The sequence below is a fragment of the Pseudomonas sp. NPDC087615 genome (genome assembly GCF_044743445.1).
GTDB lineage: Bacteria > Pseudomonadota > Gammaproteobacteria > Pseudomonadales > Pseudomonadaceae > Aquipseudomonas > Aquipseudomonas baetica_A.
Genome location: NZ_JBIUWM010000012.1, coordinates 1 through 57671 on the forward strand (window position 1 = coordinate 1; position 57671 = coordinate 57671).

Below are 57671 nucleotides of genomic sequence, written 5' to 3' on the forward strand. Positions count from 1 at the left end.
TAACGGGGCTTCAGGCTCGCCAAAGTAACTTGGAGCGGCGATATCAAAGCAACAGTCTCAGAGAACGACGAGTGCTTTCATTGTGGCGGCTTGGCTTGGAATACTGGCGTAGGTGCATAGAGTTCGGAGGCAGCGGAGACTGGGAAAAATTGGAGAAAGCTCTGCGCGATGAGGTGCATCATCAGACGCAGAGCCTGGAGTAGATTTGTGGGGATCCCTCAGGGACAGACTGCGTTTTCGGAGCACTTCCCAAACGTGGTTCGTCCCATTTACCACTCCTAGCGAGTTGTCAACTTCGTTGGCACCTCTATCGAATCAAACAAGTAAACATCTTCAACCGAGCACTCTGGATATATCCATTTCTCCCAGTTCGCAACAACCCACTCCCTCGAAATTCCGTGTTCACCCGATGCGCAGCTTTCCAATGGCAAATGCACCAGTACTAACCCTGATTTATTCCCGGAAGCCACTACCAGAGAATGGCCAAAATTTTCGTCTGGTATATCGACCACCATGAAGTCCACAATCGCTTCGTACGGCCAACTGGCGGGCACCCGAAAAACCTGCCCCCTGACAATAACGGGATCTAAGCATTCGACGAGTTTGATACTATTCATCACTTCATCCTCAAATCATGTTTACCCGAGTCATCTTTGGATTTAGGAATAGGTGTCAAATCAAACTTAACCTCTCCTTGATGTTTCCCTCGGCTATTCACCTGTTCCCACCTACCGTGCTGACTGTCAACTGCGTAAAAATATCCATCGGATCCGGCATAAACATCTCTGCCATTCAATTTCGTCAGGAAACTGTCCTTAGGCCAACCCAGGGAATCGGCTAACTCCCTTGCTCTGGTTTTTACAATCGCCACCCGTTCACCCGAAGGGAGGGTAGCCAAAGACTTCTCAAATTCCGACGCAGACTGCCCCCACGGCAGGCTATAAACGTTCCCTAACGACGGATTTTCTACGATAGGCGTTGTGTACGTACCGTCTCCCGTCTCAACGACCGGGCTCCCGCCCGTGTCGGTGGGCAAAGAGGGTTGCGTCACGAAACCGCCAACGCTTACAGGATGCAGAGTGTCATTATCTACGGCTGGATTCGTCAATACTCCATATTTTGGGTCCAGTAACGTGACCGGAAAGGTCGTACCCAGCATCAAGGCCCACAGTTCAGCCGAAATGGATAACTGCTGAGATCCGCTATAACCCGCCTCACCGGCAGACGCGACTAACGCATTAACTGCATCTCGTGTGTTCTCCTGATTTTTTGTTCCAGCGGCAGACGAAAGAAGCATTGCCCCTAAAGCTGCAATTGCACCGCCAGCCAAAGCTAAAGGCACGGATCTATCAGGGACAGACTACGTTTTCGGAGCACTATCTAAACGTGGTGTGTCCTATTTATAGCTTCCTCGACCTAACGACCAAGGGCAGGAATGAGGACGAGATCATGGAATGGGGGCGGCATCATGATCAGTATCAAGATCAGAAAAAACCCATTTGTTGCCATAGCAGACAATGACCAACGCCGGGAGGCCAGCGTGGGAATTAACACTAACTCCCAGAGAAGGCTATACCGCACTATCACCTGGGGCAGGTTTGTCCCTGACAACACGTTGACCCTTTCACTCCTCGCCCCGAAATTACTGCAACTCATATTCTTTCAGCAATAACCTCTAACTCTTCCCACATCCCGGTAAGGCCAATACTATTCATGTAAGTAGCGTAGTCCAAAAAAGGCGCAACCCCAATTTACTCGATCTTGAACCACGTTGCATCACACTCCGCACAAATGAAAATAACAGCTTCGGTTACTTTGATTTTCGCCTTAACAATATAGTCCTGCTGACATCTTGGGCAAAGCATATAAACCTTTTCATGTACTGGACATAACCGGGGATAGACCAGGTTTATTTAAACGGGTACTGCCCCATTTATCCCCGCGCGTCGAGAACTACAACACCCCCCTTTTTATTCGGTCCACATATCCATAAACTCACGATCATGGCGTTTGTTGGTTAACCAGATAAAAAAATCGTCAAATTGTTCCTCAGACCAAGGATCCATCGGATCAAGTTCCACAGCCGGGTACTCAAACTCAAGAGCTGAGCTATTCAAGCCGGAAAATTTCACCTTGTTTGTATCTCCATTCTTTTTAACAGAAACACTCCAGGACGGATCACTGAAAAGTACCTTGCTACGATTAACAAATAGAACAGGGCCGTCTATCGATGAATAAACCCCTGCAAATCCGCCAGAAAAACTCACATACAAAGCCTTGTTTCTTGGCTCTCTTTGGCCCGACTCTTCCTCTGTGATGGGGTTGTAATTTTCATCACACAACAAAACGAAGCGACGGTCATTTTTATGCTGAAAAACTATATATTCCATTCTTATCCCCGTCCTACCGAGCCTTCATAGCGTTGAAGATACGAGTCAGGTTTCTTACTCAACCATTCGCCAAAATTTCCGAGCAAAGTATCGATATCCGGGTTTGGCCGAGCTGCTGACTTGATGATATCGCTGTACGAACGACCATTCTTGATCAAATATTCAACGGTCGGCCCAAGCGCGTCGCCGCAGCGATCAAGATTGACCTCATAAATAAAGTCTTTAAGTGGACCCGGCGATAAGTCCTTATATTCCACGCCCAACTGACGCCTGGCTTGGTTAGCTTCCGTCGCGAGGTTGCGGAGTTCATCCTGTGTCATGTTCGGCTGTATTCTTTCCGCATAAGAGGAAAGTTCAGCGACTTTCCGCTCATATTCTTTTCGCAAGGGATTCGACTTGATACTTTCGCCGAGGCTATCAATCAGCTTCTGCTGAATAACCACTCGATTAAAACCCGTTACCACTGGAGGCGCAACAGGCGGATCAAGCACCGGTACATCCGTATCCCGCACTACACCCGGTAGCTTGCTGATCTGGGTTTTGACAGTGTCCAGATCAAACGATGCCCCGATTTTCTTGACAGTGTTGACCGAGACATCAATACCCATCCGCGAAAGGGTCAACGCGCTATTTGCAGAACTGCTCCCACCGCCCGCCAGCAGCTGAACCACGAGCGCCACGGCTTGCCCCATTTGCCTGCCGAGATTTTCTGCGTTGGCATCGCCGCCTTCGGTGAGCGCCTGCCCAATCTGATCAATCTGGGATTTGAATGCAGCGCCAACTGCTTTGCCCAGCAGCGCCTGGGCCTCATCAGAGCCAGCGAACTCCACGACGGCGTCCCAACTCTGTACAGGGTCCCTCATCAACATGACGGCGCTATCCAAAGTCCCTAGACCCGCTCCCGCCATCCCATCGGTAAAGCCTTTAAGAACCCCCGATCCGGTCAGCAAATCCTGCCGCGTAGACTGGATCTGCCACTTCGCCGCAATCGCTATTTTTTTCAGGACATTGGGTTCGGCATCAATTTCTTTCATGGCTTGGACGTATTGCTGCGTCGCCAACCAGTTGTTGTCGATGTTCGCCGTAGCTGCGTTATTCGCTGTGGCGGCGCCATTCGGATTGCTCATGGCCGCAATGCCGGTCACCAGGCTGGTGATGATGTTGCGTTTGGCTTCACGCTCTATCGCTGTTTCATTTGGATCAGTGTCTGCGAACAGTCCCGCCAGCACGCTCGCTGCTGAGCCGCCCAAAGCACCCGCCGAACACGACTGGCTGCTGGCCGCCGCACCGGCGCAGCCGAGAATCGCATGCAACGCGGCGTGTGTAGGGCTGCCTTCCTTCAGACCCTTTTTCACCCAATCACCGATATACGATGAGCCTTGCTGCTGGACGTAATTGACCACCATGTTCTGGGCAAACTGCGCACTGCTACCGCTGACGTTGCCGCTTATGCCGGCGACGAGGGCTGTAGCGATCTGGCGGTAAGTACCGCCTGCCCCCCAGTTATCGCCAATTTCCTTGATCTGTTGCTTGAGCTGTAGGTAATTCTCGTGGTGAGCCAGTTGAGCCTTCTCGGAAAGTTTCGGATCAAAGGACGCCGCCAACTCCAGATCAGCCTGCTTCTTCTTGCTATCCATCTCCCGCGCACGGTCTTCAACGAACTGAGAAACGTTCTGCACAAACTTTCCGACGATCTCGAAGTTCGCACCGATTTCTTCTGCATTGAAGATAGGCTTCAGCTTATTGCTGCCATCGCGATCACTTGAAACATTCGTGTTTATCGCTGCGATGGTTTGCTCAGCGGTCTGCCCTGTGAGTTCCTGCTGTTTTGCGCCATTGGTGATGGTCACCGCCGCGCCACTGATGCCGCTATGGGTGGTACTGCTGGAACTATCACTGGCGAAGAGAACGACAGGCGTAGTAGCGCTCACGCCATCCTTACTGGCGACAACTGGACCACCCCGGCTAGCGGTGGCGCTGGCATTACCGTTTTTGTCACGCCCGATGTCGCCGCCATAACCACCACTCAAATTGATACTGCTGGCGTCGTACTCAGCCTTGTTTTTCACATCCGACGTGGTGAGTGTGCCGGTGCTCAAGGTGTTCTTGCCGTCAGCCACGGCCTTGTCAGTGCTGGCAATGACAGCGCCAACCAGATCGGTATTGCCCGCCACTTCAACCTGGAAGCCGCCATTGCCCGCTTTGATGCCCGACTGCTCGGAGACACTGGCGTATTCGCTGTTCATGTTCTGCTGGGAAACACCACCGCTGACACTGCTGTTGCCGAAACAGAATGGCGGCACGCAGACGCTGACGCCGACGTTTGCGCTCGACTGTTTCGAGGTGTAGGTGCTGGTGTCCTGCAGGCTCTCGATGTTGAGGTCGCCGCCGACCTTGACCTTGACCGTTTCACCGCTGGCGGTCGCGCCTTTGATGTTGGTATCACCGCCGCTTTTCAGGCTCAGCGTGCCACCGGACTTGACCGAGGTGTTGGTGTGCGTGACGTCATCACCATCGCTATTGCCGCGACCTTTGTTGGCTGCCAGATCAAGGGTGAAACCGTTCTGTTCACCAAAACCGAAGCCGACCCCGACACTCCAGCCGCTGTTGCTGTTGCTGCTTTCCTGATGCGCTGTGTTTTGCGCCGACAGCAGATTGATCGCGCCAGTGGCGTCGAGGGAAACATTGCCACCGCCTTCGATACGACTGCCGACCACATTGATGTTGCTGTCCGCCCCCGCACCTTTGGCGACGATATTGATGTTGCCGCCCGCCATCACACCGCTGCCGACGACGTTACTACCGCTCTGGCTGCTGTTCATCTGGCTTTGGCTGTTGCTCAGATTGACGCTGACTTTCACCCCACCCAGAGGGTTTTGCATCATCGACTGACCGGCGTCCAGTGCCTGGTCGGCACTCATCGCCGCGTTGACGGCAGCCAGTGCAAGCATCCGGCCGTCAGTCGTCTTCTCGGCCGCTTCACCCATTTGCTGGATGCCACGCAAGGCATCAAGCAACGGAATGCTCACCGTGCCACCCACCGCCGTACGGTTGGTGCTGGCGGTTTTGGTGGCGCGGAGGCTGTCGTAACCTTCACCGATATCAACGTGCCTGGCCGCAATATCGATGTCGCCGACCGGCGCCACCAACTGACTGGCGGTCTGGGTGTAATGATCCCTGGCAGTCAACGAAATGTTGCCGCCCAACGAGGCGATCTGGCTGCCCGACTGGCGTGTGACCGTGCTTTGCTCACCTTCCCTGGTTTTGACGATCCCCGTCGCGCCCTGCCACCAGGTACCGATTTCACCGACCTTTTTGCTGCCGGACGACGATCCGGCAGTGGACGTGCTTTCAGCGCTGATGACCTCCAGATTGCGCCCGGCATTGATCGTGATGTTCTTGTCGGCCACCAGAGTGCTGCCTTCAACGACGGTGTCTTGGCCACTCCTGATTTGCAGGCTACCGGCGCTGATGTCGCTGCCGATACTTTCTGTGGAGCGTTGCTGGCCGTTCTGCGACTTCTGCGTGTTCGACAAATAACCCGTCAGATTCGCCCCGGTCTTGCTTGAGCTTTGCGACTGGCTGGAGGTCTGCGTTTCCTGGGCTGCACCGATGAATACGTTATTGGCCGCCGTCAGCTTGATTTCATCCTCGGTACGCAAGGACGCCGCGCTCAGCGTGATGTCGTTGTCGGACTTGAGTTCCATGCTCTTGGCGACCCACTCGGTACTGTTCAGGTGGGTCTGGGTGACTTCAGCACTGCTCGATTTGCTCGACGACCAGCCTTTCTTCGACGAGGCGCTGGATTGACTGGCGTAGTCCTCGGCCGCCATCAGGTTGATGTCGCGGCCGGCAGTTGCCAGCAACGAACCGTCAGATTTGACCTTGGCGCCTTCGGCATTAATGTCCTGCCCGGCCGACATCACCAGTTTGCTACCGGCCTCAATGCTGGAGCTGACTGACGCGATGCTTTCGCTTTCGGTCATGGTCGATTTTTTCTTGCCGAAGTCACCTTTTTTGGTCTTGGTATAGAACGAGTGATCGATGTTATCGGCCGTCACCAGACTCAGGTCATCACCGGCATAGATGTAAGCTTCACCCGCCGATTTGACCTGGCTGGCGACCAGATTCAGGTCCTTGTCGGCATTGAGGGTCAGGTTGCCTCCTGACTTGATGACGCTCGACTGCTGACTGACATGATCCTCTTCAGCGCGGAACTTCTTGTTCCAGCCGCTGGCATGAGTTTCGTTGGCCGCGGAAGAGATCGTCAGATCACGTTTGGCATTGAGATCGACATCGCCTTTACCCTCGACCTGACTGGCAACAACGTTGATGTCGCGCTGCGCCGTGACCTTCAATGCGCCGCCGGCATTCACCTCAGATCCATACTGGGTCACCGAGGTATTGATGTGATTGGCGTCGTTGTAAGCCGATTTCTGCTCGGCTGAATCGATCAGCACATCGCGTTTGGCGGTCAACGTGATATCTCCGCCGCTTTTCAGTACGCTGCCGGTGTTGTCGATGTCGCGTCCGGCGTTGATGACCAGAGCATTAGCGGCTTCGATGCGTGAAGCGCTGTCGACGAAATCTGCACGCTCCTCATGACGCGCACCGCTGCTGGTGTGGGTCGTCACGGTGCGCTCGTTGATGACGTCACCGTTTTTGCTTTCCAGCGTGACATCACGACCGGATATGATCCCGCCGGCCTTGTTCGTCAGGTCATTGGTAGCGGTCAGTTTCAACAGGTTGCCTGCCTCGACCAGACCACTGCTGACCAGATCCTTTTTCGCCGTGGCATCGAGGTTCTGGCTGGCGCGCAACGTCCCGGAGTTCTCCAGGTTTTCCCCGGCGATCAACGTAACGTCATTGCCCTGGATCAGGGAACCATTGGCGGCGAGGCGATTGTTGGCGTTGGCTAGGTACAGCACCGGCACCAGCACTTTTTCGCCATTCACTACGCGCTCTTCGAGCCAGACGATGTCATGGGTCAGTGCAGCGACTTGTTGCGCCGTCAGGTTGACCCCGACGCTGAGATTCAGCGCAGTTTTGCTGGCGATGGCGTTGTCCATCAGGCGTTTGTAGACGGCTTCGTCGGAGGCCTGCCCGTCAATGAAACGCTGGCCCGTACGCGCAACAACGGCTTGTTGGACCAGTTTTTGTTCGAACAGGCCATCGCCCAGACGCTTGGCGCTCTGGTCAGGGTCGTAACCGAGGTTCTGCAGCAAATAGTCCGAACTCATGAATTGCTTGAGGTCGGTGAGCACAGGATTGGTTTCGATCAGGTATTTGTGCGGCTGGGATTTTCCGGCATTGCTGGGCAAGCCCTGAACACGATTGATGGTCAGCGCAGTGGACGTTGCCCCGGCGGTGACTTTACCGCCGCTGAGGGTCCAGCTTTGCGGGCCGGTTGCAACCGGATCGCTGCTGCCCACGCCACTCAGACGGAACAACCCATTCTGGCCGGTGGGCAGGCTGAAACCTGGCAAATCGATCGGGTCTACCTGTTGTTGTGCCAGATCCGGCGGCAGCTGCGGATTGATCCGCACTTGTGTTGAATAACCGCTGCCAACGCCGGTATTGGTGGTGGTCTTACCCCCGGTAACGTAAGCGTAGTAAGGGCGTACGACGCTGTTATCGATTTTGTTCGTCGCGTCGAGGGTGATGTTGCCACCCGCCTGAATAATGGCGTCCAGCGACTGCCCGTTGGTGACCGTGGTGACGGGCTGAAATTTCTCGCCCATCAACCGCAGGAAGTTACTCAGATCCTGTTCATAGGTGGCCGACGGTGTCGGGTTATTGGCTCGGAATATCGCGGCCAGTCTGATCGCCGAAGCGGTCTGGTCGACCCAACTGACGAACTTGCGGGTCGTCTTGATTTCCTGCTCCTGGACCCCCTGATTGGTGATCGACGACGCCGTGATCCTGATGTCACCGGAAGCCGTGATCAAGCTGCTGGTGTTGTTCACCTGACCGCCATTGATCGTCAGGCCGGCGCCGCTGTTGATCGATGCGGCTTCAGAGTGCTCACCGACTTTCAGGCGATCGACTTCATCGACGATCCACAGGCCGTTCCTGCGGCCGCCACTACGAAAATCACAGCCAGGTCCAGCAATCAGCGCGCACGATAACTCGGTAATGGTTGCCCCGCTCTTCTCATGATCGGAATACTTCAGCACGTCCATCACGTTGTTGACAGTTGCAGCGGCCAACGTCATTTCGCCGGAGCTTTCAATCGAGCCGGAACGGTTGTCCAGCAGATCGGCCAAAGTCTTGTTTTTGTCCCTGGCGATCAACAGGCTGCCGAGGCTGTAGACCTGGCCATAACTGTTGGTGAAGGTGGGCGTCAGCAGTTGCATGGCTTCGCCGCTGAAGATCAATCCGCGCTCGTTGCGAAGCGCACCCGCCGTCAATGTCAGGTTCTTCGCAGCACCCAGGGTGCCGCTGTTGGCGATGTTGCCGGCCGCCAGCGTCATATCGCCAGCCGAGGTCAGGCGACCGGCATTGCTGAGCAGTCCACCGACGTTGATCGTGGTATTGCCACCACCGCCGACACTGGATGCAGTGCCCAGAATAAGCTGAGCCGCACTCAGACCGAGGTCACCGAGACTGCTGACCCGTCCAGCGCCAGAGTAGGTGCCGCCCAGCGTGAGATCGAGGCTGCCATCACTGGCAATCAACCCGTCATTGTTCCAATTGCCGCCATTGCCGATCAGCTTGTTCACCGCCAGCAGCTGCCCGCTCGCTGTTTGATTCAGACTGTTGATATTGACCGTCAGGCGATCCGCCTGAATCAGGCTGCTGTTGGTCCAGCTATCCGCCGCCAAGGTGAGCCCACCACGGGTAACGAAGCTGCCGCCCGCGCTGCCGAGTTGCCCGGTGGCAATATCGAAAATCCCGCTGCCGACATGCAGAATGTTGCCGCCAGCATTGAGCAAGGCGCCCGCGCCAAGGCTGAAATCGCTGTTGGCACTTTCGACGGTGCCGCTCCGGTTATCGAATGCGCCACCCATGCTGAACACGGTTTTACCGGTGCTGCCCAATGCACGCAGTTGCCCGGTCTGGTTGTCGACGCTGCCAGCGGTGACGCCCAGCATACTGGCGCTTTCGATAATGCCTTTGCGGTTATTGAGAAGGCCGCGCAGGCTGAGGTCGACCTGTTTGCCACCGACCAGGCTGTCGGCGCTGCCATTGTTGTAGAAGTCGTTACCGGTAACGCCGACACGCTCCAGCGCAATGAGGCTGCCATTGCGGTTATCGAAGTTGCCGGACGGGCCGGTATCGATGATCGCATCGCCGTTCTGTGCGGTGATGCGGCCACCGTCGTTATAGAGTCCGGCCAAGGCTTTGAGGGTCAGGCCTTGCGCTTGAATCACCCCGCCCTGCCCGTTGCGCAGTACCCCGAAGACTTGCGCGCTGAAGGTGTTTTTCAGGCTGGACAGCACACCGCCACGACTGTCGAGGCTGGCCGCCGTGATAGCGAGATCGCCAGACTTGGCGACCACACGACCGCCCCGGTTATCAATGACGCCGCCAACGCTGGCCGTCAGAGTACCCTCGCTTTGCAGCGAGCCTTGTTGGTTGTCGAGGCTGGCGGCGGTCAACGTCAGATCAGCGGTATCGCTGTAGATCAGGCCGTCATTGCCGTTTTGCACAGCGCCATTGGCGGTCAGCGTCAACGTGTCATTGGCGGCGACACGACCACCGTTGCGGTTGTCGAGACCAACGGTGGACAAGGTCAGCAGCGCTTGACTGAGCAGTTTGCCGCCCTGGTTGTTGATCTGCGCAGCGCGTTCGATAACCAGCGGGCCGGCGCTAACCAACTGGCCTTGGGTATTGGTCAGCGTGCCGAGCAGGTTGAGGGTGATGGCTGCATCGGCCGCCAGCACGCCTTCGCTGTTGTCCAGATCCGTCCCGGTGAAGCGAATGTCCTGTTTTGCATTGACGGTAGCGTTGGTGTTGTTCAGGGAACTGGCCTGGATATCCAGACTGACACCACTGTCGATCAAACCACCCTGCGCGTTGTTCAGGCTGCCAGCGACGACCAGCGTCTGCCCACCTTCGCTGGAGAGCACGCCTTTGTCAGAGTTATCGAGATTGGCCGCCGTGACGCTCAAGGTGCCCTTGCTGACCAGCGCACCGGTGTTGCTGTTCTGGATGTCACCAGTGAGATCCACCAGCAGGTCGCCGTCGCGGCTCGACAAAGTACCGTGGTTTCGGTTGTCGAGGCTGCCACCGCGCAAGCTGAGGTGCTGCCAGCCGGAGATCAGACCGTTGAGGTTGCGGGTACTGGTCGCCGTCAGATCCAGTCCCTCACGACTGAAGAGCTTGCCGTCGCTGTTGTCCAGATTGCGCGCTGTGAGCGCATAGCTCAGGTTGCTGGAGAGTTCACCATTCTGGTTGTAAAGATCCCGCAGGTTATCGAGGGTCAACAAGCCTTTGGTGGTGATCAGACCTTTGGCGTTATTGAGGTCGCCAAGTGCACTGCCAAAGTCTATGGCAATGGCGCTGCCGAGCAGCGAGCCGCCGTTCTGGTTATTCAGATTGGCGGCGCCGATGTCGAGTTTGCCGGTCGCATTGATCAGGCCGGCGTCCTGATTGTCGAGTTGCCCGTCAACGCCCAGCCGCAGGTTGGTCTGGCTGGTGAGCGTGCCGCCATTGTTGTTCACACTGCCGGCCCTGGCATCGATGCTGGCGGCGGCAATCGTGCCTTTGAGGTTGACCAAAGCCTGCTGCACGCGCAGGGTCAGCACCTGATTGCTCAGCAGTTTGCCATTGCTGTTGTCCAGGCTGGTGGCGGCGAATGTAAACGCCTGGGCGCTGGAAATTTCGCCTTCGCGGTTGTCGATCTTTTGCAGTTGTTTCAGCACCAGCAGTGGAGCGTTGATCAATCCACTCTGGTTGTTCAGCGCGCCGTGATTCAGATCCAGAGACAGCGAAGTGTCGCTGGTAAGTTGGCCGCCATTGTTTTGATCGAGGCTAGCGACACTGGCCGTCAACGCCTTGTTGCTGGCGATCTGGCCCTTGTTACTGTTGTCGACGTTGCCGGCCTTGAGCGTAAGGCTACCGGGCGAGGTCAGTTTGCCTCCCTGATTGTTCACCACGCCTGTGGCATCGATGCTCAGGGAAGTGCCGGCGTTCACCAGCCCTGCGACGTTGTCCAGCGACGCCATGCGCAGGGTTACATCGGCCAGGCCCGACAGCTCGCCACCGTTGTTGTTCATCTGACCGACAGTCGCTTTGAGCGATCCGCTGGCGTTGATCAATCCCTTGTTGTTGAGCACTTGGCTTGCGTTCAGATCGAGCGTGCCGCTGCTCAGCACCCGGCCATCGTTGCGGTTATCCAGCGTCGCCGTGGTGACGCGCGTTGCCTGCCCGCTCAGAGTGCCGCCCTGATTGCTCAGGGATTGCGCCGCGATGACTGTCAGGTTGCGGCTGGCGATGACGCTTTTGCCAGTGTTGCCGACACTTTGCGCATTGATACTCACATCGCCTGCGTTGTTGCGACTGTTATCGACATTGACCCCGGCTTCGATGATGCCGGCGTTGATCAACTGGCCGCCGGCACTGAGTCTGATGCCATCGCGAGCCGCGAAGGTCTGGCGGTTTGCAAGATTGCCCTGGGTCTGCACGTTCAGTACGGTGCCAGCGTAGACAGGACCTTGTGCATCGAGGCTAGCGGCTTTGACGTTGATCGCGTTGGCCGCCGAAGCTTGCGCCATCGTCAGTTGGCCATTGGCGTCGATCTGGATATCACCGCCACTGGCGGCCAGATTGCCCGCCAGTTTCACCCCGACCCCAGCCTCGGTGCCGACCAGTTTGATCGCCCCGGCGTACATGCCGCCCAGCGCCGAGGAGTCGATCGCCAACTGCGGCTTGGCGCTGCCATCATCGGCACGGGCCGTGGTATTCAAGGTTTGCGCGTTGACGTCGTTGCGCCCGGCGACGATGGTCAGGTTCTGTGCCTGAAGTTGCGCGTTGATCTTGGCGCTACGGGTGATGATTTCGAACCGGTCGACGTTGGTGGCATTGAGGCCTGCACCTTCGATGGCCACCGAACCCTGATCAACCTGAAAACGATCTAGCCGACCGTTGTCGAGCACCGGTTTACCGGTGGTCAATGTCACTCGTGGCGAGTTGATGAAACCGCAACCGTTGCAAGTGATGCCGTAAGGGTTGGCGACGATAACCCGCGCGGACTGCCCCGCCACTTCCGTGTAGCCACGCAACTGACTCGGGTTGCCACTGATGACTTCGTTGAGAATCGCCTGCGCCGAACCGCTGTTCTTCAGGTTCGGGTTACCGATGATGTGACCACCCAGTTGTGTGGCGGAGGTCTGCACAGAGCCGTTGTTGAGGATGACGCCCTGCGCCCCTACGTTGTAATCGTGGAACTGGTTGTGCGACAGCCCGCTGCCATTAGGCGTGGCTATGTTAATGATCGGCACACCGTTGCCCGCTCGATCCAGCGAGGTGTTCGGGTTGGCCACGACAATGCCGTCGGCCTGCGCCCACATCGGTTGCCAGAACATGACGTTCGCCAGCAGGAACGCCAGCCCGCGCTTGGGCATGCCCAGGAACGTTTCTCGGGTTTTCACGGCAGCAGAGGGCTGACGTGCGAGCAAGGCGAAGTGGCGGACGTCCATGTTTAAAATCTCATTACAGCGGGCAGGAATACGGGATTGACGCCAAGCGCAGCTGCTCCAACAGGCCCGCACCTTGGCGCCGATGAGAGCAAACAAGAGTAAGGCGAGACTGCTAGCGCATTGATATCAAATTAGTGGCGCGATATTAGATAGCCACTATTTTGGCGTCAATTAATAGATGCATCCGCCGACTGTTACTGACTAATGATGAGGGCCAAACCCAGCACTCCGTTGGCAAGCACTCGCATCCACAACAAGCCCTCCCGCCGCAATAATCTGTAAACTCCCCCCTCTTTAGCCGCCCATCTTTCACCCGCGGCCATCACCTCTTTATCTGTAGCGGAGTCCACCTTGCGTCTGTTTCACACCTCCGACTGGCACCTTGGGCAAAACCTGCACGGCCAGGAGCGCGATTTCGAGCATGCGTGCTTTCTCGAATGGCTGCTGCGCCAACTGAAACTGGCGCAGCCGGATGTGCTGTTGATTGCCGGGGACATCTTTGACACGGTCAATCCGCCGGTCAAAGCCCAGGAACGCCTCTACGATTTCATCGTCAGCGCCCACGAGCAGCAGCCGTTGCTGACCATCGTGATGATCGCCGGCAACCACGATTCCGGCTCGCGGATCGAACTGCCGGCACCGTTGATGCGCCGTTTGCGTACCCATGCGCTGGGTCGGGTGTTGTGGCTGGATGACGGCCAGCTCGATGCCGAACGTCTGCTGCTGCCACTGCCGAATGCCCAAGGCGAAATCGCCGCGTGGTGCCTGGCGCTGCCGTTCCTGCGTCCGGCCGAGGTGACTGGCGCGCATCTGGGTGACAACTACCTACGCGGTATCGGCCAGGTTCACGAATGGCTGATCGAAGCCGCCAATGCCAAGCGCAAGCCGGGTCAGGCGCTGATCGCGATCAGCCACGCGCACATGGCGGGTGGTTCGGTGTCGGAAGACTCCGAGCGCAGCCTGATCATCGGTAATGCCGAAGCGCTGCCCGCCAGCCTGTTCGGGCCGAGTATCAGCTATGTCGCCCTCGGCCATTTGCACAAGCCGCAGAAGGTCAACGGTGAGGAGCGCATCCGCTACAGCGGCTCGCCGATTCCGTTGTCGTTCTCGGAGATCGGCTATCAGCACCAGATTCTCGACATCACCCTCGACGGCGAAACCTTGGTCAGCGTCGAGCCGAAACTGATCCCGCGCTCGGTCAACCTGCAACGCATCGGCCCGGCGCCGCTGGCAGAGATTCTGCTGCAACTGGCGGACCTGCCGAACATCGATCTGCTCGCCGAAACCCAGCGTCAGCCGTGGCTTGAAGTCCGCGTGACTCTTGACGAGCCGCAGCCAGACCTGCGCCACCAAGTGGAAAGCGCCCTGCAAGGCAAAGCCGTGCGCTTGGTGCGGATCGCCGCCGAGTACGCCGGCAACCGTGGCGCTGACGGCGAGCAAGAAGGCACGGCGCTGATCGAACTCGATCAACTTACCCCGCAGGAATTGTTCAGCCGCGCCTGGCTCGACAACTATGGTAACGAGGTCGATGAGCAGACGCTCAAGGACTTCGCCGAACTGCTGCAAGACGTGCAAATGGAGGGCGAGCAGCCATGAAGATTCTCGCCATTCGTTTGAAAAACCTGGCCTCGCTGGCCGGCCCGTTCGAAATCGACTTCACCGCTGAACCACTGGCCAGTGCCGGTCTGTTCGCGATCACCGGGCCGACCGGCGCCGGTAAAAGTACCCTGCTCGACGCCTTGTGCCTGGCGCTGTTCGGCGCCGTGCCGCGTTTGAACAACACCGGCCGTGACGCCAAAGTCCCGGACGCCGACGGCGAAATCGCCACCGGCGACCCGCGCACTCTGCTGCGCCGTGGCACCGGCGAAGGTTACGCCGAGGTGGATTTCGTCGGTGTCGATGGCCGTCGTTACCGCGCGCGCTGGGAAGCCAACCGCGCTCGGGAGAAGGCTGGCGGCAAGTTGCAGGCCAGTCGGCAGAGCCTACGCGATATCGATCAGGATCAACTGCTCGCCAGCCAGAAAGGCGAATACAAGACTCAACTGGAAGCCGCGCTGGGCCTGAACTTCGAACAGTTCACCCGCGCCGTGCTGTTGGCGCAGAGCGAGTTCAGTGCGTTCCTCAAGGCTGACGACAACGACCGCAGCGAACTGCTGGAAAAACTCACCGACACCGCGCTCTACACCCGCCTCGGCCGCCGCGCGTTCGACAAGACCAAAGAGGCCCGCGAAGCGCACAAGCTGCTGCAGGATCAGGCCACCGGCGTCACGCCGCTGCCGCCCGAAGCCCGGGCTGAACTGGATGAGCGTTTCAACGCCGCCCAGCAGCAATTGAAGTTGCAGCAAGCGCAGCTCAAGCAACTGGAGCAGCAGCACCGCTGGCTCAAGGATTTTCGTCAGTTGCAGGACGCGCAACAAGCGGCTGCCGAGCAACTGCAGGGTGCACAGCAACAGTGGGAAGCTCTGGCCAGCGAACGCCTGAAGCTGACGCGCCTGGAACAACTCGCGCCGCAACGTCACCAGTTCGCGCGCAAGTCTGAACTCGACGCGCAACTGACGCCGCTGGCGGCCCAGATTGCCGCGCACACCCAGCAACAAGGCGAACTCGGCGAACGCCAGACGCAACTGGAACAGGCACTCGATGCGGCGAAAGTCGCCCTGAGCGAAGCGCAGCAGCGACACAGCGAAAGTGCGCCGTTGTTGCGTCAGGCTTTCGAAGAGCAAAGTACCCTTGCTCGCCTCGCCAAGGACACCGCTCTCAGCGCAGAGGCCCGACAGTCTGCCGAACAGGCGTGCACACAAGGCCAGAGCGCCATTCAAGCGTTGCAGGCGAAACAGGCCGAAGTCGCTGAACGCCTGCAGAAAATCGCCGCCGAGCTGGAACAGAGCGCCGAGCTGGCGCCGTTGAGTGATGCGTGGAATGCCTACCGCGATCGCCTGCAACAGTTGATGCTGATCGGCAACCGCTTGAACAAGGGCCAGTCTGAACTGGCCAGCCTCGAACAAACCGCCAGCCGCAGCGCCGAAGAACTGACGTCGCAGAAGCAGCAACTGGAAGTGCTGTTCAAAGAGGCCGGCGCCGAACCCGATGCCGTCGCCGAGCAGATCGGTATCCTCGGTAATCTGTTACAGGACAACCGCAAACAACTGCGTGCCATTGAAGACCTGTCGCGCCTGTGGGCCACCCGCCAGGATCTGGACAAGCGCGGCGCCGAGCTGCAACAGCGCCAGCTCAAGGCCCAACAGGAACGCGAGCGCCTGACCCAGGACGGGGTCAAGACCAAAGCTGAACTGACCGTCGCCGAGCAAACCCTCAACGTCACCCGCGAACTGCTCGAACGCCAGCGTCTGGCCCGCAGCGCCAGTGTCGAAGAGCTGCGCACGCAGTTGCAGGACGATCAGCCGTGCCCGGTGTGCGGCAGCAACGAGCATCCGTATCACCAGCCCGAAGCGTTACTGCAAAGCCTCGGCAAACACGATGAAAGCGAACAGGCTAACGCACAGCAGGTGGTCGATCAGCTCAAGGAAAAACTGACGGAGTTGCGCGCCGAAGTCGGCGGGGTCATTGCTCAGCAAAAGGAACTGCTGCAGCAACAGGAACAACTGGCCGACCAGCAACAAGCCCTCGCGCCGAGCCTCGACGCTCATCCGCAAGCGGCGCAGTTGATGAACCAAGACGCCGACAAACGCGACGCCTGGCTCAGCCGGCAAAACGAGCAGTTGAACCAAAGCATCGCGCAGGACGAACAACGCCAAAGCGCCCTGCTCACCCTGCAACAGGACGCCGCGCGCCTGGCTCAGCAGTTGCGTCAGGCCGAAGCCGCGCACCAGCAGGCCGCACAGCTGCTGAGTAACCAGCAGCGAGAACTGGGCAGCGACCGTCAGCGCCTTGACGAAGAGTTGTCGGCGTTCAGCCATTTGTTGCCGGCAGACACCCTTGAAGCCTTGCGCCTTGAGCCGGCGGCGACGTTTATGCAACTCGACCGCCAGATTGCCGAGCGCCTGGCGCAAGTCGATCAGCAAAAGGAAGAGCTGGCCGAACAGCAACAACGCCAGCAGACGCTGGAAAAAGAACAGGATCGTCAGCAACTGCGCGCCCAGCAATTGCAAACCGCCGAACAGCAGTTCACTGCGCTGGCCGAGCAGCAACAAACCTGCCAGCAAAAACTTGCGCTATTGCTCGGCGAACACCCCAGCGCCGAACAGTGGCAACAGCAACTGGAACAGGCCGTGGAGCAGGCGCGCAACGCCGAAACCGGCACGGCCCGGGAACTGCAAGACGTTCGCACACAACTCGTGCAGACCGCTGCCGAACTCAACGCGCAGCAAGAACGCTTGCAGGCGCTGGACAGTGAACATCAGGATCTGGCCGGCAAGATTGCCGACTGGCGCGCCCGTCACCCCGAACTGGACGACGGCGGCCTTGAAGACCTGTTGCGAATCGACGACGCGCAAGTCGCTCAACTGCGCCAACGCTTGCAGCTCAACGAAAAGGCCATCGAGCAGGCCACGGTTTTGTTGCAGGAACGCGACCAGCGCTTGCTCGATCATCAGGCCCAACACAACGGCAACCTCGATGCCGAACAATTGGCCGGCGCCCTCACCGACCTGCAAAACCAGTTCAACCTCAGCGAGCAGCAATGCGCCGAGTTGCGTGCCGAACAGGCCGAAGACCAGCGCCGCCAGAACGCCAATCAGGCCCTGGCGCAGCAAATCGCCGACGCTTACACCGAGTACCAGCGCTGGGCACGCCTGAGTGCTTTGATCGGTTCAGCCACCGGCGACACCTTCCGCAAGATCGCTCAGGCGTACAACCTCGACCTGTTGGTGCACCACGCCAACGTGCAACTGCGCCAACTGGTCAAACGCTATCGCCTGAAACGCGGCGGCAGCATGCTCGGTCTGTTGGTGATGGACACGGAAATGGGCGACGAACTGCGCTCGGTGCATTCGTTGTCCGGCGGTGAGACGTTCCTCGTTTCGTTGGCGCTGGCGTTGGGGCTGGCGTCAATGGCATCGAGCACCTTGAAGATCGAATCGCTGTTTATCGACGAAGGCTTCGGCAGTCTCGATCCGGAATCCCTGCAACTGGCGATGGATGCTCTCGACGGCTTGCAGGCGCAGGGCCGTAAAGTCGCGGTCATTTCCCACGTACAGGAAATGCATGAGCGAATCCCGGTGCAGATTCAGGTACAGCGCCAAGGGAACGGTTTGAGCACGCTGGAGGTGAAATGAACACGCTCTATTCCTTCCGCCGCTGCCCGTATGCGATGCGGGCGCGGATGGCCCTGCGCTATTCGGGGGTGCTGGTGGAGATCGTTGAAGTCAGCCTCAAGGCTAAACCGGCCGAGATGCTGGCGATCTCGCCCAAGGGCACGGTGCCGGTGCTGGACGCGGAGGGTCAGGTGATTGATGAAAGCCTGGAGATCATGCGCTGGGCACTGGCGCACAATGATCCGCAGGATTGGCGGCTGGAGGGTGATTCGAGAGTTGCCGAGTTGATCGAAGCCAATGATCAGGTATTCAAGGTTCACTTGAATCGCTACAAGTACGCCGAGCGCTATCCCGAACAGCCGATGGAGGCGTATCGGGCTGAAGGGATGCTGTTCTTGCACAAGCTTGATGAGTTGCTCAAGGATCGTGATTACTTGCTGACGGATCATCCAAGCCTGGCGGATGTGGCGCTGTTTCCATTCGTTCGCCAATTCGCCCATGTTGATCGCGAGTGGTTCGCGCAGACGCCTTACGTGCGGCTGCAAGTGTGGTTGCAGCGCTTTCTCGAATCTGACCTCTTCACCTCGATCATGAGGAAATAAAGCACCGCGTTCAGGCCAGAGCCTGGCACATCCCGAGTGCCGAGCAATCGACTTCAAAAGGTCCGAGAAAATCGGCCGAGACTTTGATCGGCGGATTGCCGGCCATCAGCCCCAGCGTATTGGCGCGCTCAATGTTGTGCGCGATGTTGTGATTGGCCTCTATGGCTCGGGCCAGCGCGCCAACCGAGCCCTGACCAATCCCCAGTAATGAAGCACCATTGATCAGGAACGCCAGACCGGCGATGACCCAGAGTCGGTAGCCTTTCATGCTCCGCCCACTCCTGCGAGTTCAGCCCGTTCGACCGTCACGCCTTGCGAGCGAAGTTCGAACTGAATGCCGGGATGGGCAACTTGAATCGGTGCGTCGAAACGGTGTTCCATCTGCGACAAGAGGCTGACGACCAGCACCACGGCCAGGTAAAGACCGATGGCCAGGTAGGCGCCGCGTTTGGCTGAAGTGATGATTGCGCTGGCCATGGTGTTCTCCGTTGGCATGTTTCAGTGCCAGCAGAATCAATCAAAAAAGCTGCGGTAACCACTCAGGGTTTCACATAGTAACCATCAGCTTCGTTGATTATTTAGCCCATCTATCTCGACGTTGAATAAAACCTATCGCTCCGCCAAACACACACGCACAGAAGCTGCCGAAGGCTGCGATCTTTTGATTTTGCTTTTGAAAAACAAGATCAAGAGATCGCAGCCTTCGGCAGCCCTTGGGCGTGCAGACTTTCAGTGTTGGGTTTTGTGATCCAGGGCGGCATAGAAGTTGGCGCTTTGTTGCAGGTATTTCTGGGTGTAGCTCTGGGTGTGGGACTTTTTGCTGTTGACGTCAGCGTGGGCGCTGGCAGGCAATGCAACAGTGGCAGAGATGGCGGAAGCGGCGATGACGGAGAAGAGATTGAAGTTCATGGCGGTAACCCTCGTGTTCGGTTGGTTTGCTTGCCCGGCTGGGCTGTGAAGCAAACTTAACGCTCGACGGTTGCTTGCTTGAAATGCTTTGTAGCAGTAGCTGTTATCAGCGCGATTGATACAAACAGACAGGCCCCGTAAACCGGGGCCTGTGGCTTATTGTTGCGTCAGAAACTTCAGGTCGCTGGGGGCGTCCATTGGCAGTTTCTGCACGGTTTTGCCAAGCAAACCGGTCTTGCCATCGCGCTCGACGACCACAATCTCGTTGCTCTTCTGGTTGGCGATCAGCAGGAATTTGCCCGTTGGGTCGAGGCTGAACTCGCGCGGGTGATCACCTTCCACCGAGCGTCGCTGCAACTCTTTGAGCTGGCCGCTGGCCGGGTCGATAGCGAACACCAGCAACTGATTGGCGGTGCCACGGTTGCTGACATAGAGGAATCTGCCGTCAGCGGACGCGTGCAGCGCGGCGGCGGCCTTGTCTGAAGTCGGCTGCCCGGCCGCCAGATCGACCATTTGCGTCTGGGTCAGCACGCCGTCGTGGTAGTCGAACACCGCGACTTGCGCGCTCATTTCCATGGTCAGCCAGGCATGCTTGCCGTCAGCACTGAACAACAGGTGACGCGGGCCGCTGCCGGCCGGCAACGATACCGAAGCGGTTTTCGCCGGAGTCAGCGGCAGCTCCGGATTGGCTTTCGGGTCAAATTGGTAAATGAAGATTTTGTCCGCGCCCAGATCATTGGAAAACACATAGCGACCGTCCGGCGAGGACATCGTCGAATGCACATGGTTGGACGCCTGACGCTCGGGATTGACCCGGCTCGCCGGGTGGCCGCTCATCTGCACCACAGGTTTGAGCTTGCCGTCGCTGTCGACTGGCAGCACCGCCAGTGTGCCGCCCGGATCTTCGACCACCGAATAGTTGCTGACGAAAAGGTGGCTGGCGTCACCGCTGAGGCTCGAATGGGTGGGCTCGTTGCCCAGACTTTGCACCTGATTGATCAGGCTCAGCGCTTGGGTCTTTGGATCAATCGCGTAGCTGCTGACGCGGCCGATTGAATCCTTCTGGCCGGGGCCGTTTTCGTTGACCACGAACAGACGTTTCTGGTCTTTGGAAACGGTCAGCCACGAAGGGTTTTCGCTGTTGACCACTTGCAGCGGCTTGGCACCGATCTGGCCTGTGGCGCTGTCGAAATTCATTCGATAGATGCCTTGGCTGGAGCCCGCCGTGTAGGAACCGACCAGCAACTGGAAGCTTTCGGCGCAGGCATTGGAAAGGCCCATCGCGCCGACGCTGCCAGCCATCAACAGAGGCCAGAACTTACGCATTTTCATCAGTTTCATCCTCGTCGTCGCTGCTGCTGATGACGTCGCCGAGGCAGACCAGGCGATGTTCGCCGGTTGTCTTGGTATCGCTGGAAAAACCGACGATCAGCCAGCTCTGCAGGTCTTCGTCAAACGTTGCCGCTTCAACCTGCGCCGGCGTGAATTCCCAATGCTTGGCCGCTCGGCCATCGATGCACTCGATGTGCAGGTTGTCGTCTTCATCGAGGGCGAATTCGAAGGCATGCAAGCCGTCGATTTCAACCATACCGCAGTGTTCGAGGGCGTTGAGAAGGGTTTGGGCAGTCATGGCAAACAGTCTTTCTAGGGGGAAAGCGCCAATGATAGCTCATTGTCTTGGGAGAACCTTGTGGGAGCGGGCTTGCTCGCGAACGCGGTGTGTCAGTCTACAAATGTGTTTCTGACAGACCGCATTCGCGAGCAAGCCCGCTCTCACAGGGGATTAGGGGTGGGTTTAGAGGGCGTCGCGCGATGGCTTACCGTCAACCAACCGCTGGATACGCAGCGGATTGGCGTTTTTCAGCGGCTCGGGCAGCAAGCTGTCGGGGTAGTTCTGGAAGCACACCGGGCGCAGGAAGCGATCAATCGCGAGCGTGCCGACCGAGGTACCACGCGCATCGGACGTGGCCGGATACGGCCCGCCGTGCACCATCGAATCACACACCTCGACACCGGTCGGATACCCATTGAGCAGGATCCGCCCGACCTTCTGTTCCAGTAGCGGCGTCAGTTCGGGGAAGTGCTCGAAGTCAGCAGGTTCACCAATGATCGTCGCCGTGAGTTGCCCGTGAAGACCGTTCAACGCCGCGCTGAGCTGCGCTTGATCGGCCACTTCAACAATCACCGTGGTCGGGCCGAACACTTCTTCCTGCAACACTTCGTCGCCGTTGATCAACAGGCTGGCATCAGCCTTGAACAATTGCGGCTGCGCTTGAGTGCCCTGCTGTGGATTACCGGCCAGATGCTCGATGCCAGGATGTGCCAAGAGCTTGTGCAAGCCTTTGCCATAGCTGCCAAGGGTGCCGGCGTTGAGCATGGTTTGCGCCGGTTGATCGCCGATCAGCCCCGCGACCTGCTGCACAAAGGCAGTGAATTGCGGCGAGCGAATACCGATCACCAGACCCGGGTTGGTGCAGAACTGACCGCAGCCCTGCACCACCGACGCGGTGAGGTCACGGGCCACGCTTTCCGAGCGTGCCGCCAGTGCCTGCGGCAAGACGATCACCGGGTTGATGCTCGACATCTCGGCGAACACCGGGATCGGCTGCGGGCGTGCGGCGGCCATGTCGCACAGCGCACGGCCGCCCTTGAGCGAACCGGTGAATCCCACTGCCTGAATCGCCGGATGCTTGACCAGCCACTCGCCGACGCCCCCCCCGTAGATCATGTTGAACACGCCGGCCGGCATGGCGGTTTTTTCCGCCGCGCGAATCAGCGCGTCGGCCACCCGCTCAGCGGTGGCCATGTGGCCGCTGTGGGCCTTGAACACCACGGGGCAACCGGCGGCCAGTGCCGAAGCGGTGTCGCCGCCGGCCGTGGAAAACGCCAACGGGAAATTGCTCGCACCGAACACCGCCACCGGGCCGAGGCCAATGCGGTACTGACGCAGATCCGGGCGCGGCATTGGCTGGCGCTCCGGCAGCGGCAGGTCGATCCGCGCCCCATAGAAATCGCCACGGCGCAGCACTTTGGCGAACAGGCGCATCTGCCCGCTGGTGCGTCCGCGCTCACCTTGAATCCGCCCGGCCGGCAACGCGGTTTCGCGGCAAACAACGGCGACGAAATCATCACCGAGGGCATCGAGTTCATCGGCAATGGCATCGAGAAACTGCGCACGGCGTTCAGCGCTGAGGCTGCGATACGCCGGGTACGCGGCAGCGGCGGCTTTGGCGGCGGCGTCGACTTCCTGCTCGGTGGCCTGAATGAAATCGTGGGGCAGTTGTTCGCCGCTGCTGGCGTCAACGCTGTGCAGTTTCACGTCGCCCGCCGCGCTGCGCTGACCGCCGATGTAGTTGTGACCGAGAATCTGAGTCATGGGATCTCCTTAAAGGGTGCCGATGCTGTCCGGTTCAAATGCCGCTGCAACCGGTGCGATGCCGTTGACCAGCGGCGCGCCGAATTCGGCCTGGCTGATTTCAAACACGTCACCCGGTTGGGTGCGGATGCCGTCGGCAAACGACAGGGTCGCGGTGCCGAAGAAGTGAATGTGTACGTCGCCCGGACGCAAGAACTGGCTGTATTTGAAGTGGTGGTATTCGAGGTTCGACAGGCTATGGCACATGTTGGCCTCGCCGCTGAGGAATTCGTTTTGCCACAGCACTTCGCCGTCACGCAGGATGCGAGTGGTGCCTGCCAAGTGTTGGGGTAACTCACCGACTCGAAGTTCCGGACCATAACTGCAACTGCGTAATTTCGAGTGCGCCAGGTAAAGGTAATTCTTGCGTTCCATGACGTGGTCGGAGAACTCGTTGCCCACCGCAAAACCGAGGCGATAGGGTTTGCCGTCAGGACCGATGATGTACAGACCGGCCATTTCCGGTTCCTCGCCAGCATCCTCAGCAAACGGCGGCAACGGGAATGGCTCGCCCGGGCGCACGACGATACTGCCGTCACCTTTGTAAAACCATTCCGGTTGTACACCGGCCTGCCCTGCCGCCGGTTTGCCGCCCTCAACGCCCCATTTGAAGATGCGCATGGTGTCGGTCATTGCGGCTTCGTCGCCCGCCTGTTGGTGCATCTTGTCGCGGGCCGAAGCGCTGCCCAGATGAGTCAGGCCGGTGCCGCTGACCAGCATGTGGGCCGGATCCGGGTGATCGAGTGGCGGCAGGATGCGCAGCTCTTGGAGCAACTGCGCATAGTCATGGCTGATACCGAAGCCGAGGGTTTGCACTTGCTGCTCCAGCGTGCCGCCGGCTTCGATGGCCGCCAGCGCCAGATCGCGCACGGTGCGCGCGTCCTGTACTTCGCGCACCACGGCATTGTCGACGACACCGACGCGGCGCTCGCCGTTACTCAACTCGAATTGCACCAGATGCATGTTCTTCTCCTTTTAGAGCACAAATGTTGAAAACCACGCCGAACCACTGTGTGTTTGCGTATGGGCTTGCCCGCTCCCACATGGGTTCTGTGCTGTTCTTTAGATTCAGGTTCGGGTAGCGCCGCGTGCGCTGGCGGCGAACTGGTCAACGGGCAGTACGTGTTTGCGTTCAAGCACCCGGTACACCACGCCGGTCAGGATCAAGCCGAACACCATCACCCCCGAGAGGAAATACAGGCCCGACGCCAGATTCCCGGTGTACTCCTTCAGCGCGCCGATCACGAACGGCCCGATATAGCCGCCGAGATTGCCCACCGAGTTGATCAACGCGATCCCTGCCGCCGCACTCGCGCCGGCAAAGAAGCGCCCCGGCAAGGTCCAGAACACCGCCGTGCAGGAAAACAGCGCAAACGCCACCAGACACAGCGCGGCCAACTGCGCCACTGGCATCGACAGCCAGGCACTGAGAAAAAGACCTATCGCGCCCAGCACATAAAGCACCGCCAGATGGCCGTAGCGATCATTCAAACGGTCTGAACTGCGCGGCACGATCAGCAAACCGATGATCCCGAAGATGTACGGCACCGATGACACGAAACCGGTCACCAGATCAGTGCCGCCAAATTGTTTGATCAGCGTCGGCAGCCACAAGCCGAGGCCATAAATACTCAGGGTCACCGGCAGATAGAACAGCGCCAGCAGCAAGACGCGTTTGTCTTTGAGCGCATGCAGCGGATTGCCGTGACGGGTCTGGCCGTACTCCTCCAGATCTTTTTTCAGCTCACGGGTCAGCCAGTCCTTCTCGGTCTGATCCATCCACTTCACTTGCACCGGACCATCCGGCAACCAGCGCAGCACCGGCCAGGTCAGCAAGATCGCCGGGGTGCCGATGACAATGAACAGCCACTGCCAGCCGTGCAGCCCGAGGACGCCTTCCATACCCAGCAGGCCGCCGGAGACGGGGCCGGTGATCAGCATCGCGATGGGCTGCGAAAGAATGAACAGGCCAAGAATCTTGCCGCGATGGCGCACCGGGAACCATTGGGTGATGTAGTACAGAACGCCGGGAAAGAACCCCGCTTCTGCCGCGCCGAGCAGAAAGCGCATGACATAGAAACTGTGCGGCCCCTGGACGAACGCCATGCCGATGGTGATGGCGCCCCAGGTGATCATGATTCGCGCGAACCAGCGCCGCGCACCGAAACGCTCGAGCATCAGGTTGCTGGGGATTTCCAGAAGAAAGTAGCCGATGAAGAACAGCCCTGCACCGAGGCCATAAGCCGCATCACCGATGCCGATGTCGGCACCCATGTGCAATTTGGCGAAGCCGACGGCGGAGCGATCCACATAGGCGATCAGGTACAGCAGGATCAGGAAGGGAATCAGTTTCAGCGTGATGCGGCGAATAAGCCGCAGTTCCTGGCTCATGGGATCGGTCTCCGATTGTTGTTTTTATAGAACCTCGGGGGACGTCTCTCACGGAAAACCGCCAGGACCATCCCTCCGTCGAAAACGACTATATAGTAATACTAATTACCCAACAACCACTTCCAAACCGCTTAAATTGCGCTTATGTTAAGCCTCAGTTCGAACACTATAGTCATACAATAAGAGAAACGATCATGTCTGATAAGAAACCCACCCTGCGCTCCGCCCAATGGTTTGGCACGGCCGACAAGAACGGCTTCATGTACCGCAGCTGGATGAAGAATCAGGGCATCGCCGACCACCAGTTTCATGGCAAGCCGATCATCGGCATCTGCAATACCTGGTCGGAACTGACCCCGTGCAACGCGCATTTCCGCCAGATCGCGGAGCACGTCAAACGTGGGGTGATCGAGGCCGGTGGTTTCCCGGTGGAATTCCCGGTGTTCTCCAACGGCGAATCGAACTTGCGTCCGACCGCCATGCTCACGCGCAACCTGGCGAGCATGGACGTCGAAGAAGCCATTCGTGGCAACCCTATTGACGGCGTGGTGCTGCTGACCGGTTGCGACAAAACCACTCCGGCGCTGCTGATGGGCGCGGCCAGTTGCGATGTGCCGGCCATCGTTGTCACCGGCGGGCCGATGCTCAACGGTAAGCACAAAGGCAAGGACATCGGCTCGGGCACCGTGGTCTGGCAGCTCAGCGAGCAGGTCAAGGCCGGCACCATCACCCTGGACGACTTCCTCGCAGCCGAGGGCGGCATGTCGCGTTCGGCGGGCACCTGCAACACCATGGGCACCGCGTCGACCATGGCTTGCATGGCTGAAGCACTGGGCACTTCCTTACCGCACAACGCGGCAATCCCGGCGGTGGATGCGCGGCGTTATGTGCTGGCGCACATGTCCGGCATGCGCGCCGTGGAAATGGTGCGTGAGGATCTGAAACTGTCGAAGATCCTGACCAAGGAAGCCTTCGAAAACGCTATTCGCGTCAACGCCGCCATTGGCGGTTCGACCAACGCCGTGATCCACTTGAAAGCCATCGCCGGACGCATCGGCGTCGAACTGGAACTGGACGACTGGACGCGCATCGGTCGCGGCATGCCGACCATCGTCGACCTGCAACCGTCCGGGCGTTTTCTGATGGAAGAGTTCTACTACGCCGGGGGACTGCCAGCGGTGCTGCGCCGTCTCGGTGAGGCCAATCTGATCCCCCATCCGAACGCGCTGACGGTCAACGGCAAGTCCATTGGCGAGAACACCAAAGACGCGCCGATCTACGGCGAAGACGAGGTCATTCGCACCCTCGACAATCCGATCCGCGCTGACGGCGGCATCTGCGTACTGCGCGGCAATCTGGCACCTCTTGGTGCCGTGCTCAAACCGTCCGCCGCCACGCCAGAGTTGATGCAGCATCGCGGCCGTGCCGTGGTGTTCGAGAACTTCGACATGTACAAGGCGCGGATCAACGACCCAGAACTGGATGTTGATGCCAACTCGATTCTGGTGATGAAAAACTGCGGGCCGAAGGGTTATCCGGGCATGGCTGAAGTCGGCAACATGGGCCTGCCGGCCAAGCTGCTGGCCGAGGGTGTGACGGATATGGTGCGCATCTCTGACGCACGGATGAGCGGCACCGCTTACGGCACGGTGGTTTTGCACGTTGCCCCGGAAGCAGCAGCGGGCGGGCCTTTGGCCACAGTGAAAGAAGGCGACTGGATCGAACTCGACTGCGCCACCGGGCGTCTGCACCTGGATATTCCGGACGCCGAACTGGCCGCGCGCATGGCTGACCTGCAACCGCCGCAGCAATTATTGGTGGGCGGTTATCGTCAGCTGTACATCGACCATGTGCTGCAGGCGGATCAGGGCTGCGATTTCGACTTCCTGGTCGGTTGCCGTGGAGCTGAAGTGCCGCGCCATTCCCATTAAAAACAAACAATCGCAGCCTTCGCCAGCGCCTGCATTGGAATGCATCCCCCTGTGGGAGCGAGCAAGCCCGCTCCCACATTTGATTGTGTGTCTGCCTCACGTTTGTGTCGTGCCTGCTATGATGCGCGGCATCTTAATCGCTCAGGATCGCGCCACTCCCCATGGATTACCGCAAACCTTCCGACCGCAAAAGCATGCACTCGCGCATCGTCCAGGAATTGGGCATGCAGATCGTCTCTGGACGCTTCCTGCCCGACGACAAACTGCCCGCCGAAGCCTTGCTTTGCGAGGAGTACGCGGTCAGTCGACCGGTGTTGCGCGAAGCCACGCGGGTGTTGGTGGCAAAAGGTCTGGTGTACTCCAAACCGCGCGTGGGCACGGTGGTCAAGGCGCGCCGCGAATGGCACATGCTCGACCCGGACGTGCTGCACTGGCTCATGCAAAGCAGCCCGCGGAATGAATTTTTCAATGTCCTGACCAGCGTGCGCAGCATCATCGAACCGGCCGCCGCCGCCCTCGCCGCCCAGCATGCGACCGACGCTGATATCACGGCCATCGGTGAGGCTTACCAGCGTATGGAGGCTGCGTCGACACCGGAAGCCCTGCTGCAACCGGACCTGGATTTTCACAGCCGGATTGCCGATGCGACTCACAACGATTTGCTGGCAAATCTGTGCAACATGCTCTCGGTGGCGATTGCCGAGGCGCTAAAGCATTCGAATCAGCGGCCGAACTTGCATGAGTTGGCGTTGCCAAGGCACAAGGCGATTCTCACGGCGATCGAGAATCGTGATGCGTTGGGCGCGCGGCATGCGACGTTGGTGCAACTGGATGATGCACGCAGTGCGCTGAGCGCGGTGCTCGGTACCGAACGCTCCTGAACGCTCCTGAATGCTGAAGATAGCCCGCTCCCACAGGGGGTTAGTGTGAATATCGAAATATAAAAAAAGCCGCAACCCGAAGGTTGCGGCTTTGTCGTTTCAGGCCCCCAGGTCAGTGGGAAAACAACGAGTTGCCCTTCTGCCCCGCCAGCTTCTCCGGTTTGATCAGGAACTTGGCCAGTGCCGGCAGCAGCCACAGCGCACCGAACATGTTCCACAACAGCATGAAGGTCAGCATCAGGCCCATGTCGGCCTGGAACTTGATTGCCGAGAAAATCCAGGTGCACACACCGATGGCCAGGCACAGGCCAGTGAACAGCACCGCTTTACCGGTGGATTTCAGGGTCTGGTAATAGGCTTCCTGCAATGGAAGACCGGCACGCAGGAAACTTTCCAGGCGGCTGTAGATGTAGATGCCGTAGTCCACACCGATCCCCACCCCCAGCGCCACCACCGGCAAGGTCGCGACTTTCACGCCGATACCCATGAACGCCATCAGTGCGTTGCCAAGTACCGACGTCAGCACCAGTGGCAGCACAATGCACAAGGTCGCCGCCCACGAGCGGAAGGTGATCATGCACATTACCGCCACGCAGATGTACACCAGAATCAGGATGGTCAACTCTGCCTGCTTGATGACCTCGTTGGTGGCGGCTTCGATCCCGGCGTTACCCGCTGCCAGGATGAACTCCAGACCGTCCTTATTGTTTTCCTTGGCAAATTCCTGCACTGCATGCACCGCACGATCAAGGGTTTCAGCCTTGTGATCGTTGAGGAACACCAGCACCGGCGCTACTGAGCAACTGTTGTTGTACAGGCCATCGGCCCGTGCAATCGAGCTGTTCAGCACGTCTGGGTTGCGCGACAGGGTTTCCCATTTCAGGTTGCCCTCGTTCATGCCCTTGATCATCTGCTTGGACACGGTCACCAGCGAGATCGCCGACTGCACGCCCTCGGTGTTCTGCATCTTCCACATCAGTTCATCGATCGGTGCCATGGCTTCGTAACGCGAGCAACCTTCTTTCTTGGTCTTGACCATCACCACCAGCACGTCGGAGCTGGTCGAGTAATTGTTGATGATGAAGTTGTTGTCCTTGTTGTAGCGCGAATCCGGACGCAACTCCGGCGCACCTTGGTCGAGGTCGCCGATTTTCAGGTTCTGGCTGTACCAGAGACCGCCACCGAAGGCGATCAGCGCCAGAGCAACGGAGATCGGTGCGACTTTCGGGCTGGCGAAGTTCGACAGCAGGCGCCAGAACGGATGTTCGCGGTTTGCGTCCTTCTTGCTCCTGGCGATTGCGCGTTTACTGATGCCGACATAAGAGATCGCGACCGGCAGCAGAATCAGGTTGGTGAACACGATCACCGCCACGCCGATGGACGCGCCGAAGGCCAGTTCGCGGATCACACCGATGTCGATGATCAGCAGCGTGATGAAGCCGACCGCGTCCGCGAGAATTGCGATCATCCCCGGCAGGAACAGTTGCCGGAACGTTCGTCGTGCGGCGGTCAGGGCGTTTTCCGCCTCGCTCGATTGCAGGGCGATCCCGTTGATCTTCTGCACACCGTGGGAGATGCCGATGGCGAAGATCAGGAACGGCACCAGCATCGAATACGGATCGAGCCCAAAGCCAAAGAAGTGCATCAACCCGAGTTGCCAGACCACCGCCACCAGCGTGGTGCTCAACACGGCAATGGTGCTGCGCACGCAGTTGGTGAACCACAGCAACAGGATCAGGGTGATGACGAACGCGATGCCGAAGAACAGCACCACCATCACCAGACCGTCGATCAGGTCGCCCACTTTCTTGGCGAAACCGACGATGTGGATTTTGACGTTGGGGTTTTGCGCTTCGAACTTGTCGCGGATCTTTTCTTCCAGTTCATGGGAGAACTTGCGGTAATCCAGCGCCAGCAACTTGCCCTGATCCTGCGGGTCCGGGTACGACTCTAACAGCGGAATGTCGACGATGCTCGACTTGAAGTCGTTGGCCACCAGACGCCCGACCTGACCGGACTTGAGCACGTTGTTGCGCAGCAGATCGAGGCTGTCTTGCGAGCCGTTGTAGCTCTGCGGGATCACTTCACCGCCGGCAAAACCTTCTTCGGTCACTTCGGTCCAGCGCACGCTCGGACTCCACAGCGACTTGAGACCGGACCGGTCAACGCCGGAGATGTAGAACACCTCGTCGTTGATCTGGCGCAGGGTCTCCATGTATTCCTTGGAGAAGATGTCGCCGTCGGTGGCTTCCACCGAAATACGCACGGTATTGCCCAGGTTCGCCAGGTCGTTGCGGTGCTCCATCATCTTCTCGATGAACGGATGCTTGAGCGGGATCATTTTCTCGAAGCTGGTGGACGGCCGGATCAGCGTGGCCTGCCAGAACAGAAAAATGCTCACCACCAGGCAGATCAGGATCACTACCGGGCGGTTGTTGAAAATCAGACGTTCAAGGAACGTCGCCTTGTCCTGATGATGATTGCTCAAGGAAGTCATAGCCCCGCCTTCTTATTATTGATCTCGGCACCGTTTGGCAGCGTGGTGTGAACACCGCCCTGCCCGGTCAGAATCAGGTTGCCGTTGCCGGCGGCGGTGACCGACGACAGCGAAATGCGATCCGGGCGATTGAACACGCTGAAGGTCTCACCGTCGTCGCTGCTGCTGATCACCGAGCCACCGTTGCCGACGATCACGATCGAGCCGTCCTCGAGCAACGTAGCGCCGGACAGACCGAATTCCAGCGAGCCTCGCGCAGCTTTCAGCTCGACCTGTTCCCAGGTGCTGCCGAAATCCGTGGAGCGGTAGAGGTTGCCGCGCAAGCCGCAAGCGAGCAGCGTCTGCGGCGAAGCCGTGCCGATCACGCCGAACAGCGAGCCTTCATAAGGGCCTTCAAGTTTTTCCCAGGTCTGCCCCCCATCAGCGGAGCGGAACATGCTGCCCGACTCGCCGACAATGAACAGCCCGGCGTCTTTCACCGCCGCGATGGCGTTGAGGTGAAACTGGTCTTCGTTGTCGAGGCGGTCGCTGATGTCTTCCCAATGCTTGCCGCCGTCGGTGGTTTCCAGCAGCGCGCCGTAGGCACCTACGGCGATGCCGCTGTTGACGTCCTTGAACCAGACGTCGAGCAGCGGCGATTCGCGTTTGAGGTCTTCGAATTGTTTGGTCCAGGTCAGACCGCCGTCCTCGCTGGCGAGGATCTGCGCATCGTGGCCGACTGCCCAGCCATGTTTGTCGTCGACAAAATACACAGCGGTCAGCAGTTGCCGGCTCGGCACCTTGGCCTGGGTCCAGGATTTGCCCTGGTCATCGGAATAGAGAATGTGCCCACGATCCCCGACCGCCACCAACCGGGTGCCGGCGTGGACGACGTCAAGCATCAGGCTTTTTGCGGCTTTGGCTGATTCGAGAGCATAAACCACGTCGGCCGGCGCCTCGGCGGCAATCACAGGTGCCGACACGGTGGCGAAGCCCAGCATGGAGAGTGCTGTGACCAGCAACGCGGTGTTGCGAAACGCCGGCGGGCGGCAACGACTCATAGACCTTCCCCTATTTATTATTGTTAGGCCATTTGGCCTTCAAGGGCGCCGCAAGGGTGCTCTGGTGATGACTGGTCAGAAGCATAGTCCTGAAACCCGCCATCCAGAGCCCCTTCGGAAGCTGGCTCATCCTATCGGGCTTTCGAAACGTCTGACAATCGGCGCCACGTTATCTTTTGTTAACCAGATGCAGGCTCCTGTCGCCAGTGATTTGCATTGTGGGAGGGGGTTAATGGTGTTTTGGGGATTTATGGCTGCAGGTGAATGCATGGCCATTCGCCGGATGGATGCGGCAAAACGCGTGAGGGGGCTTGCACGATTGGTATTATGGTATACCATCAGACGCACAGACACCCTCAATCCCCCTGCGGAGCAGCTCATGAGTTTCGAAATTCGCAAGATCGTCAGCTATGTCGAAGAAACCCTCATCGAAGGCGGCAAAGCCACCGACAAGCCGGTGACCATGGTTGGCCTCGCTGTCGTGATGAAAAACCCTTGGGTGGGTAACGGCTTTGTCGAAGACCTGAAACCGCAGATCCGCGCCAACTGCTCCGACCTCGGCGCCATGATGGTCGAGCGTCTGGTCGGCCTCATTGGCGGCGCAGAAAAAATCGAGGCTTACGGCAAGGCTGCCGTGGTGGGTGCTGACGGCGAAATCGAACACGCCTCCGCCGTGATCCACACCCTGCGCTTCGGCAACCACTACCGCGAAGCGGTCAAAGCCAAGAGCTACCTGAGCTTCACCAACAAGCGCGGTGGCCCGGGCACTTCGATTCAGATTCCGATGATGCACAAGGACGACGAAGGCCTGCGTTCGCACTACATCACCCTGGAAATGCAGATCGAAGACGCGCCGCGCGCCGACGAAATTGTCGTGGTGCTGGGTTGCGCCGACGGTGGCCGCCTGCACCCGCGCATCGGCAACCGTTACATCGATCTGGAAGAACTGGCCGCCGAAAAAGCCCAGTAATCACAATAAAAAGGCATTGCAGGAGCGCTCCATGATTCGGCTCACCGCTGAACTCACCCCGGCTGGCACCAGTTATCTGGCGACCGGCGAAGGCCAGCCCGTGGTCTTGATCCACGGCGTGGGCCTGAACAAAGAAATGTGGGGCGGCCAGATCGTCGGCCTCGCCACGCAATATCGGGTGGTCGCTTACGACATGCTCGGCCATGGCGCCAGCCCGCGACCGGCCAGCGGTACCGACCTGCTCGGTTACGCCGATCAGTTGCTGGAGCTGCTCGATCACCTCAACCTGCCGCAAGCAGCGGTGATCGGCTTCTCGATGGGCGGTCTGGTGGCGCGGGCGTTTGCGCTGCATTACCCGCAGCGCCTGCAAAGCCTGGTTGTGCTCAACAGCGTGTTCAATCGCAGCGAAGAGCAGCGCGCCGGCGTCATTGCGCGCACCGCTCAGGCCGCCGAACACGGCCCGGACGCCAATGCCGAAGCCGCGCTGTCGCGCTGGTTCAGCCGCGAATATCAGGCCGCCAACCCGGCGCAGATCGCCGCGATCCGCCAGACCCTGGCCGGCAATGACCCACAGGGTTACCTGACCACCTACGAACTGTTCGCAACGCAGGACATGTACCGTGCCGACGACCTGAGCAGCATTCAGGCGCCGACGCTGATCGCCACGGGCGAGCTCGATCCCGGTTCGACCCCGGAAATGGCCGAGCAACTGGCCCGGTGCATCCCCGGCGCGAGGGTTGCCGTGCTGGCGGAACAACGGCATATGATGCCGGTAGAGTCACCGCGTCTGGTCAACCAGACGCTGTTGGAATTTCTCGAATTCGCACACTCCCGACAAAACCATATAAAGGGGATCGTTGCATGACACTCGCACGCTTCCAGATGTGCATCGGCGGAGAATGGGTCGATGCCCTCAGCGGCAAGACTTTCGAAAGCCTCAATCCGGCCCTGGCCGAACCTTGGGCTGAACTGCCTGACGCTGATGAGGCCGACGTCGAACGCGCCGTGCAATCAGCGCAAAGCGCGTTCGACAGCCCTGCCTGGCGCGGTCTGACCGCCACCGCGCGCGGCAAACTGCTGCGCCGCCTCGGTGACTTGATCGCCGAGAACAAGGAGCAACTGGCGCAGCTGGAAAGCCGCGACAACGGCAAACTGATCCGTGAAACCCGGGGTCAGGTGGGTTATCTGCCGGAATTCTTCCACTACACCGCCGGTTTGGCTGACAAGCTCGAAGGCGGCACCTTGCCGCTGGACAAGCCCGACCTGTTCGCCTACACGGTTCACGAAGCCATGGGCGTGGTCGCTGCGATCATTCCCTGGAACAGTCCGCTGTACCTGACCGCGATCAAACTGGCGCCGGCGCTCGCCGCCGGTAACACCATCGTGATCAAGCCGTCAGAGCACGCGTCGGCGACCATCCTTGAACTGGCGCGTCTGGCCCTCGAAGCCGGGATTCCGCCAGGCGTGGTCAACGTTGTGACCGGTTACGGCCCGAGCACCGGCGCCGCCCTCACCCGCCATCCGCTGATCCGCAAGATCGCCTTCACCGGCGGCGCGGCCACGGCCCGGCATGTGGTGCGCAGCAGCGCCGAGAACTTCGCCAAGCTGTCGCTGGAACTGGGCGGCAAGTCGCCGAACATCATTTTCGCCGACGCCGATCTGGACAGCGCGATCAACGGCGCGATTGCCGGGATCTACGCGGCCTCGGGTCAGAGCTGCGTGTCCGGCTCGCGGTTGTTGGTGCAGGACGAGATCTACGACGAGTTTGTCAGTCGTCTGGTCGAACGGGCCAAACGCATCCGCATCGGCAATCCGCAGGAAGACAGCAGCGAAATGGGCCCAATGGCCACCGCGCAGCAACTGGCAGTGGTTGAAGGGCTGGTCGCCGACGCCATCGCCGAGGGCGCGCGTTTGCGGACCGGCGGCAAGCGGCCGGCTGATCTTGGCGAGGGCTGGTTCTACGAACCGACGCTGTTCGAGTGCGACCGCAATTCGATGAAGATCATGCAGGAAGAAGTCTTTGGCCCAGTGGCGTCGGTCATCCGTTTCAAGGACGAGGCCGAAGCGCTGGCGATCGCCAACGACTCGCAATTCGGCCTCGCCGCCGGCATCTGGACGCGCGATCTGGGCCGCGCCCATCGCTTGGCGCGCGACGTGCGCTCTGGAATTATCTGGGTCAACACCTACCGCGCGGTGTCGGCAATGGCGCCCATCGGCGGCTTCAAGAACAGTGGCTATGGACGCGAAAGCGGCATCGACTCGGTGCTGGCCTACACCGAACTGAAAACGGTGTGGATCAACCTCTCTCAGGCGCCAATGCCTGATCCGTTTGTGATGCGCTAGGAGACCTGCGACATGATCGAACCCGGCATTTATAAAGACGTCATGAGCTCCTTCCCGTCCGGCGTCACGGTGGTCACCACTCTCGACCCGGAGGGCGGCATTGTTGGCATCACCGCCAGCGCCTTCAGTGCGCTGTCGATTGATCCGGCGCTGGTGCTGTTTTGCCCCAACTACGCCTCCGACACCTACCCGGTGCTGCGCGACAGCAAGCGTTTCGCGATCCATTTGTTGTCCGCCGAACAGACCGCCGAGGCCTACGCCTTCGCCGGTAAAGGCAAGGACAAGGCCAAAGGTATCGAGTGGCACCTGAGCGAACTCGGCAACCCGATCCTCGCCAAGGCCACGGCGATCATCGAGTGCGAGTTGTGGCGTGAATACGACGGTGGCGACCACGCGATCATCGTTGGCGCGGTGAAGAATCTGATCCTGCCAGCGCAACCGGTAACACCGATGATTTATCACAAGGGCAAGCTGGGCGCCCTGCCGACCCTGGCCTGAGGCGACAATGCAAAACCCTGTGGGAGCTGGCTTGCCAGCGATGAGGACTTAACATTCAACATTGATGTTGGCTGATAGTCCGCTATCGCTGGCAAGCCAGCGCCCACAGGGATTGAGGTGAGGTAAAGAATATGAGTAACGAAAAGTACGAAAAAGGCCTGAAGATTCGCACTCAGGTTTTGGGCGAAGCCTATGTGCAACGCTCAATAGAGAACGCCGACGACTTCACCCGCCCACTGCAGGAAATGGTCACCGAATACTGCTGGGGTCATGTATGGGGTCGCGAAGGTCTGTCGCTCAAAGAGCGCAGCATGGTCAACCTGGCGATGATCTCGGCGCTCAACCGTCCACATGAACTCAAGCTGCATGTGCGTGGCGCCTTGCGTAACGGCCTGAGTCGTGAGCAAATACGCGAAATTCTGCTTCAGGTCGGCATTTATTGCGGCGTCCCGGCGGCCGTGGACAGTTTCCGGCTCGCCCGCGAAGCCTTCGCCGAAGCCGACGCCGAGGCCTCCAGTTAACCCCTCGGCTGTTTAGATGCCCGTCTGGCATGGACAGCCAACTTAAAGAGCGGACCCCATGAAACGCCAGCCACTCGACGACAGCTTCAAGGTCAATCGCAATCCCGTTACCCTGCGCGAAATCGTGCTGGATAAACTGCGTAGCGCGATCATGAATTTCCAGCTCATGCCAGGCGATCGTCTGGTTGAACGCGATCTGTGCGATCGCCTGGGCGTGAGCCGCACGTCGGTGCGCGAAGCCTTGCGTCACCTTGAATCCGAAGGCCTGGTGGAATTCGCCGACGCCAAGGGCCCGCGCGTCGCCATCATCACCCTGGCCGATGCCGTCGACATCTACGAACTGCGTTGCGTGCTGGAAGGCCTGATCGTTCAACTGTTCACCCTGCGCGCCAAAGCCAAGGACATCAAAGCCCTGGAAAAAGCCCTCGAAGAGAACCGCAAGGCGCTCAAGGACGGCGAGCTGCAACAGGTGATCGACTCGGTACAAGGCTTCTACGACGTACTGCTCGAAGGCTCCGGCAACCACGTTGCGGCCACGCAGTTGCGCCAGTTGCAGGCACGCATCAGCTACCTGAGGGCGACGTCGGTGTCCCAGGAAAACCGCCGTGGCGCCAGTAATCAGGAAATGGAAAAAATGGTCGCGGCAATCAAGAGCGGCGACCCGCTGCTGGCGCATCAGGCCTGCGTTGATCACGTCCGCGCTGCCGCGGCTGTCGCCCTCGATTACCTCAAGCGCAAACAGGAAGAGACCGGCGCAACTCCCGCGATCACCCCGCCCATCGCGCTGAAAGAACCCCGCATAGGTCACTGACATGTCCAGCCCGAGCTTTTGCCCGAAATGCGGTGGCCCTGACCTCGGTCAGCAGGTGCCGCCGGGTGATACGCACGAGCGCCTGATGTGCCGAGGCTGCGGCTACATCCACTACGTCAACCCGAAGATCATTGCCGGCTGCATCATCGAGCAGGACGGTAAATACCTCTTGTGCCAACGGGCGATACCACCGCGTCCGGGCACCTGGACGTTGCCGGCGGGCTTCATGGAAAGCGGCGAGACCACCGAAGAGGCGGCCTTGCGTGAAGTCTGGGAAGAAAGCGGCGTGCGCGCCGAAATCGTCTCGCCCTATTCGATCTTCAGCGTGCCGAAGATCAGCGAGGTGTACATCATCTTCCGCGCCCTCGCGCTGGAGATCACCGGCCAATACGGCCCGGAAACCCTCGACTACAAGTTCTTCGCCCCCGAAGACATCCCGTGGGAGCAGATCTACTACCCGGCGATCCGGCAGATCCTCGAACGCTACATCGAGGAGCGCCAGGCCGGGGTGTATGGCATCTACATGGGCAATGACGACAGCGGCAAAATCCACTTCATCCGCTGAGGACTTGCCGTTGTGGGAGGGGGCTTGCTCCCGAATGCGGTCAGTCATTCAACATTTCTAGCGACTGACACTACGCCTTCGCGAGCAAGCCCGCTCCCACAGGGGATTTGTTGTGTTGCTTAAAGTGGGGCGATGCCCTCGACGATGATGATTTCCGCCCTCGCCCATTCCTCGCGATAACGTTTCGCCTCCTGATACGCCGCCGAGTGGTAGCACGCCACCGCTTGCTCGTAGCTCTCGAACTCGATCACCACGCTACGCTGAGGTGTAGACCTGCCCTCCAGCGCCTCGCTGCGCCCGCCCCTGGCTAAAAACTTTGCACCAAACTCCGCGAACGCCTTCGGTGCGCGCTGGGTGTATTGGCTGTAGTGCTCGGCATCGGCAATGTCGACGTGGGCAATCCAGTAAGCCTTCATAGTGACCTCTTTGTTTATTTTGTATTATGGTATACCAATATTATTTCCAACAAACCCTGAGAGTCCAGCATGGCCTTCAACAGCATCGAAGAAATCATCGAAGATTATCGCCTCGGCAAAATGGTCCTGCTGGTCGATGACGAAGATCGGGAAAACGAAGGCGACCTGTTGTTGGCCGCCGATTGCTGCACGCCCGAAGCGATCAGCTTCATGGCCCGCGAAGCCCGCGGGTTGATCTGCCTGACCTTGACCGACGAACACTGCCAACGCCTGGGGCTTGAACAGATGGTGCCGAGCAACGGCAGCGTATTCAGCACCGCGTTCACCGTCTCGATTGAAGCGGCGGTGGGCGTCACCACCGGTATTTCCGCCGCTGACCGCGCCCGTACGGTCGCCGCCGCTGTCGCCAGAGACGCCCGCGCCGAAGACCTTGTGCAGCCCGGGCATATCTTCCCGCTGCGCGCCAAGGAAGGAGGCGTGCTGACTCGCGCCGGTCACACCGAAGCAGGTTGCGATCTGGCCCGCCTCGCCGGTTTTACCCCGGCATCCGTCATTGTTGAAGTGATGAACGATGACGGCACCATGGCCCGCCGTCCGGATCTGGAAGTGTTTGCGCGCAAGCACGGGATCAAGATCGGCACCATTGCCGACCTGATCCACTATCGCCTGAGCACCGAGCACACCATCGAACGCATCGGCGAGCGCGAATTGCCGACGGTGCATGGCACGTTCCGTTTGATCACGTTTGAAGACCGTATCGAAGGCGGCGTGCACATGGCGATGGTCATGGGCGATTTGCGCCGCGAAGCGCCGACGCTGGTGCGCGTGCATGTGATCGATCCGCTACGCGATCTGGTCGGCGCCGAGTACAGCGGGCCAAGCAACTGGACGTTGTGGGCGGCGCTGCAGCGGGTCGCGGCCGAGGGCCATGGCGTCGTCGTGGTGTTGGCCAATCATGAGTCGTCTCAGGCGTTGTTGGAGCGTGTACCGCAACTGACCCAGCCGCCACGACAGTTCAGCCGGTCGCAATCGCGGATTTATTCAGAGGTGGGAACCGGCGCGCAGATTCTGCAGAACCTTGGTGTGGGCAAGTTGCGCCATCTCGGCCCGCCACTGAAATATGCAGGCCTGACCGGGTATGACCTGGAGGTGATCGAGAGCATCCCGTTCACCGAATAACCCACGCCAAACACAATTCCAACTGTGGGAGTGGTCTTGTTCCCGAAGGCGTCGTGCCAGGCGACATCAATGTTGAATGATCGACCGCATTCAGGAGCAAGCCCCCTCCCACAGGGGTTTTGCATTTCAGATCGTCATCTCACGGCCCCAAAAAACCCATTCGCCAGATAACCGGTAAGGCAAAGTGCTTGCACAAAGTTTGGAATACCATAATATGATGTTCCATAGACCGGACACTTCAGTGAACGTCCATCTACTGCTCCCCGATAGGCGGGCAACAACGCAAGCCCGCTCAAAAACACAACAATGAGGGCGTAAAAATGGTGTTGAACAAAGCTGCAACCGCAATCCTTTTTGCCGGACTGCTGAGCGTCACCGGCCAGTCCGCCATGGCCGCCGAGAGCGTGAATTTTGTCAGTTGGGGCGGAAGCACCCAGGATGCGCAGAAACAGGCCTGGGCTGACCCGTTCAGCAGGGCCAGCGGCATCACCGTCGTGCAGGACGGCCCGACCGACTACGGCAAACTCAAAGCCATGGTCGAAAGCGGCAACGTGCAATGGGACGTGGTCGATGTCGAAGCCGATTTCGCCCTGCGCGCCGCCGCTGAAGGGCTGCTTGAACCCCTCGATTTCAACGTCATCCAGCGTGACAAGATCGACCCACGCTTTGTCAGCGATTACGGTGTCGGCTCGTTCTTCTTCTCCTTCGTCCTCGGCTACAACGAAGGCAAGCTCGGCGCTGCCAAGCCGCAAGACTGGACGGCGCTGTTCGACACCAAGACCTACCCCGGCAAACGCGCCCTGTACAAATGGCCAAGCCCCGGCGTGCTCGAACTGGCGCTGCTGGCCGATGGCGTACCCGCCGACAAGCTCTACCCGCTGGACCTGGATCGCGCCTTCAAGAAACTCGACACGATCAAGAAAGACATCGTCTGGTGGGGCGGCGGCGCGCAGTCGCAGCAGTTGTTGGCCTCGGGTGAAGTGAGCATGGGCCAGTTCTGGAATGGCCGCATTCACGCCCTGCAAGAAGACGGTGCGCCGGTGGGTGTGAGCTGGAAGCAGAACCTGGTCATGGCCGACATTCTGGTGATTCCAAAAGGCTCGAAAAACAAGGACGCGGCGATGAAGTTCCTGGCCAACGCCAGCAGTGCCAAAGGCCAGGCCGACTTCTCCAACCTGACCGCTTACGCCCCGGTCAACGTCGACAGCGTGGCGCGCCTGGACTCGGTGCTGGCCCCGAACCTGCCGACTGCCTACGCTAAGGATCAGATCACTCTCGACTTCGCGTACTGGGCCAAAAATGGCCAGGCCATCGCGACACGGTGGAACGAATGGCTGGTCAAATGAAAATGGCGGCCACTGCGTCCCGTCCCTCCACTGCCACCGGGAGCGCCGCAAGCGCTGCCGGCTCGGCCGCAGGACAAAAGGCGATTGCGATGCCGCAAGCCCCCTCCCTCAGACAACGCTGGCGCGGCGCCGGCAACCTCGTCCCGGCGCTGCTGTTCCTCGGCCTGTTCTTTCTGGCGCCGTTGATTGGTTTGCTGTTGCGCGGTGTGCTCGAACCCACACCGGGCCTCGGCAACTATGAACAACTGTTCGCCAACTCGGCGTATGCCCGCGTGCTGCTCAACACCTTTTCAGTGGCCGGGCTGGTGACGTTGTTCAGCCTGTTGCTGGGATTCCCGCTGGCCTGGGCGATTACCTTGGTGCCGCGCGGCTGGGGTCGCTGGATCCTCAACATCGTGTTGCTGTCGATGTGGACCAGCCTCCTCGCCCGCACCTATTCGTGGCTGGTGCTGCTGCAAGCCTCTGGGGTGATCAACAAGGTTTTGATGGCGCTGGGCATCATCGATCAGCCGCTGGAAATGGTGCATAACCTGACCGGCGTGGTGATCGGCATGAGCTACATCATGATCCCGTTCATCGTGCTGCCATTGCAGGCGACCATGCAGGCCATCGACCCGATGATCCTGCAGGCCGGCTCGATTTGCGGGGCCAGCCCATGGACCAACTTCTTCCGGGTGTTCCTGCCCCTGTGCAGGCCCGGGCTGGCGTCCGGTGGGTTGATGGTGTTTGTGATGTCGCTCGGTTACTACGTCACCCCGGCGCTGCTGGGCGGAGCGCAGAACATGATGCTGCCGGAGTTCATCATTCAGCAGGTGCAATCGTTCCTCAACTGGGGCCTGGCCAGTGCCGGCGCCGCGTTGCTGATCGCCATCACCCTGGTGCTGTTTTACTTCTACCTGAAGCTTCAGCCGGAATCCCCGGTTGGCGCGAGTAACGCGAGGTAAGCCGAGATGCTCCTGACTCCCAATGCCATGAGCCGCCGGATGCGTTTCGGCCTCTACACCACCACCGGGCTGATCGGTTTGTTTCTGCTGTTGCCGATCGTGTTCATCGTCCTGCTGTCGTTTGGTTCGTCGCAATGGCTGGTGTTCCCGCCACCGGGGTGGACACTGAAATGGTACGGCCAGTTCTTCTCCAACCCCGACTGGATGAATGCGGCACTCGCCAGCCTCAAGGTAGCGGTGCTGACGACCCTCTGCGCCGTGGCCCTCGGTCTGCCGACAGCGTTTGCCTTGGTACGTGGGCGCTTTCCCGGCCGGGAAATGCTCTATGGCCTGTTCACTCTGCCGATGATCGTGCCGCTGGTGATCATCGCCGTGGCGGTGTACGCGCTGTTCCTCAAGCTCGGTTATACCGGGACGATGTTTGCCTTTGTGGTCAGCCATGTCATCGTCGCGCTGCCGTTCACCATCATCTCGATCATCAACTCGCTGAAGCTGTTCGATCAGTCGATCGAAGACGCGGCAGTGATCTGCGGCGCGTCACGCCTGCAAGCGGTGCTCAAGGTGACGTTCCCGGCAATACGTCCGGGCATGGTCGCCGGCGCCCTCTTCGCCTTCCTCGTTTCGTGGGATGAAGTGGTGCTCAGCGTGATGATGGCCAGCCCGACCCTGCAAACCCTTCCCGTGAAAATGTGGACCACCCTGCGCCAGGACCTGACACCGGTGATCGCCGTCGCTTCGACGCTGCTGATCGGCCTGTCGGTATTGGTCATGGTGATCGCCGCCGCCCTGCGCCGGCGCAACAACATCAGCGCCTGAGCGCCCAGGAGTACGACATGAGTGCCGTGATCAAAGACGCATCCCAGCAGAACGACAAACCCCTGGTCAGCCTGCGCAACCTGAACAAGCACTACGGCGACTTTGCCGCCGTGGACAACATCTCCCTGGACATCAAGGACGGTGAATTTCTCACCTTCCTCGGCTCCAGCGGCTCCGGAAAAAGTACGACGCTGTCGATGCTCGCCGGTTTCGAAACCCCGAGCAGCGGCGAGATCCTCGTCAACGGCCAGTCGCTGGTCAACGTGCCGCCGCACAAGCGCGACATCGGTATGGTGTTTCAGCGTTATTCGCTGTTCCCGCACCTGTCGGTGCGCGACAACATTGCCTTCCCGTTGGCGATCCGCAAACTCGCTGCGACCGAACGTGACAAGCGCGTCGATGCGATGCTCAAACTGGTGCAACTCGATCAGTTTGCTCATCGCCGCCCTTCGCAACTGTCCGGTGGCCAGCAACAGCGTGTCGCCATCGCCCGGGCGCTGGTCTATGAGCCACGCATTCTGCTGATGGACGAGCCGCTGGGTGCGCTGGACAAAAAACTGCGCGAAGACCTGCAAGACGAACTGCGCCAACTGCACCGCCGCCTGGGCATCACCATCGTTTACGTGACCCACGATCAGGAAGAAGCCATGCGGTTGTCCCAACGCATCGCCATTTTCAGTCACGGCAAGATCGTTGGTTTGGGCAGCGGGTATGACCTGTATCAGAATCCGCCGAACGCGTTTGTCGCCTCCTTCCTCGGCAACTCGAACTTCCTCAAACTCAAGGCGCAGGGCAATGCGGCCGCGAGTTTTGAAGGGCAGCCGCTGTCGATCCGACTGACCGCCGGCGTGCACACTGATCAGGATGTGCTGCTGATGGTACGCCCGGAAAAAGCCTTGGCGCTGAGCGTGCAGCAGGCGAGCGACGAGCCGTTGCCGGCAGGTTGGAATGAGGTCTCAGCGACGGTGGTTGAAGTGCTGTTTCTGGGCGAGAGCCTGACGTGCAGCGTGGTGACCTCGGGCGGAACGTCGATGACCGTCAAAGCACTGTCGGCGGCGGGCATGCCGCTCAAGGCGGGTGATCCGGTGAGCGTACGCTGGGCCACCGCCGATGCCTGCGTCTACACCGAATGGACCGAAAGCGACCTGAACAAAGCCGCCGGCGCTCACTAAACTCTTCAACACACCAAAATCCCCAGGTGGGCGCGGGCTGGCTCGCGAAGGCGTCAATCCAGCCAACCTCTCTGCTGACTGCCACATAGCTTTCGCGAGCAAGTCCGCTCCCACACTGGATTCGTGGCGAACACCAGAAATCGTTCATCACAGATCAAAACCGTGGGAGCGGGCTTGCTCGCGAAGGCGTCAGCTCAGCCAACCTCTTTGCTGACTGACAAACCGCTTTCGCGAGCAAGCCCGATCCCACACTGGATTCGTGGCGAACACAAGAAATCGTCCATCACAGATCAAAACGGTGGGCGCGGGCTTGCTCGCGAAGGCGTCAGCTCAGCCAACCTCTCTGCTGACTGACACACCGCTTTCGCGAGCAAGCCCGCTCCCACACTGGACTTGTGGCGAACACAACAAATCGTCCATCACAGATCAAAACCGTGGGAGCGGGCTGGCTCGCGAAGGCGTCAATCCAGCCAGCCTCTCTGCTGACTGACACACCGCTTTCGCGAGCAAGCCCGCTCCCACACTGGATTTGTGGTGAACACAAGAAATCGTCCATCACAGATCAAAACCGTGGGAGCGGGCTTGCTCGCGAAGGCGTCAGCTCAGCCAGCCTCTCTGCTGACTGACACACCGCTTTCGCGAGCAAGCCCGCGCCCACACTGGATTTGTGGTCAACACACAAAGTCGTCCATCACAGATCAAAACGGTGGGCGCGGGCTTGCTCGCCGCCACAGGTTTGGTGGCCCTCAGTTAATCGGGGCAAAACCCTCAATCTGATCCGGCCACGCCGTCAACACTTCAAATCCGCTCTCCGTCACCGCCACCATGTGCTCCCATTGCGCGGATAACGAACCGTCCTTGGTCAGTACAGTCCAGCCATCCGGCATGTTCTTCACATGACGCTTACCCGCGTTCAGCATCGGTTCGATGGTGAAAATCATCCCGGCCTTGAGCTTCATGCCCTGATTGGGAAAACCGTAATGCAGGATCTGCGGCTCATCGTGGTAGACCTTGCCGATCCCGTGCCCGCAATACTCGCGCACCACACTGAAGCCTTCCTTCTCCGCCAGGCTCTGGATCGCATGGCCGATATCACCCAGGGTCGCCCCCGGACGCACCGTGCGAATGCCGGCGCACATGGCGTCGTAAGTGGTCTTGATCAAGTGCTGCGCCTCAGGCGTCGCTTCACCCACCACATACATGCGGCTGGTATCGCCGAACCAACCGTTCTTGATCACCGCGATGTCGAGGTTGACGATGTCGCCATCCTTCAACGGTGTGCCCGATGGAATGCCGTGGCACACCGCGTCGTTGACCGAGGCGCAGACGGTTTTTGGAAAGCCGTGATAACCGACATTGGCCGGAACCGCTTTCTGTACGTTGACGATGTAGTCATTGCACAGCCGATCCAGTTCATCAGTGGTCACGCCAGCCTTGACGTGCGGCACCAGCATCGCCAGCACGTCGGCGGCGAGCTTGCCGGCGAGGCGCGATTGAGCGATCTCTGCCGGGGTATTGATCTTGATCTGGTTTCTCATGCGGTGACTGCTTCCTGAGTCAGTGTTTGCAAATCCAGCCCACCGTTCTGCTCAGCGCGGATGAGCAAGCGGCAAATGGCGCTGTGGTCGAGGTTGGGGTGCAACTCGGCAAGCATACCGATGCGCATCCAGTGCTCGGCCTGCGCGTTGATCGAGCGGCTGAGGGCGTTGCTGGAGATGCGCAGATTTTCGTGCATGTCTTCTGAAATCTTTACGATGCCCATGGCAAAATCCGATACGAAATGTATATGGATCATATATTAGCCATCGGAGTAAACGAAACTATTGCGCCGAACATTGACTACAAAATCCATTCCCAAATGCATGACTAATCTGAATCAGACACGCTTCAACGCCTGCTTATGCGCATACATCGCGCCATCGGCATCCGCCAGCAGCCGATCCACGGTGTCATGGCGCTTGGCGTCGTACTCGATCTGGCCGACGCTGAAGCGAATCGCATAACCACGCTGCAACATGGCGTTGCGCTCCTGGAGAATCTCGTTGAGTCGCGCCATGATCGCCGTGGTTTCGATGTGACTGGAGCCTGTCAGCAAGGCGACAAATTCATCGCCGCCCAATCGCCCGACCACGTCGCTCTCACGAAAGGCAATGCGCAGCACGTCGGCAAAGGTCTTGAGCGCACTGTCACCCTCGGCATGACCATAGAGATCGTTGATCTGCTTGAAGTCATTGAGGTCGAAGAAAAGCAGCGTCGCCGGCCTGTTCAGCCGTGCGCAAGCATCCAGCGCGTGCTGGGCCAACTGCATGAACCCACGGCGATTGGACAACAGCGTCAACTCGTCCATGCTCGCGATCTGCACCGCCATCAACTCCTGCTCGGCCATACCAGCCAGGTCACGCAGTAGCGCACGTTCTTCGTCATCGAGTTCACGGGGTTTGGTGTCGATCAGGCAAAGCGTGCCCATCTTGTTGCCATTGGGCACGGTCAGCGGGTAGCCGGCGTAGAAACGAACGTTCGGTTCGCCGGTGACCAGTGGGTTGTCATGGAAACGCTCGTCCTGGCGAGCGTCGGGCACCAGCAACAAATCGTCCTTGAGAATCACATGACCGCAGAATGAGATGTCCCTCGGCGTTTCAGTGACGTCCAGCCCGACACAAGACTTGAACCACTGCCGATCCTTGTCGACCAGTGTCACCAGGGCAATCGGCACATTGAACAGGCGCCTGGCCAGTCGCGTCAGTCGATCGAAACGCTCCTCTGGAGCAGAATCGAGAAGGTTGAGTCCGTGCAGCGCTTGAATGCGCGCGTCTTCATTGGCGGTTTTTCCTGGGACCAGCATTCGCACACTCCATTGGCATCCATACACTTCAGCGTAGCGCTAATTCAGCAACGGCTCAGATTCTCATCCCCCTGCCACCGGACACGGCCCGCCGGCATCGGCCCAGAGCTTGAACTGGTTCACGAATAGGTCGTGGGGCACCGGCACCGGCGCACGCCCTGCCCCGGGGTTCCAGCCCCATAGCACCAGTTTGTCCTCGCTGACGTGTTTGATCAGCGCGGCAAAATCGCGATCACCGTTGCTCGAACGGTCCTTGATCATCGCGCAGAGTTTGTCCGCTGGCAGGCCAATCCAGGCCATTTTGTGCGCCGCCGGCGGGAGGCTCCAGTGCGGCGCACCGGGAGGCGCATGGGGGCCGTAACTGGCTGGCGGATTGCTTTGGGCGTGACACGTTGCGCACGGCAAACCGGCGGCGCCCTTGCCGTCCAGACCCCGCACCACGTTCATTGCGTGGGGCGTGCCGGCATCGAATTGCAAGGGTGAATCCCCGGGAATGTGGCAGTTCTGGCAACGTGGGCTCTGGAATACTTTTTGAATGGTGCCGAACGCCTTCAAGGCTTCCTGATCATCGGCGAACAGTTGCGAGGCGTACCCGCCTGCGCCCATCAAAACCAGTACGCCCAACAGCAGATGTCGTTTCATCTCACACCCCCGCCAATTGCAGCGGCAATTGGCGCAGACGCTGCCCGGTCAAAGCAAACACGGCGTTGGCCACCGCCGGTGCGGTCGGCGGTACACCCGCCTCGCCGATGCCGCCGGGTTTATCGTGGCTGGGCACGATATGCACCTCAACCACCGGCATTTCGTTGAGGCGTAGCACCTGATAGTCGTGATAGTTGGACTGCGTGACCATGCCGTCCTTGAGCGTGAGTTTGCTGTGCAGCGCCATGCCCAGACCGAAGGTGATGCACGACTCCATCTGCGCCGCGATGCTCTGTGGATTGACCGCGATCCCGCAATCCACTGCACACACCACGCGATGCACACGAATAGCCAGATTGTCCTGCGAAACCTCGGCCACCTGCGCCACATAGCTGCCAAACGATTCGTGCACCGCCACGCCCAAGGCATGACCGTCCGGCAGCGGCGCCGACCAGTTGGCCTTCTCCACCGCCAGATTCAGCACGCCAAGATGCCGTGGATGCGCCTTGAGCAACGTGCGTCGGTATTCGACCGGATCCTTGCCCGCCGCAGCGGCCATTTCGTCGATCAACGACTCCATGACAAACCCGGTGTGGCTGTGCCCCACTGAGCGTAACCACAGCACATTGATCCCGGTCTGCGGCGAATGCAGTTCAACCTGATGATGGGCCAGACCTTTGACGTAAGGGCTGTCGGCCACGCCCTCAACCGACGTCGGGTCGATGCCGTTCTTGACCATCGTCGCCTCCATCAGCGTACCGGTCATGATCGATTGCCCGACCAGCACATGCTGCCAGCTCAACGGCATGCCATCGGTACCGAGCCCGATACGCGCCTGATGCAGGAACATCGAACGGTAATAACCGCCGCGAATGTCATCCTCCCGCGACCACACGGTTTTCACCGGCATGCCCGCCGCTTTCGCCACCTCCACCGCTTCGGCCACAAAATCGGAGGTTGGATTGGCCCGACGACCAAAACCGCCGCCGAGGAATTCGGTGTGGATTTCCACCTGCTCGGGTTTCAGTCCGGTGATTTTCCCGGCGACCATCTGATCCAGCGTCTGAAACTGCGTACCCGTCCAGATCTCACACTTCTCTGCGCTGACTTTTACCGTGCAGTTCAACGGTTCCATCGGCGCATGGGCCAGATAAGGCACGCTGTATTGGACGTCGATCTTCTTCACCGCTTTGCTGAAGTTGCCCTTGGCATCCCCGGCCTGACTGGCCGAAGTGCCCGGTGTGGCAGCCAGTTTACGAAAGCTTTCAAGCAGTTTTTCACTGCTCAGATCCGCGTGCGGCCCCAGATCCCATTCGACCTTCAGCGCATCGCGACCGAGCTTCGCCGCCCAGTAATGGTCGGCAACCACCGCCACTCCCGTCGGCACCTGCAACACTTTATGCACGCCCGGCACCGCCAGCGCTTCGGCGCCCTCGAAGGATTTGACGCGAGCACCAAATACCGGCGCACGGGCAACCATCGCCGTCATCAACCCTTCAAACTGCACATCCATGCCGAACTTGGCGCGACCGGTGATTTTCTCCGGGGTGTCGAGGCGTTTGGTGGGTTTGCCGATGACCCTCCAGTCCTTGGCCTCTTTGAACGTGATCGACTTCGGATCGGGCACCGGCAGTTGCCCGGCCGCGTCCGCCAACTCGCCGTAAGTCGCGCGTTTTTCGCCAGCGATCACCACGCCCGACTCGGTGCGAATCGTCGAAGGCGCCACATCAAAACGCTTGGCCGCCGCTTCAACCAGCATCTGCCGTGCCGTGGCACCGGCCAGTCTATAGCGGTCGAACTCCATCCAGGTCGAGGTCGAGCCACCGGTAATCTGCATGCCGCCAAAACCGGGTAGACCGTAATCGGCAGCCGAGGCTGGCGAGTGTTCGACGCGAATCTTCGACCAGTCGGCCTCCAGCTCTTCGGCGATCAGCATGGTCAGGCCCGTCCAGATGCCCTGCCCCATCTCCGAATGCCCAAGCAACACGGTGACGCTGTTGTCGGCGGCAATGCGCAGGAACGCATTGGGCGCAAAGACCTTGCCTTCATTCTCCGCCGCCAAAGCAAAACGATGGGCACCTGGCACGACAAACGCCACCACCAGACCGCCGCCCAACAAGGCGCTGCCCTTGAGAAAACCCCGACGCGATACGGGACTGTTCATGGTCTATCTCCCCGTCAGGTTCAACCGATCTCGGCCGCGCGTTTGACCGCTGCGCGAATTCTTGGATAAGTGCCGCAACGACAGATATTGCCGGAGAGCGCCTGATCGATATCGCTGTCGGTGGGTTTGGGGATTTTCGCCAATAGGGCTGCGGCGGACATGATCTGCCCGGACTGACAATAACCGCACTGCACCACATCGAGTTCGGCCCAGGCCTGTTGCACCGGGTGCGAACCGTCCGTGGACAGGCCTTCGATGGTGAGGATTTTCTGCCCATGGGCGACGGCGGTGGCCGGGGTGATACAGGCGCGCAACGGCGCACCGTCGACATGCACGGTACAGGCGCCGCACTGCGCCATGCCGCAGCCGAATTTGGTACCGGTCAGGTGCGCGACATCACGCAGAACCCAGAGCAACGGCATGTCTGCGGGGACATCGAGCGCCTGATCCTTGCCATTGATATTCAGGGTCAGCATCGGGGATTTTCCTCAGACTCACGGTGTTCTGAAGGGGCGTCGCTGCGGCCGCGAAGCCTGCGCACGCTTGGGCTTATCCCATTGAGCTAAGCGCAATTTGCGTTTTAGGCCAGATGCGGCGACCACCGGTCATGCATGAGTGCTCTGAATGGTGAGGGTGTCGCAGACTCTCGCTAACCCACATTTCCCCTGCGTAAACATCATTGCGTGAGCGCGTTTAAATGACACTCCGCGTTACGCCATACAGGCTACAAAACCTTGCGCCGTTACCTACGCGTACGCCAGAATCCGCCGGCTTACACGGCTGTGGGGCGGGTTGTATCGTTTCCCTGTCACTGCAAAACAGTGATCGGGTTTGGTAGCCCGCTTTAAATTGTCGTTGTTGCGACACCTTCGATGCTGTCTCTTTTTTGAGGTATAGCTTTGTATGGTGGGCATGCGTGGGGCTCATTCGTGAGCGCCGGGTTTCCCAATTTAACCGGTCTACCAACCTGCGCATGGCCGCCACCCACCGTTTGGTAGCGAGGGTGATGGCTCCCATTTTTTAAATTGGAGCTTTATCTATGTTCAAAATCACGCCAAACCCACCGCACACCGATCCAGTCCCACACGACCCCGCCCTTGACCCGCAAAAGGTCAAAGAAGCAACTGATCGCGCCCTCGACTACTACCTCAGACCCGAAGCACTGTCGGCCCCGCCAAGCTCGCCCAAGTTTCGCCCCGTCTATCTCGTCGATCCCACGCTGGATGAAGAAACCCTGCTCGTCGAAGCCTGTGAGTCGCTGTCATACGCTCATGCCATGGCCGGTAACATCGCCGACTCGGTGGGCGGCCCGGAGCGAAAACCGCTGCTGGCGCTGCAACAGGTGATCATGTTGAACGAGCTGTTGGTCAACCGATTGCTGGATAAACTGCGCCTGCCGCAGTAGGTACCACACGGTTCGCCATGCAGGGCCAGTGCATCCTGCATGGCGATCTTGAACCCGGCGTCCATACTGATCTTTGCGCACGGCATCCTCCACTCAACTGTCCGGACACCAACATGCCCGCCCCTGAATCCACCCTTTTGCATAGCTGGCACGACAACGCCCACGCTTGGATCGAAGTGATCCGCAGCGGCGCCATCGAAAGCCGCCAGCAGGTCACCGATCAAGCGATTCTGCTGGCAATCATGGGCCGCCAACCTGCGCGCGTGCTCGACCTGGGTTGTGGCGAAGGCTGGTTATTGCGGGCACTGGCGGATCGGGGCATTGCTGCGGTGGGCGTGGATGGCGACGCGACATTGGTTGAAGCGGCGCGTTTGGCCGGTGCTTCGCCCGTGCAGGTCGCCAGCTATGAAGCGCTGGTTGAGGGCACGGTAGATATGGGTCGCGACTATGACCTGATCTGCGCCAATTTCTCTCTGTTGCATCAGGACATCATCCCGCTGCTCGCGGCGATGAACGCCTTGCTGGTGCCCGGCGGTGTGCTGGTGATCCAGACGCTGCACCCGTGGGCCGTCGCGGCGGGCGATTATCAGGACGGTTGGCGGCAAGAGACCTTCGCCGGGTTCGAAGGCCAGTGGCAGCCGATGCCGTGGTATTTCCGCACGCTGTCGAGCTGGATCAATGCGCTCGACATGGCAGGTTTCCAGTTGGCCGCACTGCAAGAACCACAGCATCCGCAAAGCCCTGTACCGCAGTCGTTGCTGATGGTGGCTGAGCGGCGCTAGTTTCAGTCACGCAGCTCCCACAGGGTTTTACAGTGCTTGCTGGATCAGCAGCGGGCCACGGAGGCGGTATTGCGCCAAAAGGCGCATCACATAGCCGACTTTCAGCAGGGTTGGCCCAATGATGGTCATGGCGTGCATCACTACCAACAGCGCGATCGGCATGTGGCCATCGTAGAGGTAGGCGCCGTAGATGCCGACCAGCAGCATGATCAGGCCGGCGACGAGGATTTTGCTCGACAGTTGCAGAACGTTCAGTGGATTTTCGAAGAAGGTGAACATGGCGTCGTACTCCTGAGCAATTCAGTGGGTACGCTGAGTACTCCAATTCTCGTGCCAGATTCCCCCCCCAATAAAATCAGAATCTTGAGACAAATAGAGTCAATTTGACACAACCATTAAAGAGTCATTTCGACTTCCAAGGATGTCATTACGACTACACCGCGTAATACGTAACCTTAGCTTCGGTGGGCCGGTTGAAGCGCAGTAATGCGGCTGGCTCAAGGACAAGTTCGGTGTTTCGTGGCAAATCGTGCCGGTGGCGTTCATGCACATGATGCGGGATGCGGACACCCGCAAATCCCAGCGGGCGATGCAGGCCATGTACACCCTGAAAAAACTCGACATTGCCGAACTGGAACGAGCCTTTGCCGGCCAGAGCTAATACACTCGGGCGCTGGCCTGCCGGGAACGACGTCAATGAAACACGCTGCCGCGAAAAACCCTGAAAAAGCCCCGCGTTTCTGGCGCGACGAGGCCCTGCCCTTCATCGAAGCCCGGGCCATCGCCGATGGTCGCGAGGTTTGTTATGCGCGGCATTCTCATGCGCACTTCTCCATCGGGGCGATTACCGCCGGGCGCAGCACATATGTGCATGAACAGGCGCAGTTCGAAGTCGCCGCCGGCACCGTGGTGTTGATGAACCCCGGTGATGTGCACGCCTGCAATCCGATCAATGATCAGCCGTGGTCATACCTGATGCTGTACGTCGAAACGCCATGGCTAACCGACTTGCAACATCAACTGGGCTTCAGTCCCGAGCTTGAGTTTCGCCGGTTTGCGACCACTCACCTCAACGATGCCGGCCTGTTCCGCGATCTCAAGGGGTTATACGAAATTCTCGTCGACGGGCAACACGATGTACTGCGTAAACAGAGCGCTGCGGTCGAGTTTTTCACGAATCTGCAATTGCGCCTGAACCCGGTTGAACAGCCATCGCGCGAGCCGAATTTCAAGCTTGAACGCGCCGCCGATTACATCCGCGAACACTGCACCGATCTGCTGAGCCTCGATGACATTTGCCTCGCCGCGCAGTTGTCGCCGTCGTACCTGATCCGCGCCTTCAAGCAGCATTACGGCATGACGCCCCATGCGTTTGTGATCAACCAGCGCATCCAGTTCGCTCGCGAGCGGTTGCGCAGTGGACGGCTGATTGCCGATGTGGCGCTTGAGGCGGGGTTTGCCGATCAAGCGCACTTTCAACGGGCGTTCAAACAGCATCTGGCGGCGACGCCGGGGCAGTATCGGGGCTGACAGCAATCCCCTGTGAGGATTTCAAGGCAACAACAGATAAATCGCACTCACCACCAACAACCCCGCCATCAGCCTGTTGAACAGGCGCATCCCCGCCGGGTTGCCCAGATAGCCGCGCAAGAACGTCCCGGCATACACCCAGCAGCCCACCGACACATAGCAGATCACCAGATACACCGCCGCAAACTGCCAGACCAGCCGCGCCTCGCCATCGGCGACAAACGCGCCCATGCCGGCCACGCAGGCCAGCCAGGCTTTCGGGTTGAGCCACTGCATCACCGCACCGTAGAGCATCGAAGGTGCGCGGCCCGAGTCATCGGTATTCAACTGCCCGTTATCGCAGGCCAGCTTCCAGGCCATGAACAGCAGAAACGCCACCCCGGCGAGTTGTACGACGCGGGTCATGAATGGCCAGAGTTTGAGCACTTCATGCAGCCCCAAGCCCATCAGCACCAGCAACAGGACAAAGCCCAATGTAGCCCCAGCGACATGCCGCTGACTGGCCCGAAAGCCGAACTGCGCGCCGGAACTCAACGCCACGATGTTGACCGGGCCGGGGGTAATGGATGCGGCCAGGGCAAACGCCGCCATCGAAACAATCAGACTCATCGCACACCTGCTGCAAACCAAGGAACAAGGCGCCCACGGTAACCAGCGCCCTGACCACGGTATTGAAGAAAATGCCCCTGCGATCAATCCAGACGCGGCACCGTGAAGCGGAACTCACTGCCCTGCCCTGGCTCACTCTCGGCAACGATGCGCCCGCCATGCGCCTCGACGATGCCTTGGGTGATGTACAAACCCAGGCCTGAGCCTGTCGGATTGCCCTCTTTCACTGTCCAGTAACGGTCGAATACATGGGGCAGGTTTTCCCTGGGAATCCCCTCGCCGCTGTCACGCACGGTGAAGACAATTTCATTGCCGACCAATTTGGCATGGACGCCGACCGTGCCCAGGCGCGGGGTGAATTTGATCGCATTGCCGACCAGATTCGACAGCACTTGAAACAATCGCTCGGGGTCGGCGTGGATGCGCAGATCGGGGGCTGCCTCGAAGGAAATACTGATGTCCTTATCCAGTGCCAAAGGTGCGAGCAATGCTTGCGCCTCTTCGAATATCTGCCCGACATCGAGTTTCTGTGGCGTGATGACGTAGCGTCCGGCGTCGATTTTCGAGGTGTCTAGCAGGTCTTCCAGCAACGTGTTCATGCGACCGGCGGCCTGTTGCATGGTGTCGATAGCCGTGGAGATTCGGCGCGAGGTGTGCGGGCCGTCGGAGCTGAAAGCCTTGTGCATCATGCCGCAGAGCATCGAGATAACCGTCATTGGGTTGCGCAGGTCGTGCGACACCACTGCGACCAGTTCATCACGGGCGCGCACTGCTTCTTGCTCACGGCGCACCTGTCGGGCCAAGTCATTTTCCAGCGCCGAACGACGCAGATCGTTGGCGGCGAACAGATCGCCATGGCTCCACTTGGTGGAGATACCGGCCATCTCGACTTTCCAGATTTCGAACGAGGTACGCGGGCGCAGCCGCAAACCAGCGTCGGAGTTTTCCAGATCCAGCGGCTTGTGAGGGTCGCCGCTCCAGTTGATGTTTTCTTTAACCTCCGGACGGAACCACAGCACGCCGTTATCCACCGGTTTTGGCAGGCTCATGGCAAGCACACCGCTGGCCACCTGTTGATAGTGCTCGGCTGGCGGGTAAACGCTGGCCAGGTGATGGCTGGCAAATACCGGCTCACCGGTGCCTTGCAGCCATTTGTGCAGCGCGCGGATTTCTTCCGGTTCCGGGCAGCTACCGTAACGGTGCAACTGATTGTCTTCGATGATGGCGATACCACCAGCGTTGGTCAGCGCCATGAGCACTTGCGGCTGGCTCGCCAAACCGTCGAAAACATTTTGCGGCGAGTCGATCATCGCCTGATTGAGCGACGCCAATGCGTCGACCTTTTCTTCACGCTGGCGGCTGAGTTCCAGCGCTTCCATCGCACTGATCTGCAGTGACAGAACCTGACCGATAGTCTGGCAAGCCATGCGAAGGTCGTGTGGAACGTGCAGCGGCTGACGGTTGCCGCAACTGATCAGACCCCACAGTTTGTCGCCTTTGAGCAACGAGATGCTCATCGATGACAGCACGCCCATGTTCTTCATGTACTGACAGTGGATCGGCGACACGCTACGCAGGGTGGCGAAGCTCAGGTCCAGGGGTGTCTGCGTATCGGGACGCAGCTTCGGCACCAGCGGCACTGGCTGATAGTCAGCGTCAGGGATGATCCGCAGCCAATTGGTGCGGTACAACTCGCGAGCCTGCTCGGGAATGTCGGAGGCCGGGAAGAACAGGCCGTTGAACACTTCCATCGACGGCGATGAGGCTTCGGCGATCACCTGGCCGTGCCCTTCCTCCTCGAAACGGTAGATCAGCACCCGGTCGTAACCGGTCATGGCCTGGATTTCCTTGACGCTGATGTCGTACAGCGCCTGCAGCGTGGTGGCTGCTTGCAAGCGCTGAAGCATCCGCCCCAGGTGGGTCTGTTTGCCGGCAACGTTGCGCGGTTGGAAGTTTTCGACGTGGATTTCCAGCTCCAGAATCAGCACGCCTTGATGGCGGTGCAGCAGACCTTCGAACGCTGTGCCATTGAGTTGGAAATGCAGCGGCGGTGCATCGAAGAATGCCGATTGCAGCAACGCTTGGCGCACGGTCTCGGCAGGCGCGTCGCCAATCAGGTGCTCCAGCGGCAGGCCGATCAGATTCTCTGGTGTGCGGGCCAGCAAGGTGTCGACGTTGGCGCTGACCTGAATGATGTTCAGTGCAGGCTCGCTCAGGGTCAGCAACAAACCGTGGGGCTGGATGGCGCCAGGGAAACGAATCGGCTCGTCGGCACAGTTGTCCAACAGTTTTTCAAAAGCTTCTTTGTCTTGCGGGCTCATGCCAGTACCTCCCGGCTATCGAGCCAGCGCTCGAAACAGCTGAATGTGTTTTGCGCCGCCAGCACAACGGCTTCGCGTTCGGCGGTGGGCATTGGGCGACTGCCCAGGTATTCAATGAACTCGCGCCAGCGGCGACCGGTGGCGGCGCCGTAAACATCAAGAAACGCTGCACCGTTTTGCGCTTCAAGGCCCAAACGGCTGGCGATTTCCCGGCGCAGAATCTGCCCGCCCAGGGTCGCACCTTCAAGCACGTACAACACGCCAAGGCTGGCGGCGCTTGAGTCGATCAGTGGCAATCGCTGGCACACCGGCAAGCTGTTCATCGCCGCCGCGCAATCCCCCAAGGCTTTCAGGTCGCTGTGCAGTGTCTGGGCTTTGAGGCGTGGTGACAGATCGAAATCGGCGGGAATCGCATCACTGTCCCGCAACGCGCTTTCCAGCGGTAAATAAAAGCCGTAATAGGCCTGCATCAGCCGTTTAAAGGCGGGCACATCAAGGGCGTCGGAGAAAAAAGGCAGACGCTTTTCCAGCGCGATATGCAACTCGGCAGTCCCGGCTCGTAGGTCTTGCAACACCGGTGGTACATAAACCTCACGGGGCTTTGCTTGCATGTAGATCGCTCTTGGTGGGGCCACTTGGGGCCAGGCGAGGGTTCGAGAGACATTGGGCGAAATCTTACACGCCAATCGCTTTTTCTGACCGCTAGGATCAATTTTTCCGCCAAAAGGGGCGCCTCAGATTGTTTCAGAGCGGTTCGGTATCCGGAAAGTTCGACCGGACTGACCAACGCCCCTGCCCGCGGTACCGCGACAGCGATGGGTAAATAGTTCGCCAAGCCCTGCGACCGTTGTTGCGCAGGCAGTTGTCGACGGCAACTTCCGCGCTGTTGAAGGCGATACGCACTTAAATCTCGCACGGGCCTTTGAGTTCGACCTGATTGCCGTCCGGATCAAAGCAGTACAGTGACAGGCCATAGCCCTCGGCACCGAAACGGGTGGCGGCTTTTTCCACGGTCAGCCCGAAAGACTGCAAATGCGCAGTCAGCGCGTCTTCATCGAACGGTTCGATGCGCAGGCAGAAGTGATCGACGTTGCGCCGCTCGGCCCCGGCCGCCCCGCCGCCCTTGCGGCCAAGTTCGCCTTGCAGGTCGACCAGGTCGATCATTGAGGTGCCGGCACGCAAGTGCACCAAACCCAGCGGTTCGTTACGTTTGACCACTTCGGCGCCGAACACCTGGCCGTAGAAGTCGATGCTGCGTTGCAGGTCCGCAACGCGCAGCACGATGTGATCGATGTGTTGGATGACGAACGGTTGCATGGGTTTGATTCCTCACATTCAGCGACCCGGTGATTGTGGTGCAAATATAAAAAAATTCACTGTCGATTTTTCGGTGGAGCCATCGACAAACTGGTTTTACTCTCACGCCATGAACATACAAACCACTGTCCTGCCGCCCCACGCCGAGATGGTTCGCGCCATGCTCGAACGCGACACTGCTTATGAAGGCGTGTTCTTCACGGCCGTGAAAACCACCGGTATCTTCTGCCGCCCCAGTTGCACGGCGCGCAAGCCGAAACCTGAAAACGTCGAATTCTTCGCCCACGCCGACGAGTGCATGTCCGCCGGTTATCGCGCCTGTCTGCGCTGCAAACCGCTGGACGCGGCGGCCATTGCGCCGGACTGGGTGCAAAGCTTGCTCAAAGCCGTGGATGCCGATCCGGAGGTGCGCTGGAGCGATGCGCAACTGCTCGCCGAAGGCATCGAGCCGCTGAAATTGCGGCGCTGGTTCAAGCAGCATTTCGGCATGACCTTCCATGCCTGGTTGCGCACCCGCCGACTCGGCATGGCGCTGGGCGGCATCAAGCAAGGCACCTCCATCGACC

Annotated in this window: 47 protein-coding genes and 3 pseudogenes (1 of these 50 running past the window's edge); 24 read left to right on the plus strand and 26 right to left on the minus strand. The window is 59.4% G+C overall.

Annotated elements, in window-relative coordinates; translation table 11 throughout:
• Positions 1-203 (plus strand): annotated as a pseudogene (locus ACIOU6_RS08240) (IS4 family transposase); the annotation flags it as partial.
• 75 nt (positions 204-278) lie between these two features.
• Here ACIOU6_RS08240 and imm45 read toward each other — a convergent pair.
• Together imm45 and ACIOU6_RS08250 are read right to left on the minus strand one after the other, a co-directional pair.
• Complete coding sequence (gene imm45 / locus ACIOU6_RS08245) at positions 279-617, minus strand: Imm45 family immunity protein (protein WP_339466142.1); 339 nt, start codon at positions 615-617, stop codon at positions 279-281.
• On the minus strand, positions 617-1342 hold the full coding sequence (locus ACIOU6_RS08250) for a hypothetical protein (protein WP_401135298.1): 726 nt from the start codon (positions 1340-1342) through the stop codon (positions 617-619). The genes imm45 and ACIOU6_RS08250 overlap by 1 nt, the downstream gene beginning before the upstream one ends.
• Before the next feature lie 59 nt (positions 1343-1401).
• On the opposite strand from ACIOU6_RS08250, the pseudogene ACIOU6_RS08255 reads away from it, so the two are divergent.
• Positions 1402-1521 (plus strand): annotated as a pseudogene (locus tag ACIOU6_RS08255) (DUF899 domain-containing protein); the annotation flags it as partial.
• A 449-nt stretch (positions 1522-1970) separates the two neighbouring features.
• Here ACIOU6_RS08255 and ACIOU6_RS08260 read toward each other — a convergent pair.
• Positions 1971-2390, minus strand: a complete 420-nt coding sequence (locus ACIOU6_RS08260; RefSeq protein ID WP_401135300.1) for a hypothetical protein — start codon at positions 2388-2390, stop codon at positions 1971-1973.
• Positions 2391-2392: 2 nt separating this feature from the next.
• Positions 2393-13033 (minus strand): hemagglutinin repeat-containing protein, encoded by a 10641-nt coding sequence (locus tag ACIOU6_RS08265; RefSeq protein WP_401135303.1) that lies wholly within the window; start codon positions 13031-13033, stop codon positions 2393-2395.
• A 351-nt stretch (positions 13034-13384) separates the two neighbouring features.
• Here ACIOU6_RS08265 and ACIOU6_RS08270 point away from each other — a divergent pair, with 351 nt between their 5' ends.
• From ACIOU6_RS08270 to ACIOU6_RS08280, 3 genes are read left to right on the plus strand one after another with little or no spacing between them, the layout of a single operon-like run.
• Complete coding sequence (locus tag ACIOU6_RS08270) at positions 13385-14629, plus strand: exonuclease SbcCD subunit D C-terminal domain-containing protein (protein ID WP_401135306.1); 1245 nt, start codon at positions 13385-13387, stop codon at positions 14627-14629.
• Complete coding sequence (locus tag ACIOU6_RS08275; RefSeq protein WP_401135309.1) at positions 14626-18267, plus strand: AAA family ATPase; 3642 nt, start codon at positions 14626-14628, stop codon at positions 18265-18267. Before ACIOU6_RS08270 ends, ACIOU6_RS08275 begins: the two co-directional genes overlap by 4 nt.
• Positions 18264-18848, plus strand: coding sequence for a glutathione S-transferase (locus ACIOU6_RS08280; RefSeq protein WP_401135312.1), 585 nt, complete (start codon positions 18264-18266; stop codon positions 18846-18848). Before ACIOU6_RS08275 ends, ACIOU6_RS08280 begins: the two co-directional genes overlap by 4 nt.
• A gap of 10 nt (positions 18849-18858) precedes the next feature.
• Here the strand turns inward: ACIOU6_RS08280 and ACIOU6_RS08285 are convergent, their stop codons facing one another.
• The 8 genes from ACIOU6_RS08285 to ACIOU6_RS08320 form a co-directional block, all read right to left on the minus strand.
• Complete coding sequence (locus ACIOU6_RS08285) at positions 18859-19116, minus strand: hypothetical protein (RefSeq protein WP_339433184.1); 258 nt, start codon at positions 19114-19116, stop codon at positions 18859-18861.
• The gene (locus ACIOU6_RS08290; protein WP_401135316.1) at positions 19113-19325 is read right to left on the minus strand and encodes a hypothetical protein; all 213 of its coding nucleotides are present in this window, start codon (positions 19323-19325) and stop codon (positions 19113-19115) included. The genes ACIOU6_RS08285 and ACIOU6_RS08290 overlap by 4 nt, the downstream gene beginning before the upstream one ends.
• Before the next feature lie 252 nt (positions 19326-19577).
• Positions 19578-19757, minus strand: coding sequence for a hypothetical protein (locus ACIOU6_RS08295; protein ID WP_221734014.1), 180 nt, complete (start codon positions 19755-19757; stop codon positions 19578-19580).
• Positions 19758-19913: 156 nt separating this feature from the next.
• Positions 19914-21089, minus strand: a complete 1176-nt coding sequence (locus ACIOU6_RS08300; protein ID WP_401135319.1) for a lactonase family protein — start codon at positions 21087-21089, stop codon at positions 19914-19916.
• The gene (locus ACIOU6_RS08305) at positions 21076-21387 is read right to left on the minus strand and encodes a DUF5629 family protein (RefSeq protein WP_221734016.1); all 312 of its coding nucleotides are present in this window, start codon (positions 21385-21387) and stop codon (positions 21076-21078) included. Before ACIOU6_RS08305 ends, ACIOU6_RS08300 begins: the two co-directional genes overlap by 14 nt.
• Before the next feature lie 165 nt (positions 21388-21552).
• The gene (locus ACIOU6_RS08310) at positions 21553-23133 is read right to left on the minus strand and encodes an aldehyde dehydrogenase (NADP(+)) (protein ID WP_401135322.1); all 1581 of its coding nucleotides are present in this window, start codon (positions 23131-23133) and stop codon (positions 21553-21555) included.
• A gap of 9 nt (positions 23134-23142) precedes the next feature.
• Positions 23143-24135, minus strand: a complete 993-nt coding sequence (gene araD1, locus ACIOU6_RS08315) for an AraD1 family protein (protein WP_401135325.1) — start codon at positions 24133-24135, stop codon at positions 23143-23145.
• A gap of 105 nt (positions 24136-24240) precedes the next feature.
• Positions 24241-25563, minus strand: coding sequence for an MFS transporter (locus tag ACIOU6_RS08320; protein WP_401135328.1), 1323 nt, complete (start codon positions 25561-25563; stop codon positions 24241-24243).
• Positions 25564-25757: 194 nt separating this feature from the next.
• Between ACIOU6_RS08320 and ACIOU6_RS08325 the strand changes: the two genes are divergently transcribed.
• Positions 25758-27494 carry an IlvD/Edd family dehydratase gene (locus ACIOU6_RS08325; protein WP_221734020.1) on the plus strand — a complete coding sequence of 579 codons (1737 nt, stop codon included), beginning with the start codon at positions 25758-25760 and terminating at the stop codon, positions 27492-27494.
• Between the two features lie 161 nt (positions 27495-27655).
• Positions 27656-28375: a FadR/GntR family transcriptional regulator gene (locus ACIOU6_RS08330; protein WP_221734021.1), complete on the plus strand. Its 720-nt coding sequence runs from the start codon at positions 27656-27658 to the stop codon at positions 28373-28375.
• A 112-nt stretch (positions 28376-28487) separates the two neighbouring features.
• On the opposite strand, the gene ACIOU6_RS08335 is transcribed toward ACIOU6_RS08330, so the two are convergent.
• Together ACIOU6_RS08335 and ACIOU6_RS08340 are read right to left on the minus strand one after the other, a co-directional pair.
• On the minus strand, positions 28488-30872 hold the full coding sequence (locus tag ACIOU6_RS08335; protein WP_401135332.1) for an RND family transporter: 2385 nt from the start codon (positions 30870-30872) through the stop codon (positions 28488-28490).
• A complete protein-coding gene (locus ACIOU6_RS08340) occupies positions 30869-31912 on the minus strand; it encodes a WD40/YVTN/BNR-like repeat-containing protein (RefSeq protein WP_401135335.1) in 1044 nt (347 codons plus the stop codon). Before ACIOU6_RS08340 ends, ACIOU6_RS08335 begins: the two co-directional genes overlap by 4 nt.
• 379 nt (positions 31913-32291) lie before the next feature.
• Here ACIOU6_RS08340 and ACIOU6_RS08345 point away from each other — a divergent pair, with 379 nt between their 5' ends.
• The 7 genes from ACIOU6_RS08345 to ACIOU6_RS08375 all read left to right on the plus strand — a co-directional run bounded on the left by ACIOU6_RS08345 (position 32292) and on the right by ACIOU6_RS08375 (position 37620).
• Positions 32292-32882, plus strand: a complete 591-nt coding sequence (locus tag ACIOU6_RS08345) for an amino acid synthesis family protein (protein WP_221734024.1) — start codon at positions 32292-32294, stop codon at positions 32880-32882.
• A gap of 31 nt (positions 32883-32913) precedes the next feature.
• Positions 32914-33747 (plus strand): alpha/beta fold hydrolase, encoded by an 834-nt coding sequence (locus tag ACIOU6_RS08350; protein ID WP_221734025.1) that lies wholly within the window; start codon positions 32914-32916, stop codon positions 33745-33747.
• The gene (locus tag ACIOU6_RS08355; RefSeq protein ID WP_401135339.1) at positions 33744-35225 is read left to right on the plus strand and encodes an aldehyde dehydrogenase; all 1482 of its coding nucleotides are present in this window, start codon (positions 33744-33746) and stop codon (positions 35223-35225) included. The genes ACIOU6_RS08350 and ACIOU6_RS08355 overlap by 4 nt, the downstream gene beginning before the upstream one ends.
• 12 nt (positions 35226-35237) lie before the next feature.
• Positions 35238-35723 carry a flavin reductase family protein gene (locus ACIOU6_RS08360; RefSeq protein ID WP_401135342.1) on the plus strand — a complete coding sequence of 162 codons (486 nt, stop codon included), beginning with the start codon at positions 35238-35240 and terminating at the stop codon, positions 35721-35723.
• Positions 35724-35854: 131 nt separating this feature from the next.
• Positions 35855-36244 carry a carboxymuconolactone decarboxylase family protein gene (locus ACIOU6_RS08365; protein WP_221734028.1) on the plus strand — a complete coding sequence of 130 codons (390 nt, stop codon included), beginning with the start codon at positions 35855-35857 and terminating at the stop codon, positions 36242-36244.
• Between the two features lie 58 nt (positions 36245-36302).
• Positions 36303-37055: a GntR family transcriptional regulator gene (locus ACIOU6_RS08370; RefSeq protein WP_221734029.1), complete on the plus strand. Its 753-nt coding sequence runs from the start codon at positions 36303-36305 to the stop codon at positions 37053-37055.
• Between the two features lies 1 nt (position 37056).
• Positions 37057-37620 carry an NUDIX hydrolase gene (locus tag ACIOU6_RS08375; protein WP_401135346.1) on the plus strand — a complete coding sequence of 188 codons (564 nt, stop codon included), beginning with the start codon at positions 37057-37059 and terminating at the stop codon, positions 37618-37620.
• A 119-nt stretch (positions 37621-37739) separates the two neighbouring features.
• Here the strand turns inward: ACIOU6_RS08375 and ACIOU6_RS08380 are convergent, their stop codons facing one another.
• On the minus strand, positions 37740-38036 hold the full coding sequence (locus ACIOU6_RS08380) for a DUF1330 domain-containing protein (protein ID WP_401135349.1): 297 nt from the start codon (positions 38034-38036) through the stop codon (positions 37740-37742).
• Positions 38037-38105: 69 nt separating this feature from the next.
• Between ACIOU6_RS08380 and ribBA the strand changes: the two genes are divergently transcribed.
• From ribBA to ACIOU6_RS08405, 5 genes are all read left to right on the plus strand, one after another.
• Positions 38106-39215 (plus strand): bifunctional 3,4-dihydroxy-2-butanone-4-phosphate synthase/GTP cyclohydrolase II, encoded by a 1110-nt coding sequence (gene ribBA, locus ACIOU6_RS08385; protein ID WP_221734032.1) that lies wholly within the window; start codon positions 38106-38108, stop codon positions 39213-39215.
• Between the two features lie 320 nt (positions 39216-39535).
• Entirely contained in the window at positions 39536-40561 is a 1026-nt protein-coding gene (locus tag ACIOU6_RS08390) for an ABC transporter substrate-binding protein (RefSeq protein WP_401135352.1), read from the plus strand.
• Positions 40558-41505, plus strand: a complete 948-nt coding sequence (locus ACIOU6_RS08395) for an ABC transporter permease (RefSeq protein WP_221734037.1) — start codon at positions 40558-40560, stop codon at positions 41503-41505. Before ACIOU6_RS08390 ends, ACIOU6_RS08395 begins: the two co-directional genes overlap by 4 nt.
• 6 nt (positions 41506-41511) lie before the next feature.
• Positions 41512-42321: an ABC transporter permease gene (locus ACIOU6_RS08400; RefSeq protein ID WP_221734034.1), complete on the plus strand. Its 810-nt coding sequence runs from the start codon at positions 41512-41514 to the stop codon at positions 42319-42321.
• A 17-nt stretch (positions 42322-42338) separates the two neighbouring features.
• The gene (locus tag ACIOU6_RS08405; protein ID WP_401135356.1) at positions 42339-43493 is read left to right on the plus strand and encodes an ABC transporter ATP-binding protein; all 1155 of its coding nucleotides are present in this window, start codon (positions 42339-42341) and stop codon (positions 43491-43493) included.
• A 746-nt stretch (positions 43494-44239) separates the two neighbouring features.
• Here the strand turns inward: ACIOU6_RS08405 and map are convergent.
• The 6 genes from map to ACIOU6_RS08435 all read right to left on the minus strand — a co-directional run bounded on the left by map (position 44240) and on the right by ACIOU6_RS08435 (position 49617).
• Positions 44240-45031: a type I methionyl aminopeptidase gene (gene map, locus ACIOU6_RS08410; RefSeq protein WP_401135358.1), complete on the minus strand. Its 792-nt coding sequence runs from the start codon at positions 45029-45031 to the stop codon at positions 44240-44242.
• A complete protein-coding gene (locus ACIOU6_RS08415) occupies positions 45028-45255 on the minus strand; it encodes a ParD-like family protein (protein WP_221734137.1) in 228 nt (75 codons plus the stop codon). The genes map and ACIOU6_RS08415 overlap by 4 nt, the downstream gene beginning before the upstream one ends.
• A gap of 114 nt (positions 45256-45369) precedes the next feature.
• The gene (locus tag ACIOU6_RS08420; RefSeq protein WP_221734138.1) at positions 45370-46335 is read right to left on the minus strand and encodes a sensor domain-containing diguanylate cyclase; all 966 of its coding nucleotides are present in this window, start codon (positions 46333-46335) and stop codon (positions 45370-45372) included.
• A 63-nt stretch (positions 46336-46398) separates the two neighbouring features.
• A complete protein-coding gene (locus tag ACIOU6_RS08425) occupies positions 46399-46977 on the minus strand; it encodes a hypothetical protein (protein WP_221734139.1) in 579 nt (192 codons plus the stop codon).
• A gap of 1 nt (position 46978) precedes the next feature.
• A complete protein-coding gene (locus tag ACIOU6_RS08430; protein ID WP_401135362.1) occupies positions 46979-49141 on the minus strand; it encodes a molybdopterin cofactor-binding domain-containing protein in 2163 nt (720 codons plus the stop codon).
• Between the two features lie 20 nt (positions 49142-49161).
• Positions 49162-49617 (minus strand): (2Fe-2S)-binding protein, encoded by a 456-nt coding sequence (locus ACIOU6_RS08435; protein WP_149658307.1) that lies wholly within the window; start codon positions 49615-49617, stop codon positions 49162-49164.
• Positions 49618-50180: 563 nt separating this feature from the next.
• Between ACIOU6_RS08435 and ACIOU6_RS08440 the strand changes: the two genes are divergently transcribed.
• Both ACIOU6_RS08440 and ACIOU6_RS08445 read left to right on the plus strand, forming a co-directional pair.
• A complete protein-coding gene (locus tag ACIOU6_RS08440) occupies positions 50181-50546 on the plus strand; it encodes a DUF6124 family protein (RefSeq protein WP_401135366.1) in 366 nt (121 codons plus the stop codon).
• 113 nt (positions 50547-50659) lie between these two features.
• Entirely contained in the window at positions 50660-51328 is a 669-nt protein-coding gene (locus ACIOU6_RS08445) for a class I SAM-dependent methyltransferase (protein ID WP_401135369.1), read from the plus strand.
• Positions 51329-51355: 27 nt separating this feature from the next.
• On the opposite strand, the gene ACIOU6_RS08450 is transcribed toward ACIOU6_RS08445, so the two are convergent.
• Positions 51356-51607 carry a transmembrane sensor/regulator PpyR gene (locus tag ACIOU6_RS08450; RefSeq protein ID WP_221734143.1) on the minus strand — a complete coding sequence of 84 codons (252 nt, stop codon included), beginning with the start codon at positions 51605-51607 and terminating at the stop codon, positions 51356-51358.
• Between the two features lie 172 nt (positions 51608-51779).
• Between ACIOU6_RS08450 and ACIOU6_RS08455 the strand changes: the two are divergent.
• Together ACIOU6_RS08455 and ACIOU6_RS08460 are read left to right on the plus strand one after the other, a co-directional pair.
• Positions 51780-51989 (plus strand): annotated as a pseudogene (locus ACIOU6_RS08455) (VOC family protein); the annotation flags it as partial.
• Between the two features lie 35 nt (positions 51990-52024).
• Positions 52025-52858 carry an AraC family transcriptional regulator gene (locus ACIOU6_RS08460; RefSeq protein ID WP_401135372.1) on the plus strand — a complete coding sequence of 278 codons (834 nt, stop codon included), beginning with the start codon at positions 52025-52027 and terminating at the stop codon, positions 52856-52858.
• A 21-nt stretch (positions 52859-52879) separates the two neighbouring features.
• On the opposite strand, the gene ACIOU6_RS08465 is transcribed toward ACIOU6_RS08460, so the two are convergent.
• From ACIOU6_RS08465 to ACIOU6_RS08480, 4 genes are all read right to left on the minus strand, one after another.
• The gene (locus ACIOU6_RS08465; RefSeq protein ID WP_221734145.1) at positions 52880-53467 is read right to left on the minus strand and encodes a LysE family translocator; all 588 of its coding nucleotides are present in this window, start codon (positions 53465-53467) and stop codon (positions 52880-52882) included.
• A gap of 83 nt (positions 53468-53550) precedes the next feature.
• The gene (locus ACIOU6_RS08470) at positions 53551-55788 is read right to left on the minus strand and encodes an ATP-binding protein (protein ID WP_401135376.1); all 2238 of its coding nucleotides are present in this window, start codon (positions 55786-55788) and stop codon (positions 53551-53553) included.
• Positions 55785-56399 (minus strand): biliverdin-producing heme oxygenase, encoded by a 615-nt coding sequence (locus ACIOU6_RS08475; protein ID WP_401135379.1) that lies wholly within the window; start codon positions 56397-56399, stop codon positions 55785-55787. The genes ACIOU6_RS08470 and ACIOU6_RS08475 overlap by 4 nt, the downstream gene beginning before the upstream one ends.
• 292 nt (positions 56400-56691) lie before the next feature.
• Positions 56692-57105, minus strand: a complete 414-nt coding sequence (locus ACIOU6_RS08480; protein WP_221734148.1) for a VOC family protein — start codon at positions 57103-57105, stop codon at positions 56692-56694.
• A gap of 109 nt (positions 57106-57214) precedes the next feature.
• Between ACIOU6_RS08480 and ACIOU6_RS08485 the strand changes: the two genes are divergently transcribed.
• A protein-coding gene (locus ACIOU6_RS08485) for a bifunctional transcriptional activator/DNA repair enzyme AdaA (RefSeq protein ID WP_401135382.1) crosses the window boundary here: on the plus strand, positions 57215-57671 show its 5' portion. The gene runs 626 nt beyond the window's last position; the window shows 457 of its 1083 coding nt (coding positions 1-457); the start codon lies at positions 57215-57217; the stop codon falls past the right edge of the window.

Coding starts and splice junctions, on each gene's coding strand:
- imm45 (WP_339466142.1), bottom strand. CDS start 617: ATGAATAGTATCAAACTCGTCGAATGCTTAGATCCCGTTATTGTCAGG.
- ACIOU6_RS08260 (WP_401135300.1), bottom strand. CDS start 2,390: ATGGAATATATAGTTTTTCAGCATAAAAATGACCGTCGCTTCGTTTTG.
- ACIOU6_RS08265 (WP_401135303.1), bottom strand. CDS start 13,033: ATGGACGTCCGCCACTTCGCCTTGCTCGCACGTCAGCCCTCTGCTGCC.
- ACIOU6_RS08275 (WP_401135309.1), top strand. CDS start 14,626: ATGAAGATTCTCGCCATTCGTTTGAAAAACCTGGCCTCGCTGGCCGGC.
- ACIOU6_RS08280 (WP_401135312.1), top strand. CDS start 18,264: ATGAACACGCTCTATTCCTTCCGCCGCTGCCCGTATGCGATGCGGGCG.
- ACIOU6_RS08285 (WP_339433184.1), bottom strand. CDS start 19,116: ATGAAAGGCTACCGACTCTGGGTCATCGCCGGTCTGGCGTTCCTGATC.
- ACIOU6_RS08290 (WP_401135316.1), bottom strand. CDS start 19,325: ATGGCCAGCGCAATCATCACTTCAGCCAAACGCGGCGCCTACCTGGCC.
- ACIOU6_RS08295 (WP_221734014.1), bottom strand. CDS start 19,757: ATGAACTTCAATCTCTTCTCCGTCATCGCCGCTTCCGCCATCTCTGCC.
- ACIOU6_RS08300 (WP_401135319.1), bottom strand. CDS start 21,089: ATGAAAATGCGTAAGTTCTGGCCTCTGTTGATGGCTGGCAGCGTCGGC.
- ACIOU6_RS08305 (WP_221734016.1), bottom strand. CDS start 21,387: ATGACTGCCCAAACCCTTCTCAACGCCCTCGAACACTGCGGTATGGTT.
- ACIOU6_RS08310 (WP_401135322.1), bottom strand. CDS start 23,133: ATGACTCAGATTCTCGGTCACAACTACATCGGCGGTCAGCGCAGCGCG.
- araD1 (WP_401135325.1), bottom strand. CDS start 24,135: ATGCATCTGGTGCAATTCGAGTTGAGTAACGGCGAGCGCCGCGTCGGT.
- ACIOU6_RS08320 (WP_401135328.1), bottom strand. CDS start 25,563: ATGAGCCAGGAACTGCGGCTTATTCGCCGCATCACGCTGAAACTGATT.
- ACIOU6_RS08325 (WP_221734020.1), top strand. CDS start 25,758: ATGTCTGATAAGAAACCCACCCTGCGCTCCGCCCAATGGTTTGGCACG.
- ACIOU6_RS08330 (WP_221734021.1), top strand. CDS start 27,656: ATGGATTACCGCAAACCTTCCGACCGCAAAAGCATGCACTCGCGCATC.
- ACIOU6_RS08335 (WP_401135332.1), bottom strand. CDS start 30,872: ATGACTTCCTTGAGCAATCATCATCAGGACAAGGCGACGTTCCTTGAA.
- ACIOU6_RS08340 (WP_401135335.1), bottom strand. CDS start 31,912: ATGAGTCGTTGCCGCCCGCCGGCGTTTCGCAACACCGCGTTGCTGGTC.
- ACIOU6_RS08345 (WP_221734024.1), top strand. CDS start 32,292: ATGAGTTTCGAAATTCGCAAGATCGTCAGCTATGTCGAAGAAACCCTC.
- ACIOU6_RS08350 (WP_221734025.1), top strand. CDS start 32,914: ATGATTCGGCTCACCGCTGAACTCACCCCGGCTGGCACCAGTTATCTG.
- ACIOU6_RS08355 (WP_401135339.1), top strand. CDS start 33,744: ATGACACTCGCACGCTTCCAGATGTGCATCGGCGGAGAATGGGTCGAT.
- ACIOU6_RS08360 (WP_401135342.1), top strand. CDS start 35,238: ATGATCGAACCCGGCATTTATAAAGACGTCATGAGCTCCTTCCCGTCC.
- ACIOU6_RS08365 (WP_221734028.1), top strand. CDS start 35,855: ATGAGTAACGAAAAGTACGAAAAAGGCCTGAAGATTCGCACTCAGGTT.
- ACIOU6_RS08370 (WP_221734029.1), top strand. CDS start 36,303: ATGAAACGCCAGCCACTCGACGACAGCTTCAAGGTCAATCGCAATCCC.
- ACIOU6_RS08375 (WP_401135346.1), top strand. CDS start 37,057: ATGTCCAGCCCGAGCTTTTGCCCGAAATGCGGTGGCCCTGACCTCGGT.
- ACIOU6_RS08380 (WP_401135349.1), bottom strand. CDS start 38,036: ATGAAGGCTTACTGGATTGCCCACGTCGACATTGCCGATGCCGAGCAC.
- ribBA (WP_221734032.1), top strand. CDS start 38,106: ATGGCCTTCAACAGCATCGAAGAAATCATCGAAGATTATCGCCTCGGC.
- ACIOU6_RS08390 (WP_401135352.1), top strand. CDS start 39,536: ATGGTGTTGAACAAAGCTGCAACCGCAATCCTTTTTGCCGGACTGCTG.
- ACIOU6_RS08395 (WP_221734037.1), top strand. CDS start 40,558: ATGAAAATGGCGGCCACTGCGTCCCGTCCCTCCACTGCCACCGGGAGC.
- ACIOU6_RS08400 (WP_221734034.1), top strand. CDS start 41,512: ATGCTCCTGACTCCCAATGCCATGAGCCGCCGGATGCGTTTCGGCCTC.
- ACIOU6_RS08405 (WP_401135356.1), top strand. CDS start 42,339: ATGAGTGCCGTGATCAAAGACGCATCCCAGCAGAACGACAAACCCCTG.
- map (WP_401135358.1), bottom strand. CDS start 45,031: ATGAGAAACCAGATCAAGATCAATACCCCGGCAGAGATCGCTCAATCG.
- ACIOU6_RS08415 (WP_221734137.1), bottom strand. CDS start 45,255: ATGGGCATCGTAAAGATTTCAGAAGACATGCACGAAAATCTGCGCATC.
- ACIOU6_RS08420 (WP_221734138.1), bottom strand. CDS start 46,335: ATGCTGGTCCCAGGAAAAACCGCCAATGAAGACGCGCGCATTCAAGCG.
- ACIOU6_RS08425 (WP_221734139.1), bottom strand. CDS start 46,977: ATGAAACGACATCTGCTGTTGGGCGTACTGGTTTTGATGGGCGCAGGC.
- ACIOU6_RS08430 (WP_401135362.1), bottom strand. CDS start 49,141: ATGAACAGTCCCGTATCGCGTCGGGGTTTTCTCAAGGGCAGCGCCTTG.
- ACIOU6_RS08435 (WP_149658307.1), bottom strand. CDS start 49,617: ATGCTGACCCTGAATATCAATGGCAAGGATCAGGCGCTCGATGTCCCC.
- ACIOU6_RS08440 (WP_401135366.1), top strand. CDS start 50,181: ATGTTCAAAATCACGCCAAACCCACCGCACACCGATCCAGTCCCACAC.
- ACIOU6_RS08445 (WP_401135369.1), top strand. CDS start 50,660: ATGCCCGCCCCTGAATCCACCCTTTTGCATAGCTGGCACGACAACGCC.
- ACIOU6_RS08450 (WP_221734143.1), bottom strand. CDS start 51,607: ATGTTCACCTTCTTCGAAAATCCACTGAACGTTCTGCAACTGTCGAGC.
- ACIOU6_RS08460 (WP_401135372.1), top strand. CDS start 52,025: ATGAAACACGCTGCCGCGAAAAACCCTGAAAAAGCCCCGCGTTTCTGG.
- ACIOU6_RS08465 (WP_221734145.1), bottom strand. CDS start 53,467: ATGAGTCTGATTGTTTCGATGGCGGCGTTTGCCCTGGCCGCATCCATT.
- ACIOU6_RS08470 (WP_401135376.1), bottom strand. CDS start 55,788: ATGAGCCCGCAAGACAAAGAAGCTTTTGAAAAACTGTTGGACAACTGT.
- ACIOU6_RS08475 (WP_401135379.1), bottom strand. CDS start 56,399: ATGCAAGCAAAGCCCCGTGAGGTTTATGTACCACCGGTGTTGCAAGAC.
- ACIOU6_RS08480 (WP_221734148.1), bottom strand. CDS start 57,105: ATGCAACCGTTCGTCATCCAACACATCGATCACATCGTGCTGCGCGTT.